This window comes from Nocardia sp. NRRL S-836 (assembly GCF_001279525.1).
Classification (GTDB): Bacteria; Actinomycetota; Actinomycetes; order Mycobacteriales; family Pseudonocardiaceae; genus Lentzea.
In genome coordinates, this window is record NZ_LGDY01000143.1 from 1 (window position 1) to 42,442 (window position 42,442).

The 42,442-nt window shown below is 70.5% G+C and carries 38 protein-coding genes and 1 pseudogene; 16 read left to right on the forward strand and 23 right to left on the reverse strand.

The features are described from left to right. Window positions 1–919 precede the first annotated feature (919 nt). The 4 genes and pseudogenes from uvrC to ADL03_RS39345 all read right to left on the reverse strand — a co-directional run. Window positions 920–2,989 (reverse strand): annotated as a pseudogene (uvrC, locus tag ADL03_RS39330) (excinuclease ABC subunit UvrC); the annotation flags it as partial. A 42-nt stretch (window positions 2,990–3,031) separates the two neighbouring features. Beyond that, window positions 3,032–3,481, reverse strand: a complete 450-nt coding sequence (locus tag ADL03_RS50590; protein ID WP_063798859.1) for a Rieske (2Fe-2S) protein — start codon at window positions 3,479–3,481, stop codon at window positions 3,032–3,034. 154 nt (window positions 3,482–3,635) lie between these two features. After that, the gene (locus tag ADL03_RS39340; protein WP_231642806.1) at window positions 3,636–3,923 is read right to left on the reverse strand and encodes a Rieske (2Fe-2S) protein; all 288 of its coding nucleotides are present in this window, start codon (window positions 3,921–3,923) and stop codon (window positions 3,636–3,638) included. A 120-nt stretch (window positions 3,924–4,043) separates the two neighbouring features. Further along, on the reverse strand, window positions 4,044–4,538 hold the full coding sequence (locus tag ADL03_RS39345; protein ID WP_053738744.1) for a hypothetical protein: 495 nt from the start codon (window positions 4,536–4,538) through the stop codon (window positions 4,044–4,046). Between the two features lie 379 nt (window positions 4,539–4,917). Here ADL03_RS39345 and ADL03_RS39350 point away from each other — a divergent pair, with 379 nt between their 5' ends. From ADL03_RS39350 to ADL03_RS49030, 4 genes are all read left to right on the forward strand, one after another. Continuing rightward, a complete protein-coding gene (locus tag ADL03_RS39350) occupies window positions 4,918–6,351 on the forward strand; it encodes a helix-turn-helix domain-containing protein (protein ID WP_197289049.1) in 1,434 nt (477 codons plus the stop codon). Then, on the forward strand, window positions 6,351–6,827 hold the full coding sequence (locus ADL03_RS39355; protein ID WP_053738746.1) for a hypothetical protein: 477 nt from the start codon (window positions 6,351–6,353) through the stop codon (window positions 6,825–6,827). Before ADL03_RS39350 ends, ADL03_RS39355 begins: the two co-directional genes overlap by 1 nt. Before the next feature lie 1,091 nt (window positions 6,828–7,918). Continuing rightward, on the forward strand, window positions 7,919–8,380 hold the full coding sequence (locus ADL03_RS39360) for a hypothetical protein (protein ID WP_053738747.1): 462 nt from the start codon (window positions 7,919–7,921) through the stop codon (window positions 8,378–8,380). Further along, window positions 8,362–9,237 (forward strand): hypothetical protein, encoded by an 876-nt coding sequence (locus tag ADL03_RS49030; protein WP_197289050.1) that lies wholly within the window; start codon window positions 8,362–8,364, stop codon window positions 9,235–9,237. The genes ADL03_RS39360 and ADL03_RS49030 overlap by 19 nt, the downstream gene beginning before the upstream one ends. Window positions 9,238–9,305: 68 nt before the next feature. Here ADL03_RS49030 and ADL03_RS39370 read toward each other — a convergent pair whose 3' ends face one another. Further along, window positions 9,306–9,497, reverse strand: a complete 192-nt coding sequence (locus ADL03_RS39370; RefSeq protein ID WP_053738748.1) for a S1 RNA-binding domain-containing protein — start codon at window positions 9,495–9,497, stop codon at window positions 9,306–9,308. A gap of 187 nt (window positions 9,498–9,684) precedes the next feature. Between ADL03_RS39370 and ADL03_RS39375 the strand changes: the two genes are divergently transcribed. Then, window positions 9,685–10,647 carry a YafY family protein gene (locus ADL03_RS39375; RefSeq protein WP_053738749.1) on the forward strand — a complete coding sequence of 321 codons (963 nt, stop codon included), beginning with the start codon at window positions 9,685–9,687 and terminating at the stop codon, window positions 10,645–10,647. After that, the gene (locus tag ADL03_RS39380; RefSeq protein WP_053738750.1) at window positions 10,644–11,576 is read left to right on the forward strand and encodes a sigma-70 family RNA polymerase sigma factor; all 933 of its coding nucleotides are present in this window, start codon (window positions 10,644–10,646) and stop codon (window positions 11,574–11,576) included. The genes ADL03_RS39375 and ADL03_RS39380 overlap by 4 nt, the downstream gene beginning before the upstream one ends. On the opposite strand, the gene ADL03_RS39385 is transcribed toward ADL03_RS39380, so the two are convergent. Beyond that, window positions 11,536–13,299, reverse strand: coding sequence for a LamG-like jellyroll fold domain-containing protein (locus tag ADL03_RS39385; protein ID WP_053738751.1), 1,764 nt, complete (start codon window positions 13,297–13,299; stop codon window positions 11,536–11,538). The two genes, ADL03_RS39380 and ADL03_RS39385, sit on opposite strands and share 41 nt — an antisense overlap. A 155-nt stretch (window positions 13,300–13,454) precedes the next feature. Between ADL03_RS39385 and ADL03_RS39390 the strand changes: the two genes are divergently transcribed. Beyond that, window positions 13,455–14,171 carry a sulfite exporter TauE/SafE family protein gene (locus ADL03_RS39390; protein ID WP_157529675.1) on the forward strand — a complete coding sequence of 239 codons (717 nt, stop codon included), beginning with the start codon at window positions 13,455–13,457 and terminating at the stop codon, window positions 14,169–14,171. Then, window positions 14,168–15,331, forward strand: coding sequence for a hypothetical protein (locus ADL03_RS39395; RefSeq protein WP_053738752.1), 1,164 nt, complete (start codon window positions 14,168–14,170; stop codon window positions 15,329–15,331). Before ADL03_RS39390 ends, ADL03_RS39395 begins: the two co-directional genes overlap by 4 nt. Here the strand turns inward: ADL03_RS39395 and ADL03_RS39400 are convergent. The 7 genes from ADL03_RS39400 to ADL03_RS47705 form a co-directional block, all read right to left on the reverse strand. Continuing rightward, window positions 15,279–16,880, reverse strand: coding sequence for an alpha/beta hydrolase (locus ADL03_RS39400; RefSeq protein ID WP_197289051.1), 1,602 nt, complete (start codon window positions 16,878–16,880; stop codon window positions 15,279–15,281). The two genes, ADL03_RS39395 and ADL03_RS39400, sit on opposite strands and share 53 nt — an antisense overlap. Window positions 16,881–16,960: 80 nt before the next feature. Beyond that, on the reverse strand, window positions 16,961–17,932 hold the full coding sequence (gene egtD / locus ADL03_RS39405) for an L-histidine N(alpha)-methyltransferase (protein WP_053738753.1): 972 nt from the start codon (window positions 17,930–17,932) through the stop codon (window positions 16,961–16,963). Then, window positions 17,929–18,657 (reverse strand): ergothioneine biosynthesis protein EgtC, encoded by a 729-nt coding sequence (egtC, locus tag ADL03_RS39410; protein WP_053738754.1) that lies wholly within the window; start codon window positions 18,655–18,657, stop codon window positions 17,929–17,931. The genes egtD and egtC overlap by 4 nt, the downstream gene beginning before the upstream one ends. A gap of 3 nt (window positions 18,658–18,660) precedes the next feature. Continuing rightward, window positions 18,661–19,950: an ergothioneine biosynthesis protein EgtB gene (gene egtB / locus ADL03_RS39415; RefSeq protein WP_053738755.1), complete on the reverse strand. Its 1,290-nt coding sequence runs from the start codon at window positions 19,948–19,950 to the stop codon at window positions 18,661–18,663. After that, window positions 19,947–21,149 carry a glutamate-cysteine ligase family protein gene (locus ADL03_RS39420; RefSeq protein WP_053738756.1) on the reverse strand — a complete coding sequence of 401 codons (1,203 nt, stop codon included), beginning with the start codon at window positions 21,147–21,149 and terminating at the stop codon, window positions 19,947–19,949. Before ADL03_RS39420 ends, egtB begins: the two co-directional genes overlap by 4 nt. Window positions 21,150–21,414: 265 nt before the next feature. Next, the gene (locus ADL03_RS39425) at window positions 21,415–24,363 is read right to left on the reverse strand and encodes a PQQ-dependent sugar dehydrogenase (RefSeq protein WP_053738757.1); all 2,949 of its coding nucleotides are present in this window, start codon (window positions 24,361–24,363) and stop codon (window positions 21,415–21,417) included. Window positions 24,364–24,509: 146 nt separating this feature from the next. Beyond that, window positions 24,510–24,674: a hypothetical protein gene (locus ADL03_RS47705; protein ID WP_157529676.1), complete on the reverse strand. Its 165-nt coding sequence runs from the start codon at window positions 24,672–24,674 to the stop codon at window positions 24,510–24,512. Between the two features lie 140 nt (window positions 24,675–24,814). Between ADL03_RS47705 and ADL03_RS39430 the strand changes: the two genes are divergently transcribed. Together ADL03_RS39430 and ADL03_RS39435 are read left to right on the forward strand one after the other, a co-directional pair. Continuing rightward, the gene (locus tag ADL03_RS39430) at window positions 24,815–25,408 is read left to right on the forward strand and encodes a TetR/AcrR family transcriptional regulator (RefSeq protein WP_053738758.1); all 594 of its coding nucleotides are present in this window, start codon (window positions 24,815–24,817) and stop codon (window positions 25,406–25,408) included. A gap of 31 nt (window positions 25,409–25,439) precedes the next feature. After that, window positions 25,440–26,729, forward strand: a complete 1,290-nt coding sequence (locus tag ADL03_RS39435; protein ID WP_053738759.1) for a cytochrome P450 — start codon at window positions 25,440–25,442, stop codon at window positions 26,727–26,729. Between the two features lie 160 nt (window positions 26,730–26,889). Here ADL03_RS39435 and ADL03_RS39440 read toward each other — a convergent pair whose 3' ends face one another. Continuing rightward, window positions 26,890–28,362 (reverse strand): peptide MFS transporter, encoded by a 1,473-nt coding sequence (locus ADL03_RS39440; protein ID WP_231642807.1) that lies wholly within the window; start codon window positions 28,360–28,362, stop codon window positions 26,890–26,892. 147 nt (window positions 28,363–28,509) lie between these two features. Here ADL03_RS39440 and ADL03_RS39445 point away from each other — a divergent pair, with 147 nt between their 5' ends. Next, the gene (locus tag ADL03_RS39445; protein WP_197289052.1) at window positions 28,510–29,073 is read left to right on the forward strand and encodes a TIGR03086 family metal-binding protein; all 564 of its coding nucleotides are present in this window, start codon (window positions 28,510–28,512) and stop codon (window positions 29,071–29,073) included. Between the two features lie 85 nt (window positions 29,074–29,158). Further along, the gene (locus tag ADL03_RS39450) at window positions 29,159–29,821 is read left to right on the forward strand and encodes a glycoside hydrolase family 75 protein (protein ID WP_053738761.1); all 663 of its coding nucleotides are present in this window, start codon (window positions 29,159–29,161) and stop codon (window positions 29,819–29,821) included. 329 nt (window positions 29,822–30,150) lie between these two features. Here ADL03_RS39450 and ADL03_RS39455 read toward each other — a convergent pair whose 3' ends face one another. The 4 genes from ADL03_RS39455 to pdxT form a co-directional block, all read right to left on the reverse strand. Then, window positions 30,151–30,618 carry an N-acetyltransferase gene (locus ADL03_RS39455; protein WP_053738762.1) on the reverse strand — a complete coding sequence of 156 codons (468 nt, stop codon included), beginning with the start codon at window positions 30,616–30,618 and terminating at the stop codon, window positions 30,151–30,153. Continuing rightward, window positions 30,615–31,115: a DUF4262 domain-containing protein gene (locus ADL03_RS39460; RefSeq protein ID WP_231642808.1), complete on the reverse strand. Its 501-nt coding sequence runs from the start codon at window positions 31,113–31,115 to the stop codon at window positions 30,615–30,617. Before ADL03_RS39460 ends, ADL03_RS39455 begins: the two co-directional genes overlap by 4 nt. Window positions 31,116–31,188: 73 nt before the next feature. Then, a complete protein-coding gene (locus ADL03_RS39465) occupies window positions 31,189–31,938 on the reverse strand; it encodes a YebC/PmpR family DNA-binding transcriptional regulator (RefSeq protein ID WP_053738764.1) in 750 nt (249 codons plus the stop codon). After that, window positions 31,935–32,561 (reverse strand): pyridoxal 5'-phosphate synthase glutaminase subunit PdxT, encoded by a 627-nt coding sequence (gene pdxT / locus ADL03_RS39470; RefSeq protein ID WP_053738765.1) that lies wholly within the window; start codon window positions 32,559–32,561, stop codon window positions 31,935–31,937. The genes ADL03_RS39465 and pdxT overlap by 4 nt, the downstream gene beginning before the upstream one ends. 73 nt (window positions 32,562–32,634) lie before the next feature. Here pdxT and ADL03_RS39475 point away from each other — a divergent pair, with 73 nt between their 5' ends. Further along, window positions 32,635–33,270, forward strand: coding sequence for a GNAT family N-acetyltransferase (locus tag ADL03_RS39475; RefSeq protein ID WP_053738766.1), 636 nt, complete (start codon window positions 32,635–32,637; stop codon window positions 33,268–33,270). A 75-nt stretch (window positions 33,271–33,345) separates the two neighbouring features. Here ADL03_RS39475 and ADL03_RS39480 read toward each other — a convergent pair whose 3' ends face one another. Beyond that, window positions 33,346–34,746, reverse strand: coding sequence for an amino acid permease (locus ADL03_RS39480; protein ID WP_053738767.1), 1,401 nt, complete (start codon window positions 34,744–34,746; stop codon window positions 33,346–33,348). A 76-nt stretch (window positions 34,747–34,822) separates the two neighbouring features. Then, window positions 34,823–36,010 (reverse strand): PLP-dependent aspartate aminotransferase family protein, encoded by a 1,188-nt coding sequence (locus tag ADL03_RS39485; RefSeq protein ID WP_053738768.1) that lies wholly within the window; start codon window positions 36,008–36,010, stop codon window positions 34,823–34,825. Window positions 36,011–36,084: 74 nt separating this feature from the next. On the opposite strand from ADL03_RS39485, the gene ADL03_RS39490 reads away from it, so the two are divergent. Continuing rightward, window positions 36,085–36,525, forward strand: coding sequence for an Lrp/AsnC family transcriptional regulator (locus ADL03_RS39490; RefSeq protein ID WP_053738769.1), 441 nt, complete (start codon window positions 36,085–36,087; stop codon window positions 36,523–36,525). Between the two features lie 10 nt (window positions 36,526–36,535). Here the strand turns inward: ADL03_RS39490 and ADL03_RS39495 are convergent, their stop codons facing one another. Together ADL03_RS39495 and ADL03_RS39500 are read right to left on the reverse strand one after the other, a co-directional pair. After that, the gene (locus ADL03_RS39495; RefSeq protein ID WP_053738770.1) at window positions 36,536–36,844 is read right to left on the reverse strand and encodes an AzlD domain-containing protein; all 309 of its coding nucleotides are present in this window, start codon (window positions 36,842–36,844) and stop codon (window positions 36,536–36,538) included. Continuing rightward, complete coding sequence (locus ADL03_RS39500) at window positions 36,823–37,542, reverse strand: AzlC family ABC transporter permease (protein WP_053738771.1); 720 nt, start codon at window positions 37,540–37,542, stop codon at window positions 36,823–36,825. Before ADL03_RS39500 ends, ADL03_RS39495 begins: the two co-directional genes overlap by 22 nt. 57 nt (window positions 37,543–37,599) lie before the next feature. Between ADL03_RS39500 and ADL03_RS39505 the strand changes: the two genes are divergently transcribed. Together ADL03_RS39505 and helR are read left to right on the forward strand one after the other, a co-directional pair. After that, a complete protein-coding gene (locus ADL03_RS39505) occupies window positions 37,600–38,154 on the forward strand; it encodes a helix-turn-helix domain-containing protein (RefSeq protein WP_063798860.1) in 555 nt (184 codons plus the stop codon). 153 nt (window positions 38,155–38,307) lie between these two features. After that, window positions 38,308–40,479 carry an RNA polymerase recycling motor ATPase HelR gene (gene helR, locus ADL03_RS39510; RefSeq protein ID WP_197289053.1) on the forward strand — a complete coding sequence of 724 codons (2,172 nt, stop codon included), beginning with the start codon at window positions 38,308–38,310 and terminating at the stop codon, window positions 40,477–40,479. Window positions 40,480–40,543: 64 nt separating this feature from the next. Here helR and pdxS read toward each other — a convergent pair whose 3' ends face one another. Further along, window positions 40,544–41,437, reverse strand: a complete 894-nt coding sequence (pdxS, locus tag ADL03_RS39515) for a pyridoxal 5'-phosphate synthase lyase subunit PdxS (protein ID WP_053738773.1) — start codon at window positions 41,435–41,437, stop codon at window positions 40,544–40,546. Window positions 41,438–42,442 lie beyond the last annotated feature (1,005 nt).

The window sequence follows — 42,442 nt, forward strand, 5'->3', positions numbered from 1 at the left end:
GGCTGGTGGGGCTGGTGGGGCTGGGGGGGCTGGGAGCGAAACGAGCTGGGGTGGAGGCCAGCGGGTGGGCTGGGGTGGAGAGCAGCGGGCTGGGTCGAGGGCAGGGAGCCGGTGGGGGTTGAGAGCGAGACGGGCAGGGAGCGGAGGGAGCAGGCAGGGCGGATGCAGGGAGCGCAGCCAGCGGACAGTCCGGGGGCACCGCGCGGGGAGACGAGTGGGCGGGCCGGACCGAAGCAGCGAACTGACCTGGGCGGCACCGAGCGAGACAGCGGGTGAGCGGCCGAGGTTGACCTGGGTTGTGGGCAGGGCAGCACGGCGGTTGGGTCGAAAGCGCGGCGGCGAGCGTTAGGCACGGGCGGTCACCCCGTGGTCGGGTAGCTCGCCTGGAACGCCGTGGGCGGGAGTAAGCGCAGGACTGGGAAGCATGCCAGCGCGCGGCGGGGTGGCGAGGTGGAGGAAGGGGTCACGAGGACGGCCTTCCGTCGGTCACCGGGGCTGGGGTGGTTGGCCCAGCGGCGGTGGTTGCGCCGGCGACCGTGCGGACGGCCTTGGTCGCGGTGCCGGACTCGGCGCCGTTGGCGTCCGTGGCGGCGCTGGCATCCGCAGCGGCGTTGAGGTCCGTAGCGCCGTTGGCGTCCGTAGCGGCGCTGGCATCCGCAGCGGCGTTGGCGTCCGTGGCGGCGCTGGCATCCGCACCGACGTTGACGTCCGTGGCGGCGTTCACGTCCGTAGCGGTGCTGGCGTCCGTAGCGGTGCTGGCGTCCGTGGTGGCGCCGGTCTCGACGGTGCTGGCGTCCGCGGCGTCGTTGGCGTCGGGCGCGACGCCGTTTGCGGTGCTGGCGTCAGCGGTGGCGCCGGCGGCAGTGGCCGCGTCGGCGTCGGCGATGGCGGTTGCACCTGTGCCAGTGACGGTGGCTGACCCAGCGGCGGTGGTTGCGGCGGCCGTGGTGGTTGAGCCTGCGGCGGTCGCGGTGCTGGCACCAGCGCTTGCAACGGGGCCAGCGCCAGGGCTGGGGGCTGCGTCAGAAGCCGGGACAGCGCTGGAAACCGGGACGGCCACAGCGGCGGAAGCCAGAACGGCCGCGGAGGCGGAGGCGGGAGCGGCGCCGGAGAGGGCGGCGGCCACGGCTTCGGCGGTGCGGCGGCCGAAGCCGGGGACGGCGCTGATGTCGTCCACTGTGGCCTGTTTGAGTTTGCGGACGGAGCCGAAGTGCCGCAGGAGGGCGGCTTTGCGGGTTTCGCCGAGGCCGGGGACGTTGTCGAGCTCGGAGGCGATCATGCGCTTGGAGCGTTTTTGGCGGTGGTAGGCGATGGCGAAGCGGTGGGCCTCGTCGCGGACGCGTTGCAGGAGGTAGAGGGCGTCGCTGGTGCGCGGGAGGATGACCGGGTCGGGTTCGCCGGGGACCCAGACCTCCTCCAGGCGCTTGGCGAGGCCGACGATGGCCACGTCGTTGATGCCGAGCTCGGCGAGGACGTCGGCGGCTGCGGCGGCTTGGGGGGCGGCGCCGTCGACGACCAGGAGGTTGGGCGGGTAGGCGAACTTGCGGGGTTTGCCGGTGTCCGGGTCGATGCCGGGGTTGGGGCCGCCGTTGGCGGTCTCGCGGAGCATGGCCTGGAAGCGGCGGCGGACGACCTCCGCGATGGAGGCGACGTCGCCCTCGGTGGCGGCCTCGCGGATGGCGAAGCGGCGGTACTCGGACTTGCGGGCCAGGCCGTCCTCGAACACCACCAGGGACGCCACCACGTCGGTGCCCTGGACGTGGCTGATGTCGATGCACTCGATGCGCAGCGGCGCGGTGTCCAGCGCCAGGGCCTCCTGCAGTTCCTGCAACGCCGCCGAGCGCGCGGTCAGGTCGCCGGCGCGGCGGAGCTTGTGCTGGGCGAAGGCCTCGGAAGCGTTGCGCGCCACGGTTTCCAGCAGTGCGCGCTTGTCGCCGCGCTGGGGCACGCGCAGAGCTACCCGTGAGCCGCGCTGTTCGGAGAGCAGGTCCTCCAGGGCGGCGGCGTCGTCGGGCAGCACCGGGACGAGGACCTCGCGCGGGGTGCTTTCGGTGTTGTCGCCGTAGAACTGCATGATGAACTGGTCGACCAGCCCGGCGTCGTCGACGGCCTCCACCTTGTCCAGCACCCACCCGCGCTGGCCGCGGACCCGGCCGCCGCGCACGTGGAAGACCTGGACCGAGACCTCGAGCTCGTCCTGGGCGAACGCCATCACGTCGGCGTCCGTGCCGTCGCCGAGCACCACCGCCTGCTTCTCCATGGCGCGGCGCAGTGCGCCCAGGTCGTCGCGCAGCCGGGCCGCGCGTTCGAACTCCAGCTCCTCGGAGGCCTGCAGCATCTCGCGTTCGAGACGGCGGACCATGTGGTCGGTCTTGCCGGCCAGGAAGTCGCAGAAGTCCTCGACGATGTCGCGGTGCTCGTCGGCGGAGACCTTGCCCACGCACGGCGCCGAGCACTTGTCGATGTACCCGAGCAGGCAGGGGCGGCCGATCTGGCTGTGGCGCTTGAAAACGCCGGCCGAGCACGTACGCGCGGGGAACACGCGCAGCAGCAGGTCCAGGGTCTCGCGGATCGCCCACGCGTGCGCGAACGGCCCGAAGTAGCGCACGCCCTTCTTGCGGGGGCCGCGGTACACGTGCAGGCGCGGGTAGTCCTCGAACAGTGTGACGGCCAGCACCGGGTAGGACTTGTCGTCGCGGTACCGGACGTTGAACCGCGGGTCGAACTCCTTGATCCAGTTGTACTCCAGCTGCAGCGCCTCGACCTCGGTGGTCACGACGGTCCACTCGACGGAGGCCGCCGTGGTGACCATCTGGCGCGTGCGCGGGTGCAGCCCGGACAGGTCCGCGAAGTACGAGTTCAGCCTGCTGCGCAAGCTCTTCGCCTTGCCGACGTACACGACCCGGCCACCGGCGTCTCGGAACTTGTAGACGCCGGGAGCCTCGGGGATCGAGCCCGGAGAGGGGCGGTACGTCGAAGGATCTGCCACGTGACCCAGCCTAACGACGGGGTCTGACAAAAACGGAAAGGGTCAGGCCAGGACCACCTGGTCACCGTCGACGCGCACGTTGACGGCCCGCAGCCCGGACGTCGCCGGCCCCTTCCTCACCTTGCCGTCCGCGGCACCGAACTGGCTGCCGTGCGACGGGCACGTGATGGTGCCACCGGACGGTTCCGCGACCGTCGTCCCCTGGTGGGGGCACGTCGCGTCGAACGCCTTCACCTCGGTGGCCGACACGCGGGCGACGACGATCTTCTTGCCACCGGGGCCGTCCACGACGGCGCCGCCGCCCTCCGGCACGTCCGCCAGCGCGACCAGCGCGGCACCGGTCGTCCCCGCCGATCCGCTGGAGCCGGTGGAACCGGTGGAGCCCGTGGGGCCGCCCTGCGCCGGCGTGGAACCGGAACCCGTGGGACCAGAGCCCGTGGAACCGGACGAACCGCAGGCCACGAGCCCGCTGGGCACGGCGAGGGCAACCACGATTCCGCACAATGCAGCCCGCCTGCTGACTGGGCCTTCGGTGTTCACGACCGATCCTCCGTGGTGGTGGGTGTTCGGGGTCACACCACAGCATTACGCGGACCGGTCCGCAGGAGTTCAGGCCGGAGCCGGATGCACAGCAATTCCACAGGTCTCAGGCGAGCACCAGGTCATCGCCAGACACCGCGATGGGGACCTCGGTCAGCCCGGAGGTCGCAGGTCCTTTGCGGACCGCGCCCGTCTCCGGGTCGAAGGCACTCCCGTGCAGCGGGCAGGTCACGACCCCACCGGCCGGTGGGTTCACGAGGGAGCCCACGTGCGGGCACGAGGGGTTGAACGCGCGAAATTCACCTGATCGAGGCTGCACGACGAGGAGCTGGGCGTTGCCGGGCATGTCCACCAGCACGCCGCCGCCCTGCGGCACGGAGGCGGCCGCGGTCACGCGGTCACCCGATCGGGCGGTTCCGACACCGCCCGTCTTGCGAGGCGCAGGCTCGCCACACGCACCCAAAGCCACGACGAGCCCGCACAACAACACTGAACGACGGTCCACGGACGCCGATTATCGGCGCTGGTCCTCCGCGACCGCCGTCCGGGCCAGGGCGAGCACGGCGGTGAACGGCGGGAACCAGTGCCGCGAGTGCGACGGCGGGTTGGCCCACCGCAGCGATCCGTACCTGGTCATCGTGGGTGGCAGCGCGATCCGGTGCGGCGAGCGCACGAACTGCACCTCGGTCGGGGCCTTGAGGTGCGTCGGGAGCAACGCGACCAGCTCGGCCAGGAAGATCCAGTGCTCGCGCGGGCCGGGGATGACGGTGACCGGACCCGCGAGCATGCGCGACTTGAGGTCGGCCAGCACGCGCGACCCGATGCGCGCCGGCATGGCCAAGGCGGTGGTGGCGGGCCCGAGTGGCAGGAACACGCCCTGTTCGGTGACCTGCACCTGCCAGCCGAGCAACCGGTAGCCGGCCACGGCCTCCCCGATCATCCGGTCGTGTGCCCTGTTCTGTGGGACCCCGGCACTGCCCGTGCCGGTTTCCGCGGTCGTGAGGCTCATCGGCGGTCGTCCTCCCCTATGGGTGGGTCAGGCACTGGGTCACGGGGATCGGCCCGCGACCCGACGATGTGCAGCGTGCGTCGCAGTTCGCGTCAACACCACTCGCCCCGTGCATGGGCCTCATGCAGCGGACGTATGAAGCTCATCCGCCAGGCGGGGGTACCTGGAGCGCGACACGCCAATTCATTACGTCTTATGCATGAGATGGATGGACTGACGATCACGTCTCCGTACACTTGGGAATCGCTCAGTGACGGGGGCGATGCCGATGGATGCCGCAAGACCCAGGTCCAGGCGCGCTTGCCCGTGTGGGGCGTTCATCGCCGCAGACAACACCGACCGGTTGTGTCACCGGTGCCGCCGCAACGCTCGTTCCGGCGTGCACGGCCCGCCCGTGGTCCCCGACGACTTCTGGGACCACCCCGCGGTCGCGGCCGCCTGCACCGACCGCGACATGGGTGCGCTGATCTCCGCGTACCGCCACCACCCGCACCACCTCAGCCGGGTGTCCCAGGACCGCATGGCGGCGTGGCTCGGCATCAGCCAGGCGCAGCTCTCGCGGTACGAGTCGGGTGAGAACCCGATCGACCGCCTCGACCGCCTGCGCCACTTCGCGCTCGTGCTCGGCGTGCCGGGCGAGCGGCTGTGGTTCGACCGGGTCGTCATCCCAGCTCAGGTGGGCTCACCCGAAACGGGCCCGCCGGATGTGCTCGCCGCCCCGTGGGAGGCGACGAGCATTGCCCGTTCGGTCGAGGAGACGGCGAGGAGCGACTTGGCGATCAGCAGACGAGCGGCGCTCACGGGAGCGGCCGCGGTGACGGTGGGGTCCGCACTGGTCGAGCCGTTGCAGCGCTGGCTGCACCCGCTGCAGAACCTGTCGCGGTGGTCGTCGCACTCGGCGATCAGCGAGGAGGAGCTGGCCGCGTTGCAACGCGTCGCGGACGGCCTGCGCGGCTGGGGCGGCCGGGGCGGCTACGGGCTGGCCCGCAAGGCCGTCCTCGGTCAGCTCGACGAACTGGCCGAACGCCTCCAGCGCGCCCCCGCGGGTCCCACGACGGAACGCGCGTTCTTCATCGGCGCGGAGCTGTCGAAGGTGGCCGCGAGCATGTCGTTCGACGCGGGGCTGCACAACGCCGCCCAGCGCTACTACGTGCTCGCCGTCCGCATGGCCAAGGCCGGCCACAACGACGGTTTCGCCGCGTTGTGCCTGGCGGCGATGGCCCGGCAGATGTTCGACCTGGGCCGCCCGGAGGACGGCCTGGAGCTCGTCCAGCTCGGCCAGTACGGCACCCGCCGCACCGGCACGCCGACGCTGAAGGCCCTGCTGCTCACGCGGGAGGCCTGGGCCTACGCCCAAATGGGCAAGGTCCGCGAGTTCCACCAGGCCGTCGGCATGGCGCAGGACACGTTCGCGCAGCGCGACTCCGGCCACGAGCCGGGGTACCTGCACAGCTTCGACGAGGCCGAGCTGGAGGGCGTCATCGGCGCCCGCTGCCGCGACCTCGCGATGCACGACCCCGCTCAGGCCGTGTACGCCGAACAGCACATCCGGCGCGCATTGGAACTGAGGGACCCCTCGAAGGTGCGCAACCGCGCCTTCGACGTAATCGGACTGGCGCGCACCAAGATGGTCGCGGGAGACCCGGAGGCGGCGTGCGGGTTGATCAACGAGGTCCTGCCGACGGCGGCGAAGCTCTCCTCGGGCCGGGTGCTGCGCAAACTGGAGGACTTCGCGAAGGAGGCGGCACGGCACCGCCACATCCCCGCCGTGCAGGACACCCGCGACGCGATCAGGGCGATACGGACAGCCTGATGCGAGTCGGCATCACCGGGCACAGCAACCTGGTCCCCGAGTGCGTCCCGGCCGTCCGGGCGGCGCTGGCCTCGGTGCTGGAAGGCTTAGGCCGCCCCCTGGTCGGCGTCACGTGCCTCGCGCCGGGCGCCGACCAGGTGTTCGCACGCGCCGTGCTGGACCTGGGCGGGCAGGTGGAGGTCGTGCTGCCCGCCCTCGACTACCGCGACCGCCTCAAACCGCACCAGGTCGCCGAGTACGACGAGCTGCGCGCGGCCGCGACCGTCGTCAGCGTGCTCCCGCACATGACGTCCGGGCGCCTGGCCTACGTGGCCGCCAACGAAAGGATGCTCGCCTCCGTCGAGCTGCTCGTGGCGGTGTGGGACGGGGTGCCCGCGCAGGGCAAGGGCGGGACGGCGGACGTGGTGGAGCAGGCGCGGGCATCCGGGGTGCCGATCGAGGTCGTCTGGCCTGTGGAGGCGCGGCGGAAGTCGTGAGGGCGGGCTTGCGCGGGGGTCCCCCTTGGTGGTGGGTCCCCCGCTGCCCAACTTACTCGGGAGGTACGACGGTTTCGGTGCGCTCGGCGGAGGGCTCGACAGCGGCGAGGTGAACGGCGGAGGGCTCGACGGCGGCGGGCTCCGCGGCGGCGGGTTCAAGTCGGCGGGCTTCGCCAGCGGCGGGTTCAAGTCGGCGGGCTCCGGCTCCGCAGCGGCGGGCTTCGACGGCGCCGGGTTCAACGGCGGCAAGGGTGCCGGGGTTCGTGAGCGCGGGCTCGCGCAAGGGTCCCCTGCGGTGCTGGGTCCCCCGCGATTCAACCTACTTGGCAGGTACGACAGTTTGGCGGGCTCAACGGCGGCAAGGGTGCCGGAGTTCGTGAGCGCGGGCTCGCGCAAGGGTCCCCTGCGGTGTCGGGTCCCCCGCGATCCAACGTACTCAGCGGGTACGACAGTTTGGCGGGCTCAACGGCGGCCTGGTCAAGTCCGTTCGACGGCGGCAGACCCGCCGGGCGCCGTGAGTGCAGGCTCGCGCAGGGGTCCCCTGTGGTGCCGGGTCCCCCGCGACCCAACCTACTTGGCAGGTACGACAGTTTTGGCGGGCTCGACGGCGGTGGGCGCAACGGCGACCAGCCGGCGACGGCGGGCATACCGGCAGCGGGCACAACGGCAGCTGGCTCACCAACAACGGCCCACGGGGCGGGCCACCGTGCGGAGCGAGCCGAGCCGACCGAACCATGCGAAGCAAGCCGCGCCGAGCGAGCCGCGCGAAGCGAGCCGCGCGAAGCGAGCCGCGCGAAGCGAGCCGCGCGAAGCGAGCCGCGCGAAGCGAGCCGCGCGAAGCGAGCCGCGCGAAGCGAGCCGCGCGAAGCGAGCCGCGCGAAGCGAGCCGCGCGAAGCGAGCCGCGCGAAGCGAGCCGCGCGAAGCGAGCCGCACTGCGCCGCGCCATGCGGAGCGGAGCGGACCGAGCGAGCCGCGCCGAGCGGACCGAGCGGAGTGGCGTTACGCCACTTGAGGGAAGTTCGTCGGCAACCGGACCAACTCGGCCCGCAGCCCTACCCACACCCACCCTCGTTGATCACGCTTCCGGGACATGGCAGCCGATCCGTTCGCCCGCTTGGCCGACCGCCAGCACTCCCTGCGAACAGCCCTGCGCACGCTCCAGGCGACCCACCCCGGCAGCCCCGACTTCCCCGCTCTCCTCGCCGACACCGACCGGGAGGTCAACGCCGTCGTGCAGGCCCGCCGGGACGTGGAGGCGGCGCGGCTGACCGTCCCGAACCGGACCATCGCCGCCGTCACGGCCGTCGCCGCGCTGGTTGTCGTGATCGGCTGGTTCGACCCGTGGTCGCTGGTGTCCGTCGTGCTCGCGATGGCGGTGGCCGCCGCGGTTCTGGTCGACCCCGCCGGCAGCAGGTTGTGGGAGCCGCGTGCGCGTACGGTCGCCGTCACCGCCACCCTTGTCGCCGTTCTGCTCACCCCGCTGGTCAGTGGCTGGGCTGCGCTGGCCGCGGGTGCGGGTGGTGCGTGGTGGGCGTGGAGGACGCTGCGGTGAACATCGACCCGGTCAAGGCGGTCGACGACAAGGTCGAGCGGCTCAAGAAGGACCTCAACGTCCTCACCGCGCGGCTCGACGACGTGGAAACCACTGGGGCGCAACAACAGCTCAGCGCCACGAACCAGGTGCGCGACGCCAACCGCAGGCTCACCAAGACCAACGAGCGGGTCACCGAGCTCGCGGAGAGCGTGCACCGGCTGGAGCGGCTGCTGGTGGCGCTCAACCGCAAGGTGCGTGCCGGGGAGACGCAGAAGGCCGACTTCGACGACTGGCCGGAGATCGGCGAGTCGCTCATCGCCACGATCCTCGCGGGCCAGGAAGCTTACGCGCGCAAGGCTTCCACGCCGCAGGAGGCGCAGCAGACGCGCGAGGTGATCGCCAGGTACGACGCCAGGCTCGCCGAAGCGATCGACGCCGCCGAAGGGCTCACGAACCTGCCGGCGAACGCGGAGTCGTTGTGGCGCAGGAAGTACGCGAGCTGGCAGGCGTTCACCAGGCTCGGGCAGCGGCCGCAGGCGCCGGACGACGACGCGCACGCCAAAGACGCCTCGGCCAAGACGCAAGGCAACGAGGCGGTGGCGCAGGCGCGCAGGCAGATCCGCGCACGCATCGAGGACGCGGTCGCGCGCGATCTGCTGTTCCCCGCCTGGTTCGAGAACGTGCTGGGGCCCGCCGCGCCACCGGGACGGGCGGACGATTGGCTTTATACGGCAACGGATGTGGTGCTGTACCGGCTGTTGCACGGCGTCGACAGCCCCGCGGACGCGCTCGGTCCGGCGCCCCGGGAACAGGGGCACCGCAGGACCTTGCACGAACGTCTGGTCGTCGAGTGCGCGGAGTACCGCAAGGCGTGACCGGATCACCGGACAGGGCGCCTCTGTCCAGTGAAACGGTGAAACGGTCACACGGTCACGCCGTCAGCTCAGGCCAGTTCGAGGCTGAACCGCTGCTGCACGTCGTCCACCGCGAGCACCTTCACCTGCACGGAGGAACCGACCTCGGCCTGCCGGCCGTGCAGGAGTCCGTGTGCCCCGGCGGGGTGCTCGACGAACGAGCCGAACGGGACGGTCGAGACGACCTTCCCGGAGAAGACATCACCAACGTTGGGAAGCATTGCGCATCACCTCCTCCCCCCTGCGCTGATCCCCGGAGAAATCGGAGAACGCGCGGGGCTGGAGGGGCCCTGATCAAGTCAGGGCCGGGCAACCGTTCCGCTCACGGCACAAGGCCGACCCGGCAGTCATACCGCGAACCTTAGCCACCCCGGGCCGTTGTCCGCAATGGAACTTAGACTCCGTCCCATGCTGGAGACGTCCGCGCGGCTGCTGAAACTGCTCTCGCTGCTGCAGGTGCGGCGGGACTGGACGGGCCCGGAGCTCGCCGGGCGGCTCAGCGTGGACGTGCGCACGATCCGGCGGGACGTGGACAAGCTGCGCAGCCTCGGTTATCCGGTCACGTCGCTGCCGGGGGCCACCGGCGGGTACCGGCTCGGGGCCGGTGCCGAGCTGCCGCCGCTGCTGCTGGACGACGACGAGGCGGTGGCCGTGGCGGTCGGGTTGCGGACCGCGGCGAACGGCACGGTCGCGGGCATCGAGGAGACGTCGGTGCGCGCGCTCACCAAGCTGGAGCAGGTCCTGCCGAGCCGGTTGCGCCGCAGGGTCCAGGCGCTGCAGGCGCACACCACACCGCTGGTGGTGGTCGGCCCGACGGTCGGCGCGGAGACGCTCACGGTCATCGCGGCCGCGTGCCGCGACCACCAGCAGCTCCGGTTCACCTATGCCGCGAGCCGGGGCGAGCCCGCGCGGCGGCTCGTCGAACCGCAGGGGCTCGTGCACACCGGCCGCCGGTGGTACCTGGTCGCGTGGGACGTGTCCAAACAGGACTGGCGGACGTTCCGCGTCGACCGGATCACGACCGAGCCCACGCCCGCCGCCAGGTTCACGCCGCGCGAGCCACCGGCGCAGGAGCTCGGCGAGTTCGTCTCCCGCCAGGTGGCGTCGAGCGTCTACACCTACCAGGCCGTGCTGACGGTCCACGCACCCGCGCGGGCGGTCGCCGAACGCTCCTCCCCCACGTCGGTGTCGGTCGAAGCGGTCGACGACGACACGTGCCTGGTGCGCACGGGCGCCGAGTCGCTCGACCGGATGGTGTTCTACCTGCTGTACCTGGGCTTCGAGTTCGAGGTGCACGAACCGCCGGAGCTCAGGGCGCACCTCGCGACGCTCGTGGACCGCATGCGCAACGCGATTAGAGTGCAGGGGTGACCGTCGACGTCGCCACCGACTTCGCCACCGCGGCGGACCCGTTCCGCCGCGAGCTGCTCGCGCACTGCTACCGGATGCTCGGCTCGCTGCACGACGCCGAGGACGTGCTGCAGGAGACCTACCTGCGGGCGTGGAAGGCGTACGGGCGGTTCGAGGGCCGGTCGTCGGTGCGCACCTGGCTGTACCGGATCGCCACGAACACGTGCCTCACCGCGCTCGACGGACGCAGCCGCAGGCCGTTGCCGGCCGGGCTCTCCGGGCAGAGCGCGACGCGGGAGGACCCGCTCACCGAGGACCACGAGGTGCCGTGGCTGGAGCCGTTCCCGACCGACCCGGCGGTGATCGTGGCGGAACGGGAGCGCACGCGGCTCGCGTTCGTCGCGGCGCTGCAGCACCTGCCGCCCCGGCAACGCGCGGTGCTGGTCCTGCGCGACGTCCTCCGGCTCACGGCCGCGGAGACCGCCGACGAGCTGGACATGACCGTCGCGGCCGTCAACAGCGCGCTGCAACGCGCCCACGCGCAGCTCAAGGACCTCAGCGAGGACCAGGTCACCGAGCCGGAGGACGCGAAGGAGCTGCTCGACCGCTGGGTGAGGGCGTTCGTGGCCAAGGACGTCCCGGCGATCGTCGCGATGTTCAGCGAGGACGTCGTCTGGGAGATGCCGCCGTACCCGCAGTGGTACCGGGGGCCGGACATGGTCGCGTGGCACCTCACGAACCAATGCCCCGCCGTCCCGGACAGGGCGCGCATGATCGCGGTGGAGGCGAACGGCCAGCCCGCCTACGGGCTGTACCTCGAAGACGAGGACGGCGTGCCACGGCCGTTCAACCTCCAGGTGCTCACGGTGGTGAACGGCCGGATCACGCGCGTCTCGTCGTTCTTCGACCTCAGTCTGTTCCCGCGGTTCGGGCTGCCTTCGACCGCATGAGCTCCGAGCGGTCCAGCGGCCGGTTCACGACCCGCAGGTCGCCGAGCCAGCCGTGCAACGACTTCTCGACGACCCCGTTGTAGGCGTAGGCGCCGACGAGCCACGGGTCACCGATGGCCGAGATGCCGCGCGCGGGCGTCGAGGGATTGCGCAGCAGGGGTGAGCCGTCGACGTACAGGGTGGTGTGCACGCCGTCGTTGACCACAGCGATGTGCCACCACGTCTCGTAGTCCATCTCGTGGCCCCAGTTCGTGGAGGTGCCGGGCTGGTTGCGCGGGAACACCGCCCACTGCAGCTGGCCGCCGCCGGCGACGTTCAGCGTGGCGATCGGCTCGCCGGGGTCGTCACCGGTCTTGCCCGCGGCCGAACCGGGTGAGAGCTTGGTGAACAGCCCGCACCACGGGTGGTCGAAACCCGCGGGCAGCTTGAGGAACAGCTCGACGGTGTAGCCGCGCTCGAACGTCTGCCGGTTGATCGGCGCCGAGTCCACCGTGGACAGGTAGCCGTTCTTGTCGAAGAACAACGAGCGGTGCGACGGCGCGAACCGGTGGTGGTCGTCGGAGGCGGTCAGCAGACCGGTCTGCCGCAGGTCGTTCCCGTTGCCGGACAGGTCCTCCAGGCCTTCGCCGAGCCGCCAGTACGCGACCGTGCCGCGCACCAGGACGTCGCGGGCCGGCTGCGGCGCGGGCAGCACCGGCGGGTCGAACCGGGCGAAGCGCTGCTCGAAGTCGATCGGCACGCTGAACCGGTCGGCCGGGCCGGTCAGCTCGATCTCCCTGCGCTCCAACGGGTTCAGCGCCCTCTTGCCGAGCAGCCACGGCGACAGCGTGCGCACGTCGATGGTGTTGCGGTCCAGGTCGAAGTGGTAGAGCCGGATCATCGCGCCGCCGCCGTAGTAGCGGTCCTGGTAGTTCGTGATGTGCACGTGCACGTCGTTGCCCGCGGTGTTCCGCATCGTCGCGCGGGCCGGCGGCCAGAAGTGGCCGTTCAGCGTGAGGAAGACCTGGTCGTTGTCCTTGATCAGCTCGTCCCAGAGCCTGCGGCCGTAGCCGGACATCACCGCGGTGCCGTCACCGCCGTCCTGGGCCAGCTCGTGCGTGGTGAGGATCACCGGCAGCTTCGGGTGCTGCTTCAGCACCGACCGCGCCCACTCGAAGCCCCGGGCGGACATGCGCCAGTCCAGCGCCAGCACCAGCCAGTCCTTCCCGGCCGCGCGGAACACGTGGCAGGTGTTGTAGCCGTCGGCGCTGGCACCGCGGAACGTCGGCGAGTGCCGGAACCGCTGCGGCCCGAACCGGTCCAGGTACGGCGTGCGGCCGCGCTGGTCGTCCACGCGCGAGTCGGGCACGTCGTGGTTGCCCGCGAGCACGCTGTAGCCGACCCGCCGCCGGTCGAGCACCTCGAACCGCTCGCTGATGTCGTCGATCTCGCTCTTCCGCGCGTTCTCGACGAGGTCGCCGAGGTGGCTGGTGAAGACGATGTTCTCGGACCGCTGGTGGTCGAGCAGGTACTGCAGCGTGGCCTTCAACGGCGCGGAGTCGCCGCGGTCGGCGTCGAACAGGTACTGGGTGTCCGGGATCACCGCGAGCGTGAACCGGCGGGCCTCCGGGTCGGGCCGCCCGCCGACAACGTTGTCCGCGACCGCGGAACCGGGTGTGACCAGGGCGGCAGCGGCGGCGGACGCGCCGGTGCCGATCAGGAACGTGCGGCGGGACGAGGTCATGGCGCGGACTGTAGGTGTGCTTCCCCAACGCCAGGCGAACGCCGGGCGAACCCTGCCCAGCACGCCGATTTCCGCGTCGCAGAAGCGACGCGGGGAGCTTTCGCATGCTCCTGTCGTACGGGAAGGCCCCGCGTGTGTGGATAGCATCGCGGACCATGGGCTGGGGGATCGTGGTCGCCGGGGTGGTCGTCGCGCTGGGTGGGCTGCTGCAGGGGTTGATCGGGTTCGGGCTGGCGCTCGTGGCGGTGCCGCTGATCGCGTTGCTCGACCCGGCGTTGTTACCGGTGCCGGTGCTGATGGTCGCCGCCGCGCACGCGTCGATGGCGCTCGCACGGGAGTTCGGCCACGTCGACTGGCGCGGGGTGGGCTGGGCGATGCTCGGCCGGCTGCCGGGCACGGTGGTGGGCGTGCTGGTCGTCGACGCACTCGACCCGAAGGGGTTCGGACTGGTGGTCGGCGGGTCGGTGCTGGCGTGCGTGCTGCTGTCGATCAGCACCTGGCGGCCGGTGCCGAGACCGGGATCGCTGGTCACCGCCGGGTTCGCGAGCGGGTCGTTCGGCACGGCGACGTCGGTGGGCGGCCCGATGGTGGCGCTGCTCTACCAGAACCAGGCGGGCCCGCAGGTCAGGGCGACGCTGGCGGCGTTCTTCGTGCTCGGCTCCGGTGCCTCCATCATCGCGCTGAGCGGCGCCGGGCAGGTCAGCGCGCACCAGCTGTGGGCGGGCGTGGCCCTGATCCCGTTCCTCGTCGCCGGGTTCCTGCTGTCCGGGCCGCTGCGCAAGCGGGTCGACGCGGGCGGGATCCGCGCGCCGATGCTGGTCGTCGCCGGGCTGAGCTCGGTGGTGCTGATCGTGCGGAGCGTGCTGTCGTGATCTGGTTTGCGGCCGCGACGGCGGTCTTCCTGTACTTCACCCGGCCCGCGTGGGTCACGTTCGTCCTCGCCGGGCTCGCGACGATCACGGTGCAGCCCCTCGGACCGGACTGGATCGGCGCGACCTCCGGCGGGCTGGCCCCCGACCTGGCCTCGCCGCGGCTGGTGATCGCCGCCGGGCTCGTGGCGTGGGCGGTCCGGCACAAGAGCTGGCGGATGGGTGCCGCCGCGGTCGTGTTCGGCGGGCTCGTGCTCTGCACCGACCGCGTGTTCGTCCCGACGCTGCTGCTCTTCACCGCCGCCGCGCTCGCCGCGGCCCCGCGCAGGCCGCTCTGGTCCGGCGGCATCGTGGTCCTCGCGGCCGCGGCCGGGCTGGCCTTCCTCGGCGTCATCCCCGGTGGCACGGTCATCACGGCACTGCCGGGCGTCGTCTGGATCGCGTTCGGCGTCGCCGTGCTGCTGGTCGCGGTGGCACCCAGACCGGCGTGGGTCGCACTCCTGCTCGCCGGGTTCGGCGCGCTGGCCGCGCACACGGTGACGCTCACCCCGAGGTTCCTCATCGACGCGTGCGCCGCGCCAGGAGCCGTGTGCGGAACCGCGCCCGGCTGGTACAGCGCCGAGGAACGCACAGCCCAGGTCACGATCGGCAGCTACGCCGACATCGGGGCCCTCGGCCGCGACCACGCCTACTGGGACACCTGGTGGTCCTTCACACCGGTGTGGTTCGTCGTGGCCGCCGTGCTCGTGTGGGCGCTGCGGCGGCGCAGCTGGCGGGTCGCCGTCGCGGGCGTGGCGTTCGGTGCCGTGCTCTGGGCGATGCCGGAGAACGCGGCCATCACGATGTTCGCCGCGGCCGCCGCGGCGCTCGGGCCGCGCAGGGACCCGTTCTACCTCGCGGGCATCGGGGTGCTGGCGCTCGCGCTGGCCGACCGGCACGGCCCGTGGACGCTGGTCGTCACGATCGTCGCGATCGCGGTCGGCCTCGCGCTGGGCATCTGGGCCTATCTGAGCAAGAACGGCCTCAACGGGGCCATCGCCGTGGTCGCTCTGGCGGTGGCCCCGCTGACGCCGTTGTTCACCGCGGGGGTGTTGCTGGCAGCGCCCGTGCTCAGAAGGGCTGCACGTTGGGGTGGTACACCGACCCGTTCACCGGCGCGGTGAGGTCGACCAGGTACCTGGTCACCGCCGCGTCGGCACCCGCCGAGTCACCCAGGATGCAGTGACCGAACGCGTCGACGCTGATCAGCCGCGCGTTGCCGAGCTCGCGCGCCATGCGGCGGGCGAACTCGTACTGCGTGGCCGGGTCGTAGTAGTTGCCGACCACGACGACGGGGTTCTTGGTCTTGCGGTTCCACGGGCCGATCCAGCGGTCCGGGTTGCGCGTCGGCCACGTCGGGCAGGTCAGCGCGTCCGAGGCGGCCTGGTAGCGGCCGAACGTGGGCGACTCCTTCTCCCACCTGCTGGCCGTGCTCGCCCAGTTGCGGGTCGTCTTGGCGAACGGCTTGTCGATGCAGTTGACCGCGTAGTACGAGTCGTCGCTCGTGTACGGGGTCTCCGGCAGGACGCGCACGTCGGCGAGGCCGCCGTTGTTGTTCTGCACCGGAACGTCCACAACGGACTGAACGGCGAGCGGCTGCTCGGCGGCCGTCGCCGCGGCCGGGTGCTGCGCCGCGTGGATCGACTGCAGCCACGCGGCGAGCGCCTTGAACGTGGCCGGGTTGTACAGGTTGCTGGAGGTGCGGCCGACGACGTCGGTCAGCGTCACCTGCGTGCCGTCCGGCAGCGTCGTCGGGCCCTTGCGCAGGGTCTCGCGGAGCGCGTCGAACTTCTTGCGCGCGTCACCGGCGAACGCGCACTTGGCGGCGCCTTCGACGTCGCAGCGCTTGAGGAACGCGTCGAGCGCGATCTCGAAGCCCTTGGCGCGCTGGCGGTCGTACTCGGCGCCGTTGGTCAGGCGCAGCTGCGGGTCGACGTTGCCGTCGAGCACGAGGGCACGCGACTTCTGCGGGAAGATGTTCGCGTAGGTCGCGCCGAGCAGCGTGCCGTAGGAGAAGCCGACGTAGGTCAGCTGCCTGTCGCCGACGGCCTCGCGCAGCACGTCGAGGTCGCGGGCGACGGCCTCGGTCGACATGTGGTTGAGCAGCGGACCGGCGTTGATCTTGCAGTAGTCGGTGTAGACCTTGGACTGGCGGATCGAGCTGGCGATCTCCTCCTTGGTGATCGGCAGGGCGTACCAGCCGTCGTTGACCGCGTCGGCCTCCTCCTGGGTGCGGAAGCAGCGCAGCGGGGCGCTGCGGCCGACACCGCGCGGGTCGAAGCCGATGAGGTCGAACTTCTCGAGGACCTCCGGCGTGAAGAAGCTCGCGCCGAACGCGCCGTAGATCAGGCCGGCGCCACCGGGGCCACCGGGGTTGATGAACAGCGAACCGATCTTCTTGGCCGGGTCGGTCGCCGGCCGCTTCATCATGATGATGCCCGTCGTGTCACCGCGCGGACGCGAGTGGTCGACGGGCACCTCCTGGACGGCACAGCTGACCCTGGTGCGCTCGGCAGCCGGGATCGAAGCGAGCACGTCCGCCGCGCACGGCCCCCAGGCGGCGGGTCTGACTGCTGCGGCTTCGGCCTGGGCGGAGGCGGTCCCCGCGCCCAGGCCGGAAACGATGGTGCCGAGCACGAGCGCGGAGGCCAGCGCCGCGCGCGAGACACGCACTGATGCGGGAGAAGACGTCACCGGTGCACCCCATCACTGCGGGCGCACCGTTTGTACCCGCCTATCGGAGGGTTGTGGCCCTAAATCGCCTGGGCCAACGAGACGGCGAACCTGCCCTCCGAATCGGTCCACCAGCGGTGCAGGACGAACCCGGCGTCCTCCAGCTCCCGGCGCACCCCGTCCTCGCGGAACTTCGCCGACACCTCGGTGCGCAGCTCCTCGCCCTGCGCGAACTCCACGGTGAGACCGAGGCCGGCGAGGGTGACCGTCATGGCGCGCCTGGCCCGCAGGCGCATCTCGATCCACTCCTGCTCGGCGTTCCACAACGCCACGTGCTCGAACGCGTCGACGTCGAAGTCACCGCCGACCTCGCGGTTGAGGACGTTCAGCACGTTGCGGTTGAACTCGGCCGTCACGCCCTGCGCGTCGTCGTAGGCGCGCACCAGCGTCTCGCGGTCCTTCACCAGGTCCGTTCCGAGCAGCAGCCACTCCCCCGGCTGCAGCACGTCGTGCACGGCGCGCAGGAACTTCTCCCGCTCCTCCGGGATGAGGTTGCCGATCGTGCCGCCCAGGAACGCGAGCACGCGCGGTGACTCACCCGGCAGCAGGCTCAGGTGCTGGGTGAAGTCGCCGACCACGCCGTGGACCTTCAGCCCGGGGTAGTCGGCCATGATCGCGTGCGCGGCCTCGGTCAGCGCGGACACCGACACGTCCTGCGGCACGAACTCCCGCAGCGTGCCGTGGTCGCGCAGGGCGCTGAGCAGCAGCCGCGTCTTCTCCGACGAGCCGGAACCCAGCTCCACCAGCGAGTGCGCGCCGGTGGTCGCCGCGATCTCACCGGCCCGCTGCGCGAGCACCTCGCGCTCGGCCCTGGTCGGGTAGTACTCGGGCAGCCGGGTGATGTCCTCGAACAACGCGCTGCCGGCCGCGTCGTAGAACCACTTCGGCGACACCCACTTCGGGTCCGCGGTCAGCCCGGCGCGCACGTCGGCGCGCAGCGCGTGCGCCGCGTCCTCCGGCTTGAGGTGAACGTCCAGCACTGGCTCGGTCATGCGGGTCGAACCTCCACAGTGGATGGATCGGCGACGACGACGTGGTGGTCGGGGATCTCCCGCCACGCCGGGTCGCCGTCGAGCGGTTCGGAGGCGAGAGTGACGCTCTCGTCGTCGTGGTGGCGGACCCACAGCGAGTGGGTCCACGTGGTACCGACGATGACCGAACCGTTTGTCATCAGGAAGTTGAGGCGTGACCCCGGGGCCACGGCCTCGACCTCGTCGCTGAGCTCAACAAGTGCGCCGGCCGGGTTCTTCCCGGCCGCCAAAGCCCGTGCGACCAGCGCCCACAGCAACGCCGAGTCGGTGGGCGCGTCGAGGGTGAGCAGATCGGTCACCGGCAGCGTCTTCGCGAGGTCCGCCACGCTGTGCGGCCAGTCCACGACCCGTCCGTTGTGGCTGAACAGCCACGTGCCGTCGGTGAACGGCGCGCACGCGGCATCGGCCACCGGCATGCCGGTGGTGGCGTTGCGGACCGCGGCCAGGACCGCGGTGGCCTCGGTCGTGCCGAGCGAACGCAGGTTCGCGTCGCTCCACAACGTGCCGGCCCTGCGGTAGCGGACCGGGCCGGGGAACCAGCCGACGCCGTAGCCGTCGACGTTGACCGATCCCCCGCCGCGCATGTCGCCCGGCGCGTACGACTGGTGCTCCAGCGAGTGCGGTGCGTCGTGGAGCAGGGCGGACAAGGGCACGGCGGGGCCCAGGTAAGCCAGGTGGCGGCACATCTCCTAGGCGTCCCTGGCGCAGCGGAAGCCCGCGAAGATCTGCCTCCTGATCGGGTAGTCCCAGTTGCGGAACGTCGCGCGGACAGCCGATTTGTCGGTGCCGAACGAGCCGCCGCGCAGCACCTTGTAGTCGGGCCCGAAGAAGACCTCCGAGTACTCCGGGTACGGGAACACCTCGAAGCCGGGGTAGCCGTGGAAGTCGGTCGAGGTCCACTCCCAGACGTCACCCATCAGCTGGTGCACGCCGTAGGCCGACGCCCCCGCCGGGTAGGCGCCGACCGGTGCCGGGCGCAGGTGGCGCTGGCCGAGGTTGGCGTGCTCCTCCGCCGGTTCCGCGTCGCCCCACGGGTACCTGCGGCTCGTGCCCGTGGCGGGGTCGTGGCGCGCGGCCTTCTCCCACTCGGCCTCGGTCGGCAGCCGCTTGCCGACCCACGTCGCGTAGGCCTGCGCCTCGTGGAAGCACACGTGCACAACGGGTTCGTCCGGCACGATCGGCTCGGTGACGCCGAACGCGGTGCGGCTGAAGCTCGTGCCCTCGCGGTGCCAGAACCGCGGCGCGGTCAGCTTCCCGCGGGTGCGGTGCAGCCAGCCCTCGTCCGTCCACAGGCGACGGTCGTCGTAGCCGCCGGCCAGGACGAACTCGGCGTACTCGCCGTTGGTGACCGGGGTGGTGTCGATGAAGAACGGGTCGACGTGCACGCTGTGCGCCGGGCGTTCGTTGTCCAGCGCCCACGGTTCGTCCGAGGTGCCCATCTCGAACGGCCCGCCCGGGACGAACGCCTCCGTTGCGGCCACGAGGTTTCCCCGCGGCGGCGGCGGTGCGTGCAGCACCGGCTCACCGATCCGCAGCTGGTGCGTGGCGAGCATCGTCTCGTCGTGCTGCTGCTCGTGCTGCACGATCATGCCGAACGCGAAGCCGTTCTCGACGAGCCTGCGGCCCTCCAGCGGGACCTGCTCCAGCACGTCGAACACCTTGCCGCGCACGTCCCCGACGTACTGGCGGGCCTCGGCCGGGTTGAGCAGCGGCAGCTCCGTGCGGACGCTGCGCCCGTACTTGAACGCGTCGTAGTACTCGTCGATGTCGCTGCGCACCGGCTCCTTGCCGCCGACGTCGCGGACGAGCCAGAGCTCCTCCTGGTTGCCGATGTGCGCCAGGTCCCAGACCAGCGGCGACATGAGTTTCGAGTGCTGCCGGACGAGGTCGTGCTCGTCGACGGCGTCGGTCAGTGCGGTGGAACGCGCGCGCGAACGCAACAGTTCCTCCGCCACGTGCTCGCGGAGTCGTTCAGTCACAGCTTCCCCTCAAGCTCCTGGCTGATTGCGCTGATCTGGTCTTCGGAGAGACCGGTGCGGTGCAACGCGCCGATGCCGAGCGCCACGACGTCCTTGGCCGCCCTGGCGATGCGTTCGTCCGCCATCCCGTACCGCGCGGCGACGAGCCACCGCCCGGCCGCCCGTTCCGTCACCGCCAGCACACCGTCCACAACGGACTGGTCACTGAACAGCGCGACGAGCAGCGCACTCGGCGCGATCCAGCCGCCCGGCGGCGGCGTGTCCAGGTACCTGATCTCGATGTAGCCGCGCGGCCGCACCGGCGGGAACATCAGCGACAGGTGGTAGTCCAGGTCGTCGCTCGTGGGGCTCCGGTCGAGCGCCCCGTCCACCCACTCCGCGAACGTCACCTTCTTCTTCGGGATCCAGTCAGGACCGGATCCGCGAACGGCGATGACGGGCGTGTCGACGACGCGCCGTGCATAGGCCTGAGCCGGATCGGCGCACACAGCACTCGGTCTGGTGCGCACGGGATCCGTGCCGTACAACGTCCGCATCCGCGCGGACGCCCAGTCCTGCCGGCTCCCGCCCAGCCCCGGCGAGTTCGCGAACAACGCGACCATCACCGGCCCGAGCCGGTGCACGGCAGCCCACCTGGCCGCGAGGTGCTGCTCCTCGCCGAAGTCGAGGCACACCTGCAACCCCGCGGTGCTGCACATCATGGAGATGCCGTCATGGCCCAACCGGCCGAACTCGTGCTCCATCGCGGCATAGCGCGGGACCCGCAACATCCGGCTGGGTGTCCGGTGCGCGTCGGCACCCCGGTCACCGAGCACGAGACCCTGGTCCGCGAGCAACGCGGTGAGCTGACTGATGTCCGCTTCGACGGTGGTGAAGAGGTTCGGGAGGGAGGTGCAGGGAGGAGTGGAAATCTCGACCTGCCCACCCGGTTCGACGGTCAGCGGCGTGCCGCTGGAAAGCGGCCTCTGCGGGCTGTCCGGAACGAGTGTCGGTGGCGCGTGCACTCCGAGTGCCGCCGCCAGCCTTCGCTGATCCAGGGGCTGAGCGGGATCTTCGGCGTGGTGGACGGTGAACTCCAGCTCCACGCCGAACAACCTCGGAGGCCCGTGCTTGAAACAGACCGAGGCGACATAGGCCTCGGCCTCGGCGCGGTCAGCGAACCTGACCGGCGCCGGTTGGTCACGCAGCGCAGTCGTCACTACACACTCCCCGTGATCGGATAGCCCGTTCGACGCTACACGCGGGGAATGCGGCTCGCACGCTCACGAAGGCGGTCAAATCCCTGCGGATCAAGGACCTTGGCTGAAATCACGCGTGCGCGCAGGGAGTTTGGCGAGCGATGTCACGTTGTGCCTGGTTCGTTCACGTTCACGCCGTCACCACTGCTCGTGGTGGACCGGGCGTCCGCGGGTACCACCGACCGGGGAGTCGGTGGTACCCGCGGACGCCGCAGCAGCAGGCCGGTCAGGTGCGCGCGTTCGAACGGCCTCGTAGCACGGTGTTCGCCGTCGAGGCGTTCTTGATGGCCGTTTCGATCTGCGCCATCGTCGACGACGAGGTGATGCCGGGGACCGAGGTGGTGTTCAGCGCGTACAGGGTGAACGTGTACGGGTTGGTCGAGCCGCCGGGGCACGGGCCGAAGTACTTCTGGGAGTTCGCGCCGGAACCCATTGCCTTCTGCTTCGCGCCGCCCTGGCCGGGGACGGTGAAACCGGCGCCGAGGTTTTCCGGCAGGGAGCGGGTCGAGGCGGGGATGTCCCAGATCGCCCAGTGCAGTTTGTTGCCGTTGTTCGCGCGGTCGGCGAAGACGATCGCGTAGGCCTTGGCGCCCGTGGACTCGCCCCATGCGAGCGGAGGCGAGGGGTCCTGGCCGGCCACGCCGTCACCGGCGCAGGTGTGCTTGGCCGGGATCATCGCGTCGTCGGCGAAGGCCGGGGAGGTGAGGGCGAACTGAGGTGTGCCGCCCTCGTAGACGATGTCGATGTGCAGGACGCGGTCGTTGCCGGTGGTGCCGTCCTTGTCGGTGGAGGTGGTCAGCCAGATGTCGCCCTCGCGGTCCACCTCGACCGTGCGCAGGCGGCCGTAGCTGCCCTGGAAGTAGATCTGCTGGTCGACGAGGTTGCCGTTGGCGTCGATGCGCATGCGGTAGATGCGCTGGCCGACGGTCGTGGCGACGAAGACGTAGTCGTTGATGATCGTCAGGCCGGAAGGCGAGGCCTGGGAGGTCGACCAGGTCTTCTTCGGGGGGATCGTGCCCGCGCAGCTGCCGGTGGTGCCCTCGCAGGCGTCCCAGCCGTAGTTGCCGCCCTTGGTGATCAGGTTGACCTCGTCCTGCTGCGAGTTGCCGAACTCCGAGGCCCACAGGCGGCCCTGCGAGTCGAAGTCGAGGCCTTGGACGTTGCGGTGGCCATAGCTCCAGATCGCCTTGCCCGCGAACGGGTTGTCGGCGGGGATGGAGCCGTCCGGGTGGATGCGCAGGATCTTGCCGGCGTTCGTGTTCAGGTTCTGGGCGTTGGTGCCGTTCTGCGCGTCGCCGGTGGAGATGAACAGGTAGCGGCCGTCGGGGCTGAAGCGCAGGCGGCCGCCGTTGTGGTAGCGGTTCTTCGGCACGCCGTCGAGCAGGGTGGTCCAGTTCGAGAGCTGCGTGCCGTCGAACTGGGCCCTGACCAGGCGGTTTCCGCCGCTGTAGGTGTGGTAGACGTAGATGAGGCGGTCCGTGGACCAGGTCGGTGAGACCTCGATGCCCAGTGCGCCGCCCTCGCCGCCGGTGCCGACCGCGCCGGGAACCTTGCCGAGGACGGTCTTCACGCCCGCCTCGGTCACGCGCAGGACGTTGAACGTCTCGCGTTCGGTCACCAGTGCGGAGCCGTCGGGGAGGAACGCGGTGCCCCAGGGGACGTCGACACCGCCGACGACCTGCTTGACGGTGCCGGGGTTGGGCACGCCGGTGCCGCCGCCCTGGCCGGGGCGCACGGAGATCTCGTTCGAGAACGGCGAGAGGTTGCCGGCCGCGTCCTTCGCGCGGACCTTCACCCGGTAGTCCTGGCCGGCGGTCAGGCCCGCGATGGTCGACGAGGTGGCGGTGCCGTCCGCGGTCTGCTCCAGGGTGCCGTCGACGTGGACCTCGTAGGAGGTGACGCCCACGTTGTCGGTGGCGGCGGTCCAGGCGACGGTCACGCTGGTCGTGGTGGCGCCGGTGGACCGCAGGTTGCCGGGCGTGGTCGGGGCCTGGCCGTCCGGCGGGGCGGGCTGGGTGCGGCCCGCGACGTTGTTCGAGGCCTGCGAGACGTTGCCGGCGGCGTCCTTCGCGAAGACGGTCCAGTCGTACTCGGTGTCCGCGCGCAGGCCGGTGGCCGTGCCCTGCAGGACGTTGCCGACGCTCGTGACGAGCTGGCCGTGCTGGTAGATGTCGTAGCCCACGACGCCGACGTTGTCCGTGGCGGCCTCCCACCGCAGCGACACGGAGTCGTGGGTGGAGGACACGAACCGCAGGTCGCGCGGCGGGGTCGGCGCCTCGGTGTCCGGCGGGCCCTGCGGCACGGCGGTCAGCCTGTCGGCGTTCGGGCCGCCGTTCGCGGTCGTCGCGGTCGCGCGGACCTTGTTCGGGCCCGCCTTCAGCGTGACCCGCGCGGTGCGGGTCTGCCACGTCGTCCACGCGCCGGTGCCGGGGAACGACAGCGTCTGCGCGTTCGCGCCGTCGACGGTCACCGAGACCGGGCGGTCGGTCGTCGTGCCGTTGGCGTAGCGGAACGTCAGGTCGTGCTCGCCGCCCGCCGCCGCGGTGACCGTGTACTCGACGTAGGAGCCCACGACGTTGTCGTAGTTGACGAAGCCCGTGCCGGAGAAACCGGTGTGGTTGGACTCCACCACGCCCTGGGAGATCGTCGCGTTCTCCGCCTCCTGCTCCAGGGCGGGAGCGCTGCCGATCTCCTCGACCTCGACGTGGTCCAGGTTCGGGCCGCCCGCCGCGGTCGTGGCGGTCAGCCGGATCGTGTTCACACCGGGGGTGAGGTTGACCGTGTTCTCGACCGTCGTCCACGTGGTCCACGCGCCGGTGCCCGTGAAGGCCCGCTCGTCGACCGCGAGACCGCCGTTGACGCTCACGTCGACGGGCCGGTTGTCGGCGGTGCCGTTGGCGTAGCGGAAGACCAGCTTCGCCTGGCCCGCCTTCGACGCCATGACGCCGAACTCGACCGAGCTCCCCGCGACGTTGTCGAAGTTGACGAAACCGGTGCCGGAGAACCCGGCGTGGTTGGACTCCACCACGCCCTGCGTGATCTTCGCGCTCTCCGCTTCGTACCTGGCCGGCGCGGCGAGCGCGCTGTCCGGTACCACCATCACCGCGGCCGTCGTCGCGACCGCGACGGCTGTCGTGCCGAGCGCTCGCAACGCCCGGCCTCTGCTCGGTGCCACTGTTGTGCCTCCCACGAGACGGGTAGGGGGATTCACTCCACGCGGCGGCGGGTTCAGTTATCGGAAAGAAAGTTTACTAACTGTCGCGCAGATCACACCACCGCGTGACAGTCCGAGTCAAGTCCCCGCCAAGTGCTGGAAAGCGCTTACCTGGGCCGTTCGCGGTCCCGGTCGTCCGCCAGCGCCGAGATGAGGTCGGTGGCCGTGCGGCTCAGCAGGAGGTCGACCACGTGGACGCCGGTCGGGACGCGCTGCCGCCACCCGAGGCGCTCGGCGAGCGCCGACAGCGTGACGATCTCCTGCGGCTCCATGGCGGTGGAGGATATTGGTGCGGGCACGGGCGTCGGCGCAAGCCCGGCCGATGATCCACTCGAAAGGATCACACGGATGGAGCTGTCCAATCCGTACGTACGGATTGGATTTCCCGCCCTCCGCCTGGGACCATCTCCAGGTGCCCAGGGTCAGTCAGGACCACCTAGACGCCCGCCGTCGTCAGATCCTCGACGGTGCGCGTGCCTGCTTCGCACGCCACGGCTACGAGGGTGCCACGGTACGCCGCCTGGAAGAGGCGACGGGACTGTCCCGCGGTGCGATCTTCCACCACTTCCGCGACAAGGAGTCGCTGTTCCTCGCCCTCGCCGAGGACGACGCGCTGCGGATGGCGGACGTGGTGGCCGAGCAGGGCCTGGTGCAGGTCATGCGCGATCTCCTCGAAGAGCCCGAGAAGCGCGACGAGGAGCACGCGGCCGACTGGCTGGGCACGCGGCTGGAGGTCTCCCGCCGGCTGCGCACCGACCCGGACTTCCGCGCCCGGTGGGCCGAGCGGTCCGAGCAGCTCACGGCGGCCACCCGCCAGCGGCTGCTGCGCCAGCGCGAGGCCGGCAACCTGCGTGACGACGTCGACGTGACCGTCCTGACGAGCTTCCTGGAGCTCGTGCTGGAGGGGCTGGTGTCGCACCTGGCGATGGGGCTGCCCGCCGACGACATGGAGCCGGTGCTCGACCTGGTCGAAGAAACCGTGCGCCGCCACCGCCGGAGCTCTTGAAGCTGCGCACCGCACACCTCAATGTGGACGCATGCCGTCCACGCTGAAGACCGCCGCCCAGTTCTTCGCACTCCGCTCTCTCGTGCGCGGCTACGCGCTGATCGGTGACCCGTACGCGGGTGTCATGTCCTCGCCACCGGACCGCGACCCGTACGCGATGTACGAGAAGGTGCGCGCCAAGGGCGACATGGTGCGCAGCAGGATGGGTGCGTACGTCACGCCGTCACGGGAGTTGTGCGACTCGGTGCTGCGCGACCCGCGGTTCCTGACGGCGACGTTCGACGAGGCGTCAATGGTCTCGATCACGCTGGTCCAGGACGGCCACAAGGTCGTGAACCCGGTGCAGGACTCGTTCCTGATGAAGAACCCGCCGGACCACACGCGGCTGCGCAAGCTCGTCCAGCCGTTCTTCACGCCACGGGCCCTGAAGGACCGCACCGCGTCCATCCAGAAGATCGTCACGGGCTACCTCGACCGGCTGGACGGCCGGTTCGACGTGGTGGAGGAGTTCGCGTCGCAGGTGCCGATCCAGGTGATCGCGGACCTGCTGGGCGTGCCCGACGACGACAAGGCGCTCTTCGCGCGCTGGGGTTCGTCGCTCGCGGAGACCCTCGACGGCGTGTGGTCGTACAAGCAGCTCAAGGGCCTGCACGCCACGATCGTCGAGTACAACGACTTCATCGACGGCCTGATGGCCGAACGGCGGCGCAACCCGCAGGACGACATCGTCAGCCACCTGGTGACCCAGCACGAGGACCTCAGCCGCGAGGACCTCGTCGCCACCACGGGACTGCTGCTCTTCGCCGGCTTCGAGACGACGGTCAACCTGATCAGCAACGGCGTGCTGAAGGCGTTCGAGAACCCGCACACGGTGGCGCCGCTCGCGCAGAGCCCGGAGTACGCGGAGGGGTTCGTCGAGGAGGTCCTGCGGCTGGACCCGCCGGTGCAGTACACGATCCGCTGGCCGCGGGAACGCGTTGAGCTGGCCGGGGTGTCCGTGCCGAAGGGCATGCCGGTCATGCTGCTGCTCGCGGCGGCCAACCGGGACCCGCGCACGTTCCGCGACCCGCACCGGTTCGACCCGACGCGGTCCAACGCGCGCGAGCACCTCGCGTTCTCCGCGGGCATCCACTACTGCGTCGGCGCCGGGCTGTCCCGCATCGAGGGCGCGATCGCGTTGCACGAGCTGTTCAAGCGCTTCCCGGACCTCGCGCCGGACGGCCCGATCGCGCGGCGCAGGTCGAGGCTCATCCGCGGCGCGTTGCGACTTCCGGTTCGAGCGAACGCGTCCAAACGACCACTGGCGGTGAAGTCGACCTGACGTGGGGCGAAATTCGCGGAAGCACGTGGCCTACTTCACCCGCGTGGAGCAATGTTCGTGCCCCAATGACACATCTCCGTAGTGCATCCTTGAAGGTGAGAGGGAGACCCGCCGCACCGCCGCCGCGACGGGCCTCCCTCTCGCCTTGTGTCCCGGACCGCTACTCGACGCCCGACATCAGCTTCCGGATGAGCGGGGCGGCCAGCGCCAGCGCGACGCCGAGGACGACCGCCGCGCCACCCAGCGTGAGGAAGTACGCCGACGGGCTCGTCGTGTAGAACTTCACCAGCTGCGCGGCCACACCGGTACCGGCCGAGGTCGCGAGGAACCACAGGCTCATCGTCTGCGAGGCGAACGCGCGCGGCGCCAGCTTCGTCGTGACCGACAGGCCGACCGGCGACAGCATGAGCTCGCCGGCGGTCATGATCAGGAACATCAGCACGAGCCAGAGCGGCGTCACCTTGCCGTCGGCCGCCGAGTTGCTCGCGAAGTACATGAGCACGAACGACAGGCCGACGAGCACGAGCGCACCGGCGAACTTGCGCGGCGTGGACGGCGCGCGGCGGCCGAGCTTCACCCACAGCAGCGCGAACACCGGCGCCAGGGCGATGATCATGATCGGGTTGATCGACTGGAACCACGCGACCGGGAACTCCCAGCCGAACACGTGGTTGTCGACGTGCGAGTCGGCGAACTCGGCGATCACCGAGGCGCTCTGCTCGAAGATCAGCCAGAACATCGCGGCCGCGACGAACAGCGGGATGTAGGCGACGACCCGCGGCTTTTCCTCCGGCAGCGTCTTCTTGCTGCGCAGCATCACGGTGAAGTACGCGATCGGCAGGACGATCGACATGATGCTGATCATCAGGATGACGCCCTCGACGTCACCGAGGAGGTACGCCACGACGCCGAGCGCGGCGATGACGACCGCGATGCCCGCGATGAGGCCGTAGACGCGGCCCTTCTCCTGGTGCGGCAGCGGGTTCGGCGCGACGGCGGCGGAGCCGCGCAGGTGCTTGCGGCCCAGGCGGTACTGGGTGAGGCCCAGCGCCATGCCGACCGCGGCGACGGCGAAGCCGGCGTGGAAGCCGATGCCGTCCGCGAGCGCGCCGGTGATCAGCGGCGACACGAAGCCACCGATGTTGATCGCCATGTAGAAGACGGTGAAACCGGCGTCGCGGCGCGTGTCGGTCTTGTCGTACAGGCCGCCGACGACGGTCGAGATGTTCGGCTTGAGCAGGCCGGTGCCGAAGACGATGAGGACCAGGCCGAGGTACACGCCCGTGATGCCGATCGGCAGCGCCAGCGCGATGTGGCCGAACATGATCAGGACGCCGCCGTAGAACGTGGCGCGCTGGCCACCCCACACGCGGTCGGCGAGCCAACCGCCGGCGACACCGGACATGTAGACCGCGGTGCCGTAGATGGCCACCACGGACAGCGCCAGCGCCTTGTCGACGCCGAGCCCGCCCTCGGACACGGCTGTCCACAGGTAGAGGCCGAGGATGGCCTTCATCCCGTAGAACGAGAACCGCTCCCACAGTTCGGTGAAGAAGAGCGTGGACAGGCCTCGGGGGTGCCCGAAGAAACCCGTGTCCTGTTTTTCGGGGATGCTGGCGCTAGGGGCGCTCACGTCATCGTCCTCTCGTGTCAACGATGTCACGGCGGATCCGGTGCACATTACGCCGAACGCTCGTACGGTTTGTAGTCGGGTTGCGTCCGGGTGGCCCAACTCTCACGCCGGAGTGCGGAGCCGGGCCGGATTTGATGCACTGCTGGGGTGGACTTGATCCAGGCGCACGGCCTCGCGATGACGGAGTTCGACCGCCGGGTGCGGGACATCGCCCCCGACCAGTGGGTGCTGGGTACCCCGTGCCGGGAGTGGTCGGTCAGGGATCTGGTGGGCCATCTGGTCTACGAACAGCTCTGGGCGCCGGAGCTGCTGGCCGGGTGCACGCCCGAGCAGGTCGGCGACCGGTTCGACCACGACAACCTGGGCGACGACCCGCTGGTGTCCTGGGTCCTGGCGGCCGCGGCGGCGCGCGAGGCGTGGCTGGAGCCCGGCGCGTTGTCCCGCCGGGTGCACGTCTCGGCGGGGCTGATCGACGCGGCCGAGTACTGCTGGCAGATGACGGCCGACCTCGCCGTGCACGCGTGGGACCTGGCGCGGTCGATCGGTGCCGACGAGCGGATCGACCCGGACCTGGCGAGCACGCTCCTGCGGTACGTGGAACGCAACATCGAGGAGTGGAGCGGTTCTTCGTTGTTCGACTCACCGGTACCGGTCGCAGCGGACGCGGACGACCAAACGCGACTGATAGGACTACTGGGACGTAAGCCGTAGCGCCTTGACACCCGTGAGGCGCGTGGCGCACCGTAACTGCACCGCCGCTCTTAGTCAGGAAAGTTACCTGTCGAAAGAGGTGGCAATGCGCAAGCTCGCCCCAGGGCTTCTCGCCGTGTCCGCGCTCGTGGCCTCCCTGCTGTCCTCCCCCGCCGCCCACGCCGCCGGCCCCAGCGCGGCACAGCTGCTGGCCAAGCTGACGTCGTGCCAGCAGATCTCCAACGGCAAGTACCGCACCGACTCCGAGACGGCCGCGACCGTTCCGGTCTGCGGCAAGAACGGCGCGGTCTGGTACAAGGCCGACCTGGACGTCGACTGCGACGGCCAGCGCACCACGAGGTGCAACGAGGACACCGACCCGTGGTTCCAGCCCGACACCGCGTTCCACGACTCGGCGGGCAGGCCGCTGGTCGCGGACAAGCTCCCGTACGTGGTCGTGCCCTCGCCCAGCAGCACGTGGGACTACCGCAAGTTCGGCATCCAGGGCGGTGGCGTCGTCGCCGTCATCCACAACAACCGGGTCGACTACGCGGTGGTCGGTGACACGGGGCCGACCGCGATCATCGGTGAGGCCTCCTACGCCTCCGCCGTGAACCTGGGCATCAACCCGGACCCGGAGAACGGCGGGTCCGACGGCCCGGTGCACTACCTGTACTTCAAGAGCTCGAAGGTGTCGCCCATCGAGGACCACGGAAAGGCGACCTCCCAGGGTGAAGCGCTGGCCCAGAAGTTCTTGAACGAGAACTGACAGTGGTGCAAGCGCCCCGCCCCGCATCCCCCTCGCCTCCTGCGTGGCGGGGCGCTCATCCCCCACTCGCGGCCTGTGGAGCACCCCCGGTTCCGGCCGCCCCGCTTTTCTACCGGGTTCGGCGTTGTCCGGTGTCGGTGAGCCGGTACCGGACAACGACCTCCGGACAACGTGGCGCGAAAACGCGACGCGCCCCCCGGCACCGGGATGTGCCAGGGGGCGCGGGTGCCGGACGGATCAGCCGAAGTGTGATCGACGTCCGCACCGGTGGTTGGTCGTGGGTGGACCGTTCAGGACTCTGCCAGGTCCGCGTGACCGGCCCCTGAACGTCAGATGACCTTCCGCTCCAACGTGACGAGTGTGATGCCCAGCCCGTCGACGCGCTCGCCGACGCGGACGAACCCGGCGCTCTCGTACAGCCGGAGGTTCTCCTCGCTGCGCGCGCCGGTGAACAGCCACAGGACGTCGACGCCGGACGGGGTGGCGCCGGCGGCGGCGTCGAGCAGCCTCCTGCCGATCCCGCGGCCCTGCTGGTCGGGTGCCACGAACAGGCGCGCGACCTCCATGCGGTCGCCGTCGACGTTGCCGCGCACGCTGCCGACGAGCCGGTGGCCGTCGAACGCGCCGAGCGCGGGCTGCCCGGAGGCGATGTGGTCCTCGACCTGGCGCAGCGTCTCGACCAGCGGCGGCAGGTCCCACGCGGCGTAGCGGCGGGCCTCGGCCAGGTACGCGGCCCGTTGCACGGTCACGAGCTCGCCCGCGTGGGCGGTGCTCAACGGCCTGATGTCGACGCTCACGGCCCGTTGACCCCCGGCGTCCAGCTCTCCGGCACACCGCTCTCGGTCAGCACGAGCTGGTGGTCGCCGAACCCGGCCGGCGCGTCCGGCTGCCACGGCCAGTGGCCCTGCGGCGTCGGCACGATGATCTGCACCGCGGCGAACTCCGCGCCGTCGTAGAGCAGGTAGGCGCTGCCGAAGAACTCCGGGTAGAAGCCCTTGTAGACGCGTTCGAACGTGACCGGCACGCCGTTGAAGAAGTCGAAGTACAACTGGCCGGGCACGAACCGCTCGCCCGCGCTGGCGCGCTTCACGTAGGCGTTTACCAGCGTCTCGCCCATGCCCTGGTCGAGCCCGATCACGACCGCCTCGGCCACACCGAACCGCCGCCACGCGCCGACCGAGAAGACGTAGCCCGCCCCCTCGGCGTCGGGCGGCACGACGATGGTGGCGTGACCGTGCCGGTCGGCCAGTGAGAGCAGCCGGGCACGCAACTCGATGTCCTCGTCGGAAAGCACGAAACCCACCCTACGCAAGCCGAACGGGCGGGTGAGCCGCCTGGCCCACCCGCCCGCCGGTCGCTGCGAGAGCTCAGCCGACCTCGGCCATGACCTCGTCGGACACGTCGAAGTTCGCGAAGACGTTCTGCACGTCGTCGCAGTCCTCCAGCGCGTCGATCAGCTTGAAGATCTTCTTGGCGCCCTCGGCCTCCAGTGCCACCGAGACCGACGGCAGGAAGCTCGACTCGGCCGACTCGTAGTCGATGCCCGCGTCCTGCAACGCCTTGCGCACGGGGATCAGGTCGCCGGCCTCGGAGACGACCTCGAAGGCCTCACCCAGGTCGTTGACCTCCTCCGCGCCCGCTTCGAGCACCGCCAGCATCACGTCGTCCTCGGTCGTGCCCGCCTTCGGGACGATGACGACGCCCTTGCGGCTGAACATGTACGACACCGAACCGGGGTCGGCCATCGAACCGCCGTTGCGGGTCATGGCCGTGCGGACCTCGGTCGCGGCACGGTTGCGGTTGTCGGTGAGGCACTCGATGAGCACCGCGACACCGTTGGGCCCGTAGCCCTCGTACATGATGGTCTGCCAGTCGGCGCCGCCGGCTTCCTCGCCGCCACCGCGCTTGCGGGCGCGCTCGATGTTGTCCAGGGGCACCGAGTTCTTCCGGGCCTTCTGGATCGCGTCGTACAGCGTGGGGTTGCCGTCCGGGTCGCCGCCACCGGTCCTGGCCGCCACCTCGATGTTCTTGATCAGCCGCGCGAAGAGCTTGCCGCGCTTGGCGTCAATAGCGGCCTTCTTGTGCTTGGTGGTCGCCCACTTTGAGTGGCCGCTCATTTCTCCTCCGTCGAACTACGGACCATGTCAACGAACAGGCGGTGAACGCGATCGTCCCCCGTGAGCTCCGGGTGGAACGCCGTCGCCAGCACGTTGCCCTGCCTGACCGCGACGATCCTACCGGCGGCGTCCCCTGCTTCCGCCGTGACGGGCACCGTAGCGAGGACCTCGACCTCGCCGCTCACCGCCTCCACCCAAGGTGCCCGGATGAACACGGCGTGAACCGTCTCGCCGGCCAGGTCGAGGTCGGTCTCGAACGAGTCGACCTGCCGGCCGAACGCGTTGCGGCGCACCGTGACGTCCAGGCCACCGAGCTGGTGCTGGTCCTCGCGGCCGTCGAGCACGTTGTTCGCCAGCAGGATCATGCCCGCGCACGACCCGTAGGCGGGGAAACCGGCCTTGATCTTGGCCTGGAGCGGTTCGAGCAGCTCGAAGTTGTCGAGCAGCTTGCTCATCGTCGTCGACTCGCCGCCGGGGATGACGATGCCGTCGAGCTCGTCGAGCTCCTCCGGGCGGCGGATCGGACGCGCAGTGACGTCGCACTGGGCGAGGGAGACGAGGTGCTCCTGGACGTCACCCTGCAGGGCGAGCACGCCGATGACGGGTGGGGCAGCGACAACCATGCCGACCAGCTTATTCGAGGTGGTCAGTGCGCTCTTTGCCGGTCCGCCGCGCCGGGTGGGGCAGGATCGGCACATGATCGAGTCGCACACCGCCGCGGTCGTGGCCGACTGGGTGCGGGGCTGGGCGCTGTCGCGCGGCACCCCCGAGCCCGTCGAGGAACCCGACGGCTTCCGCGTCGACGTCGGGCTGCCGGGGCACCTGGTCCGCCACGTGCTGCCAGAGGCGTCGGCCGCCGGTCCGCGGGCCGCCGCGCTGACCGAGCCCGGCACGTGGCTGAAGGTCTGCGGTGCACCAGAGCAGGTGCGGCCGTTGCTGACCCCGGCGTGGACGGTCGGCGCGCCGGAGTACCTGATGAGCGTCGAGCTGGGCGTGCGAGCGCCCGTCACCCCGCCGGCGCCCTACGCCGTGGAGCTGCGCGGCACCGGCGACGTGCGCGACGCCGTCGTGCTGGCCGGGGGCGAGGTCGCGGCGAAGGGCCGGGTGGCGGTGCACGGCCGTGCCGCCGTCATCGACGTCGTGGAGACCGATCCGGCGCACCGCAGGCGTGGCCTGGGCAGCGTGGTCATGTCCGAGCTGACGCGGGCCGCCGCTGCCCGTGGCGCGACGCGCGCCGTGCTGGTCGCCACCGAGGCCGGTCTCGCCCTCTACCGCGGGCTCGGCTGGACCGTCGTCTCCCCCGTGACCGCCGCGCACCTGCCCGTCGCCTGACCCGGAACGCCACGCGGGGCGCTTGCGCACGATCCTGTCGTGCGGAAGCGCCCCGCGTGGCGTCGGCGAACGTGGTCAGTCGACGGTGACCAGTGCCTCCGGCTGCGGCCGGCGGGACTTCACGAAGCGCCAGCCGAGGAACAGCACCAGGGCCAGGCCGGGGATCGACCAGAACGCGATCCGTTCGGCGTGACCGGTCGAGAACGCCATCTGCCCGACCACCAGCGCGAGGAACGCGAGCGTCGCCCACGACGTGTACGGCGCGCCGGGCATCCGGTACGAGGGCCGTTCGACCTCGCCCCTCAACGCCTTCTGCCGCAGCTTCATCTGGCAGACGATCAGCGTGGCCCACGTCGACACGACACCCAGCGACGCGACGGCGATCGCGATGTCGAACGCGTCCTTCGGCACGACGTAGTTCAGCACCACGCCGAACAGGTACGCGATGCCGGTGAACAGGATGCCGCCGTAGGGCACGTGCCGGGAGTTCATCCGGCCGGTGATCGCGGGCGCCTCGCCCTTCTGCGCGAGCGAGCGCAGGATGCGGCCGGTGGAGTACAGGCCCGAGTTGCACGACGACAGCGCGGCCGTCAGCACCACGGCGTTCATGATGTCGCCGACCGCCGGGATGCCCAGTGCCGAGAACACGGTCACGAACGGCGACTCGGTGCCGGTGTAGTGGTCCCACGGCAGCAGCATCGTCAGCAGCAGCACCGAACCGACGTAGAAGATCGCGATGCGGTAGACCACGCCGTTGATCGCGCGCGGCATGATCTTCTCGGGGTCCTTGGTCTCGCCGGCCGCGATGCCGACCAGCTCGATGGCCGAGTAGGCGAAGATCACGGCCTGCAGGGTCATCAGCGCGACGCCGAAGCCGGCCGGGAACAGGCCGCCGTGGCCCAGGGTGTTGGAGACCGAGGCGGTGGTGCCGCCGATGTCCGCGGCGCCGATCACCAGGCCGATGCCGGTGACCAGGAAGACGACGATCGCGGTCACCTTGATGACGCTGAACCAGAACTCCAGCTCGCCGAACAGCTTCACGGACAGCATGTTGATCGCGACGAGCACGACCAGCGCCACCAGCGCGGTGATCCACTGCGGCATGTCGGGGAACCACTTGTGCATGTAGATCGCGACGGCGGTGATCTCGGCGATGCCGGTCATCGCCCAGTTGACCCAGTACATCCAGCCGGATGTGAAGCCCGCCCACGGGCCGATGAACTCGCGGGCGTACTCCACGAAGCTGCCGGCGACCGGGCGGTGCAGGACGAGCTCACCCAGCGCGCGCATGACGAAGAACGCCGCGAGGCCGCACAACGCGTAGGACAGGATCAGCGACGGCCCCGCCGCGGCGAGGCGTCCGCCCGCGCCCAGGAAGAGGCCGACGCCGATCGCGCCACCGATTGCGATCATCTGCACCTGGCGCTTGCTCAGCGCCTTGGTGTAGCCGTCCGCATCAGTTTCCACAGAACTCACGAAGAGGTTCCTTCCGAAACGGAAAAATGCTCGCGTCGGAACCTCCCGCGCCCCGACGCGCTGATGCGTCGGAACCTTAGTGAGTGGCGGTCATCACCAAGAAATCAGTTGGGGAAGACTTAACGTAAGCGACGTCACACAGTGCGGCGTCGAGATCCTCCCAAATGTCCTCGACGTGCTCCAATCCGACGGAAATGCGCAGCAAATTGTCCGGAACTCCCGATGCACGCAGTTCTTCGCCGGGAACGAGCCGGTGGGTGAGCGCGGAGGGGTGTTCGATCAGCGTGTCCACCGAGCCCAGCGAGACGGCGGGCGTCACGAGCCGCAGCCGCCGCACGACCTCGGCCGGGTCGCCGTGCACGCCGAACGCGATCATCGCGCCGGTCCCCCGCAGCTGCCGCGACGCGGACGGGTAGCGCACGAACTCCACGGCGTCGTGCTCGGCCAGCCGTGCCGCGAGCACCGCGGCCGATCGCGACGCCGCCTCGACCCGCAGCGGCAGGGTGGCGAGCCCGCGGTGCAGCAGGTAGCCGCCCAGCGGGTGCAGCACGGCGCCGGTGATGATCCTGACCTGCCGCAACGCCGCCGCGCGCTCCTCGGCGCAGGCCACGACGCCGCCGAGCACGTCACCGTGCCCGCCCAGGTACTTGGTGCCGGAGTGCAGCACGTACGACGCCCCGTGCAGCGCCGGGTTCTGCAGGATCGGCGTGGCGAAGGTGTTGTCCACCATGACCGGAACCGGGCCGGCCTGCCGCACGACGTGCTCGATGTCGACGACGTCGAGGTTGGGGTTGGCCGGCGTCTCGACGACGACCAGCCCGGTGTCCGGCCGGATCGCGGCGGACACCCGGCCGGCCTCGGCGTAGGTCGTGGTGACGCCCAGCAGACCGGACGACAGCAGGTGGTCGGTGCCGCCGTACAGCGGCCGCACGGCCACGACGTGCGGTTTTCCGGCCATCACGCACGCGGCCTGGACCACGGCGGTCACCGCGGCCATGCCGCTGCCGAACGCCACGGCCGCCTCGGTGTGCTCCAGCGCGGCCAGCGCCTGTTCGAACCGCGCCACGGTCGGGTTGTGCAACCGGGCGTACACCGGCGACGCGGCGTGCGCCGCCCCGGTGGCCCACTCGCCCAGCGCCGCCCCGCCCTGCACCTGGTCGGGCACGGGGTAGGTGGTGGACAGGTCGATGGGAGGAGCGTGCACACCCAGCTCGGCGAGGTCTTCGCGGCCGCCATGCACTGCGATGGTCTCGATGCGCGTCATGACCGGAATGGTGGAGACTTCCTCGGCAGAGTGGGCACAACACCGCACAGGTTTCGGTGGAAGGGTGATTCGCCGTGCTGGATTCGATCGACGAGGCCATCGTGCGGGAGCTGCGGAAGGACGCGCGGCTGCAGAACAAGGACCTGGCCGAACGCGTGAACGTCGCACAGTCCACCGCCGTCGTGCGGCACCGCGCGCTGCGGGACCGCGGGGTGATCACCGGCTACCACGCGGAGATCGACCTGGGCGCGGTGGGACGGCCGGTGCAGGCGATGCTCGCGTTGAAGATCCGGCCGCACACCAAGGAGATCGTCGACCCGTTCATGGCCTACGTGCTGGGCCTGCCGGAAACGCTCGCGCTGTCCCACGTGACCGGCCCGGAGGATTTCCTCGTGCACGTCGCCGTGTCGGACGTCGGTCATCTGCAACGACTCGTGCTGGACAAGTTCACCAGCCGGCGGGAAGTGACCGAGGTGCACACGAATCTGCTCTTTTCCCACGTTCGCAAGTACTGATTGCGAACGCCTATGCCACGCCGATGAGCCGCAAACCGGCCGTGGTCGCCGCGGCCAGCACAATGACCGCGACAAACGGCAGTTTGCGCCATGCCGCGAGCCCGCCGACCAGGACACCGGTTGCGAGCGCCCACCCGCCGAACTGCTTTCCGCTCGTCAATGCCGAGATCGCCACGAGCGCGAACAACAGCACCGTCGCCGAGGCGGACAGCAGCTCACGCACCCGGTCCGGCAGCGTGACGCGGTCGCGCAGCAGCGGCCCGGCGAAGCGGATCGCGAACGTGCCCGCGGCGAGGATCAGGACTGCGGTGACGGGCACGGCTCCTCCTCCTTCTTCTTGGCCGGCCTGAACGCCACCAGCCCGGCCAGCGCGAGCAGCACCGGCACCCCCGCGGGCAGGAACGGCGTGGCCGCGAGCGCGATCACGGCCCCGAGCAACGCGGAGTTGCGGGTCGCGGCGTCCTTGAGCGCGGGCAGCGTGAGCGCGAGCAGGGCCGCGGGGAACGCCGCGTCCAGCCCGAACGTCCCCGGATCACCGATCGCCTGCCCGGCGAGCGCGCCGATCAGCACACCGGTGTTCCAGCTGAAGAACAGCGACACGCCACACGCCCAGTAGGCCGCCCGTGCGCGCGCTGGGTCCTTCTGCGCCATCGCGAAGGCCGTCGACTCGTCGATCAGCAGGTGGCTGCCGACGATCCGCGCGAGCCACCCGGTGCCCAGGACGTCGCCGATCGCGAGCCCGAACGGCAGGTGCCGCGCGTTGAGCACCAGCCCGGCGAGCACGGCGGCGGCCGGACTGCCACCGGCGGCGACGATGCCGACCGCCATGAACTGGGAGCCTCCCGCGAAGATCGCCACCGACATCAGGACGGGCAGCCACCACGGGAGACCGGACGCGACCGAGATCGCGCCGAAGGAGGCACCGGTGACCGCGGCGCCGAGCGCCACCGCGGTGACGTCACGCAGCAGCCCTGGATCCATTGACCCCGCACCGGGGGTTCGCCATGTCGAACGCATCACCCGATACGATGAACACCTGACCGGGTGTTCGTCAAGACGAACGATTGGACTTCTGTGTCGAACGCACCACTCGACCTGATCGCGGCCAACCTCCGCCGCGAGCGCGACCGCACCGGCCTGTCGCTGTCCGAGCTGGCCAAGAAGGCGGGCATCGCGAAGTCGACGCTCTCGCAGCTGGAGTCGGCGACCGGCAACCCGAGCGTCGAGACCCTCTGGGCCCTCGGCGTGGCGCTCGGCATCCCGTTCAGCAGCCTGGTCGAACCCGCGGTCCCCCGCGTCCAGGTCATCCGCGCCGGTCAGGGCCCGGTCATCCACTCCGAGCGCGCGCACTACTCCGCAACGCTGCTCGCGGCGTGCCGTCCGGGCACCAAGCACGACATCTACTGGCTGGCACTCGAACCGGGCGGCGCCCGCGAGTCGGAACCGCACGTGCCGGGCAGCGTCGAGCACATGGTCGTGACGACCGGCCGCTGCCTCGCCGGGCTCGCCGACGACCCGGTCGAGCTGGGGCCGGGTGACTACATCGTCTACCCGGGAGACCTGCCGCACATCTGCAAGGCGCTGGAGCCGGGCACGACCGCCGTGATGGTGATGGAGCACACGACCTGAAGTCGGCGCCCACATGCCCGAGGCACCGTGCACCGAAGCGGAACTCCGCTTCCTGCCCACTCAACCATATAGCAGACAGGGGCCCTTGCCACAAGACCCCGTTCATACCTCAAACTCATCGCCTAAGCCGTAACCAGGCGCTTTGGGGAGCACGTGTCAAACCAGGGGTATGAAGCAGAACTGCAGTCCGAGCGCGCCTACGTTGCTGATCTGTACGCACGGCTCGATGCGGACCGCGCGCGCGTGCAGGAGGCGTTCACCGCTGCCCTGCGCGGCACCGGTGGAACGGTCATGGAACGTGACCAGGAAGTGCGCGCGCGGCACAAGGAGATGAAGCGGCTGGAGGTGGCCGACGACGGCCTGTGCTTCGGCCGGCTGGACAGCCTCGACGGCGAGGTGTCCTACATCGGCCGGATCGGCATCTTCGACGAGGAACGCGACTTCGAGCCGGTGCTGCTCGACTGGCGCGCGCCGTCGTCGCGGCCGTTCTACACGGCCACGGGCGCGAACTCGGAGGGCATGCGGCGGCGGCGTCAGTTCCACACGAACCGGCGTGCTCTCGTCGACTTCACCGACGAGGTCTTCGGCCGTCCCGACGCCGAGGAGCGCGGTGACGCGGCGTTGCTGGCGGCGGTCAACGCGCCGCGCGGCGAGGGCATGCGCGACATCGTCGCGACCATCCAGTCCGAACAGGACGCGATCATCCGGCTCGACCACCCCGGCGTGCTGGTGATCGAGGGCGGTCCCGGCACCGGCAAGACGGTCGTGGCGCTGCACCGCGTGGCGTACCTGCTGTACACGCAGCGGGAGCGGATGGAACGCCACGGCGTGCTCGTCGTCGGCCCGAACCCGGCGTTCCTCAACCACATCGGGCGGGTGCTGCCGTCGCTGGGCGAGTCCGACGTGGTGTTCATGACCGCCGGTGACTTCGTGCCCGGCATGAAGGTCACCGCGGAGGACCCCGCGGACGCCGCGCGGCTCAAGGGCTCGCTGAAGATGCTGGACGTGCTCGCGGCGGCGGTCGCGGACCGCCAGCGCCTGCCGGAGGAGCCGATCGCGATCGGCCTGAAGGACATCACCGTCCACATCAACGCCGAGACCGCCGAGTGGGCCCGTCAGGAGGCCCGCGACACCGGCCTGCCGCACAACGAGGCGCGCGCCACGTTCGTCGAGATCGTCACCTACGTGCTGACCGAGCGGGCGATCGCGCGCATCGGCAAGGGCTGGCTGTCGCGCGAGGACAAGCAGGGCTGGGAGGACATGCGGTCGGGGCTGCTGAAGGACCTCGCGGAGGACGCGACGTTCCTGGCCGCGATGGACGACCTGTGGCCGGTGCTGACCCCGCAGACGCTGCTGTCGTCCCTGCTGTCGTCGGCCGACCGCCTGGCCGCCGCCGGTGGCGACCCCGCCCTGCTGCGCGCGGACGGTGCCGCGTGGACCGTCTCGGACGTGCCGCTGCTCGACGAGCTGTACGACCTGCTGGGCCGCGACAAGATCACCGAGATGACCCGTGAGCGGGCGGCGCTGGAGGAGCGCAGGGCGGAGGCCGCCTACGCCGAGGCCGTGCTGGACAGCATGACCAACCGCCAGGACCACATGGACGACGAGGACCACCTCTTCGCCACCGACCTCCTGCAGGCGGAGGACCTGGCGTTCCGGTTCGAGGAGCACGACACCCGCACCCTCGCCGAACGCGCCACCGCCGACCGCGGCTGGACCTACCGCCACGTCGTCGTCGACGAGGCCCAGGAACTGTCCGAAATGGACTGGCGCGTCCTGATGCGACGCTGCCCGGGCCGTTCGTTCACCGTCGTCGGCGACCTGGCCCAGCGCCGCACCGCCGCGGGCGCCGTGACGTGGGCCGACATGCTCGACCCGTACGTGAAGGGCCGGTGGGTCTACCGCTCGCTCACCGTCAACTACCGCACCCCCGCCGAGATCATGGCCGTCGCTGCCCGCGTGCTCGCCGAGTTCGCCCCCGACGTCCAGGCCCCGGAGTCGGTGCGCGCCAACGGTGTCCAGCCCTGGGCGCGGAAGGTGACCGAGCCGGAGCTGCCGTCGGCGATCGCGGAGTTCGAGGCGGCGGAAGCGTTGCTGGAGGGCACGAGCGTCGTGATCGGCCCGCCCGGCGTGCCCGGCACCGTGCCCGCCTCGGAGACGAAGGGCCTGGAGTTCGACTCGGTGCTCGTCGTCGCGCCCGAGCAGATCATGGCCGACGGCCCGCGCGGCGCGGCCGAGCTGTACGTGGCGCTCACCCGTGCCACGCAACGCCTCGGCGTCCTGCACCTCGGCCCGTTGCCCGAAGCGCTGAGCTCGCTGGCCTGACGCGGAAAGGGCGCACCCGCCCGGGGTGCGCCCTTTCCGGTTACCGCGTCCTACCGGCCACGTCCTACCAGCCGCGCTCGGCCAGGCGGTGCGGCTCCGGGATCTCGTCCACGTTGATGCCGACCATGGCCTCACCCAGGCCACGCGAGACCTTGGCGATGACGTCCGGGTCGTCGTGGAAGGTGGTGGCCTTCACGATGGCCTCGGCGCGCTGCGCCGGGTTGCCGGACTTGAAGATGCCGGAACCGACGAACACGCCCTCGGCACCGAGCTGCATCATCATCGCCGCGTCCGCCGGGGTCGCGATGCCACCGGCGGTGAACAGCACCACGGGCAGCTTGCCGTTCTCCGCGACCTCCTTGACCAGCTCGTACGGCGCCTGGAGCTCCTTGGCGGCCACGTACAGCTCGTCCTCGGGCAGGTTCTGCAGGCGGCGGATCTCCTGGCGGATCTTGCGCATGTGCGTGGTGGCGTTGGAGACGTCACCGGTGCCCGCCTCACCCTTGGAGCGGATCATCGCCGCACCCTCGGTGATGCGGCGCAGCGCCTCACCCAGGTTCGTCGCACCGCACACGAAAGGAACGGTGAACGCCCACTTGTCGATGTGGTTCGCGTAGTCCGCCGGCGTCAGCACCTCGGACTCGTCGATGTAGTCGACACCCAGCGACGCGAGCACCTGCGCCTCGACGAAGTGACCGATGCGGGCCTTGGCCATCACCGGGATCGACACGGCGTTGATGATGCCGTCGATCAGGTCGGGGTCACTCATCCTGGCCACGCCACCCTGCGCCCGGATGTCCGCGGGCACGCGCTCGAGCGCCATGACGGCGACGGCGCCGGCGTCCTCCGCGATCTTCGCCTGGGTGGCGTCGACCACGTCCATGATGACGCCGCCCTTGAGCATCTCGGCCATGCCGCGCTTGACGCGGGCGGTACCCGTGACCTGATCAGTGCTCACCTGGGCAACCTTTCAGTTGGAAGAAGTTCGGTGAGGTCATCGTAGGTCTGACGTGGCTACCTCTACGAAGCCACTGGAGGCTGGAATCAGAAGGCCACTTAGCGATCAACCGCAGGTCGTGACGGTTGTCACTTGGGGTTGTGGGGTGGGGTTGGGGTCCGTTTGTCTGTCGCCTTGGGTGCGGGGCTGGGTTGGGTCCGTTCGTGTGTCGCCTTGGGTGCGTGGTTGGTCAGGCAGGGACGACGTTGTGGGGTCATCGCCGCTTCGCGACGATCGCGATTGGGGCTTGACTTCGAGCCTCTAACGGGGCGATGAGTCGGCCTTCAAAACCGGGCATAAGGAGCCCGGCCGATCCCTACCAGGATATCGCCCCGCCCTCAAAGTCAAGCCCCAATCGCAGGTCAAAGGGCTGGTCACCGCTACCCGTCGAGGGAAGGTAGACACGCCTCGCTTCGCTCGACGGGCGTGCAACCGCCTGAGGTCAGGGGAATCTCGTCTCGCTTCGCTCGACGGGTGTGGACTGCCTGCAGTCGGGGGGAAGTCGTCTCGCTTTGCTCGATCGGCGTGGCCGTGGGTGCGACCGAGCCTCCCCAGGAGCGCGGAACGCGGAGCGCGGCCTTGACCGCCCGAAACTGTCAGAGCTCCTGAGTACGTTGGGTCGCGGGGGAGCCAAGTGCACAGGGGACCCCTGCGCGAGCCTGCCCGCGTTCGCGAGGCGGGGTGCGCGAGCCAACCAGGCCGCCACACCCGCCGGCGTGCCGCCCACGAGCGTGGCGAACGGGCCTGCCATCCGCAGCTGGACACTCCACCCGCCAGCAACTCGCCCACCGAGTCGGCAACGAGTCCACAAGCCCCAGCCGAACCGCTCCACCCGCCAGTGGCTAGCCCAACGAGCCCAGCAAGGGGTCCGCAAGCCCCGACCGGACCACTCCACCCGCCAGCGACTCACCCGCCGCGCTGGCAACGGGGGCCACACGCCCAAGCCGGACCACTCCACCCGCCAGC

Excerpts from the sequence above, each read along its gene's own strand:
- ADL03_RS39385 (WP_053738751.1), bottom strand. The coding sequence starts at position 13,299 with ATGACCTCGTCCCGCCGCACGTTCCTGATCGGCACCGGCGCGTCCGCC.
- ADL03_RS39345 (WP_053738744.1), bottom strand. The coding sequence starts at position 4,538 with ATGAGCCTCACGACCGCGGAAACCGGCACGGGCAGTGCCGGGGTCCCA.
- ADL03_RS39465 (WP_053738764.1), bottom strand. The coding sequence starts at position 31,938 with ATGAGCGGCCACTCAAAGTGGGCGACCACCAAGCACAAGAAGGCCGCT.
- ADL03_RS39375 (WP_053738749.1), top strand. The coding sequence starts at position 9,685 with ATGCTGGAGACGTCCGCGCGGCTGCTGAAACTGCTCTCGCTGCTGCAG.
- ADL03_RS39475 (WP_053738766.1), top strand. The coding sequence starts at position 32,635 with ATGATCGAGTCGCACACCGCCGCGGTCGTGGCCGACTGGGTGCGGGGC.
- ADL03_RS39370 (WP_053738748.1), bottom strand. The coding sequence starts at position 9,497 with ATGCTTCCCAACGTTGGTGATGTCTTCTCCGGGAAGGTCGTCTCGACC.
- egtD (WP_053738753.1), bottom strand. The coding sequence starts at position 17,932 with ATGACCGAGCCAGTGCTGGACGTTCACCTCAAGCCGGAGGACGCGGCG.
- ADL03_RS39390 (WP_157529675.1), top strand. The coding sequence starts at position 13,455 with ATGGGCTGGGGGATCGTGGTCGCCGGGGTGGTCGTCGCGCTGGGTGGG.
- ADL03_RS39435 (WP_053738759.1), top strand. The coding sequence starts at position 25,440 with ATGCCGTCCACGCTGAAGACCGCCGCCCAGTTCTTCGCACTCCGCTCT.
- egtC (WP_053738754.1), bottom strand. The coding sequence starts at position 18,657 with ATGTGCCGCCACCTGGCTTACCTGGGCCCCGCCGTGCCCTTGTCCGCC.
- ADL03_RS47705 (WP_157529676.1), bottom strand. The coding sequence starts at position 24,674 with ATGGAGCCGCAGGAGATCGTCACGCTGTCGGCGCTCGCCGAGCGCCTC.
- ADL03_RS39450 (WP_053738761.1), top strand. The coding sequence starts at position 29,159 with ATGCGCAAGCTCGCCCCAGGGCTTCTCGCCGTGTCCGCGCTCGTGGCC.
- ADL03_RS39355 (WP_053738746.1), top strand. The coding sequence starts at position 6,351 with ATGCGAGTCGGCATCACCGGGCACAGCAACCTGGTCCCCGAGTGCGTC.
- ADL03_RS39360 (WP_053738747.1), top strand. The coding sequence starts at position 7,919 with ATGGCAGCCGATCCGTTCGCCCGCTTGGCCGACCGCCAGCACTCCCTG.
- ADL03_RS39485 (WP_053738768.1), bottom strand. The coding sequence starts at position 36,010 with ATGACGCGCATCGAGACCATCGCAGTGCATGGCGGCCGCGAAGACCTC.
- pdxT (WP_053738765.1), bottom strand. The coding sequence starts at position 32,561 with ATGGTTGTCGCTGCCCCACCCGTCATCGGCGTGCTCGCCCTGCAGGGT.
- ADL03_RS39500 (WP_053738771.1), bottom strand. The coding sequence starts at position 37,542 with ATGCGTTCGACATGGCGAACCCCCGGTGCGGGGTCAATGGATCCAGGG.